The 57,671-nt window shown below is 48.8% G+C and carries 50 protein-coding genes (2 of these 50 cut by a window edge); 27 read left to right on the top strand and 23 right to left on the bottom strand.

Annotated elements, in window-relative coordinates:
* The 7 genes from ACO0LN_RS14990 to mltG all read right to left on the bottom strand — a co-directional run.
* Window positions 1-1,347, bottom strand: partial view of a 3-(methylthio)propionyl-CoA ligase gene (locus ACO0LN_RS14990; RefSeq protein ID WP_422975076.1) — the 5' portion only. It extends 306 nt beyond the left edge of the window; the window shows 1,347 of its 1,653 coding nt (coding positions 1-1,347); the start codon lies at window positions 1,345-1,347; its stop codon lies off the left edge, out of view.
* Between the two features lie 265 nt (window positions 1,348-1,612).
* A complete protein-coding gene (locus tag ACO0LN_RS14985) occupies window positions 1,613-2,518 on the bottom strand; it encodes a 23S rRNA (adenine(2030)-N(6))-methyltransferase RlmJ (protein WP_422975074.1) in 906 nt (301 codons plus the stop codon).
* Between the two features lie 94 nt (window positions 2,519-2,612).
* On the bottom strand, window positions 2,613-3,116 hold the full coding sequence (locus tag ACO0LN_RS14980; protein WP_422975072.1) for a GNAT family N-acetyltransferase: 504 nt from the start codon (window positions 3,114-3,116) through the stop codon (window positions 2,613-2,615).
* A gap of 5 nt (window positions 3,117-3,121) precedes the next feature.
* The gene (locus ACO0LN_RS14975) at window positions 3,122-3,511 is read right to left on the bottom strand and encodes a PilZ domain-containing protein (protein ID WP_422975070.1); all 390 of its coding nucleotides are present in this window, start codon (window positions 3,509-3,511) and stop codon (window positions 3,122-3,124) included.
* Window positions 3,512-3,535: 24 nt separating this feature from the next.
* A complete protein-coding gene (holB, locus tag ACO0LN_RS14970) occupies window positions 3,536-4,576 on the bottom strand; it encodes a DNA polymerase III subunit delta' (protein WP_422975068.1) in 1,041 nt (346 codons plus the stop codon).
* Window positions 4,573-5,220, bottom strand: a complete 648-nt coding sequence (gene tmk, locus ACO0LN_RS14965; protein WP_422975066.1) for a dTMP kinase — start codon at window positions 5,218-5,220, stop codon at window positions 4,573-4,575. The genes holB and tmk overlap by 4 nt, the downstream gene beginning before the upstream one ends.
* Before the next feature lie 38 nt (window positions 5,221-5,258).
* Window positions 5,259-6,245 (bottom strand): endolytic transglycosylase MltG, encoded by a 987-nt coding sequence (gene mltG / locus ACO0LN_RS14960; RefSeq protein WP_422975064.1) that lies wholly within the window; start codon window positions 6,243-6,245, stop codon window positions 5,259-5,261.
* A 140-nt stretch (window positions 6,246-6,385) separates the two neighbouring features.
* Between mltG and ACO0LN_RS14955 the strand changes: the two genes are divergently transcribed.
* The 3 genes from ACO0LN_RS14955 to ACO0LN_RS14945 are packed head-to-tail and all read left to right on the top strand — an operon-like array spanning window position 6,386 to window position 8,480.
* Window positions 6,386-7,426 carry a YgfZ/GcvT domain-containing protein gene (locus ACO0LN_RS14955; RefSeq protein ID WP_422975062.1) on the top strand — a complete coding sequence of 347 codons (1,041 nt, stop codon included), beginning with the start codon at window positions 6,386-6,388 and terminating at the stop codon, window positions 7,424-7,426.
* A 29-nt stretch (window positions 7,427-7,455) separates the two neighbouring features.
* Window positions 7,456-7,743 carry a DUF4936 family protein gene (locus tag ACO0LN_RS14950; RefSeq protein ID WP_422975060.1) on the top strand — a complete coding sequence of 96 codons (288 nt, stop codon included), beginning with the start codon at window positions 7,456-7,458 and terminating at the stop codon, window positions 7,741-7,743.
* Entirely contained in the window at window positions 7,734-8,480 is a 747-nt protein-coding gene (locus tag ACO0LN_RS14945; RefSeq protein WP_422975058.1) for an NRDE family protein, read from the top strand. Before ACO0LN_RS14950 ends, ACO0LN_RS14945 begins: the two co-directional genes overlap by 10 nt.
* 34 nt (window positions 8,481-8,514) lie before the next feature.
* Here ACO0LN_RS14945 and ACO0LN_RS14940 read toward each other — a convergent pair whose 3' ends face one another.
* The 3 genes from ACO0LN_RS14940 to ACO0LN_RS14930 all read right to left on the bottom strand — a co-directional run bounded on the left by ACO0LN_RS14940 (window position 8,515) and on the right by ACO0LN_RS14930 (window position 12,410).
* On the bottom strand, window positions 8,515-9,756 hold the full coding sequence (locus tag ACO0LN_RS14940) for an MFS transporter (RefSeq protein ID WP_422975057.1): 1,242 nt from the start codon (window positions 9,754-9,756) through the stop codon (window positions 8,515-8,517).
* Between the two features lie 85 nt (window positions 9,757-9,841).
* A complete protein-coding gene (locus tag ACO0LN_RS14935) occupies window positions 9,842-11,152 on the bottom strand; it encodes a homoserine dehydrogenase (protein WP_422975055.1) in 1,311 nt (436 codons plus the stop codon).
* Between the two features lie 28 nt (window positions 11,153-11,180).
* A complete protein-coding gene (locus ACO0LN_RS14930) occupies window positions 11,181-12,410 on the bottom strand; it encodes a pyridoxal phosphate-dependent aminotransferase (RefSeq protein ID WP_422975053.1) in 1,230 nt (409 codons plus the stop codon).
* 360 nt (window positions 12,411-12,770) lie between these two features.
* Between ACO0LN_RS14930 and bla the strand changes: the two genes are divergently transcribed.
* The 11 genes from bla (at window position 12,771) to ACO0LN_RS14875 (ending at window position 23,730) form a co-directional block, all read left to right on the top strand.
* Window positions 12,771-13,673 carry a class A beta-lactamase gene (bla, locus tag ACO0LN_RS14925; protein WP_422975051.1) on the top strand — a complete coding sequence of 301 codons (903 nt, stop codon included), beginning with the start codon at window positions 12,771-12,773 and terminating at the stop codon, window positions 13,671-13,673.
* An 84-nt stretch (window positions 13,674-13,757) separates the two neighbouring features.
* The gene (locus ACO0LN_RS14920; protein WP_422975049.1) at window positions 13,758-14,135 is read left to right on the top strand and encodes an Mth938-like domain-containing protein; all 378 of its coding nucleotides are present in this window, start codon (window positions 13,758-13,760) and stop codon (window positions 14,133-14,135) included.
* Complete coding sequence (locus tag ACO0LN_RS14915; protein ID WP_422975047.1) at window positions 14,132-15,823, top strand: glycosyltransferase family 39 protein; 1,692 nt, start codon at window positions 14,132-14,134, stop codon at window positions 15,821-15,823. Before ACO0LN_RS14920 ends, ACO0LN_RS14915 begins: the two co-directional genes overlap by 4 nt.
* Before the next feature lie 6 nt (window positions 15,824-15,829).
* On the top strand, window positions 15,830-16,201 hold the full coding sequence (locus ACO0LN_RS14910) for an EamA family transporter (protein ID WP_162041263.1): 372 nt from the start codon (window positions 15,830-15,832) through the stop codon (window positions 16,199-16,201).
* 63 nt (window positions 16,202-16,264) lie between these two features.
* Window positions 16,265-17,392, top strand: coding sequence for a DegT/DnrJ/EryC1/StrS family aminotransferase (locus ACO0LN_RS14905; RefSeq protein ID WP_422975045.1), 1,128 nt, complete (start codon window positions 16,265-16,267; stop codon window positions 17,390-17,392).
* Between the two features lie 19 nt (window positions 17,393-17,411).
* Window positions 17,412-18,377, top strand: coding sequence for a glycosyltransferase (locus ACO0LN_RS14900; RefSeq protein ID WP_422975043.1), 966 nt, complete (start codon window positions 17,412-17,414; stop codon window positions 18,375-18,377).
* Window positions 18,378-18,387: 10 nt separating this feature from the next.
* Window positions 18,388-19,326, top strand: coding sequence for a formyltransferase (locus ACO0LN_RS14895; protein WP_422975041.1), 939 nt, complete (start codon window positions 18,388-18,390; stop codon window positions 19,324-19,326).
* A gap of 57 nt (window positions 19,327-19,383) precedes the next feature.
* Window positions 19,384-20,424 (top strand): bifunctional UDP-4-keto-pentose/UDP-xylose synthase, encoded by a 1,041-nt coding sequence (locus tag ACO0LN_RS14890; RefSeq protein ID WP_110253336.1) that lies wholly within the window; start codon window positions 19,384-19,386, stop codon window positions 20,422-20,424.
* 19 nt (window positions 20,425-20,443) lie between these two features.
* Complete coding sequence (locus ACO0LN_RS14885; RefSeq protein ID WP_422975039.1) at window positions 20,444-21,379, top strand: polysaccharide deacetylase family protein; 936 nt, start codon at window positions 20,444-20,446, stop codon at window positions 21,377-21,379.
* A gap of 36 nt (window positions 21,380-21,415) precedes the next feature.
* Complete coding sequence (locus ACO0LN_RS14880) at window positions 21,416-21,898, top strand: peroxiredoxin (RefSeq protein WP_422975037.1); 483 nt, start codon at window positions 21,416-21,418, stop codon at window positions 21,896-21,898.
* Window positions 21,899-22,014: 116 nt separating this feature from the next.
* Window positions 22,015-23,730, top strand: a complete 1,716-nt coding sequence (locus tag ACO0LN_RS14875; RefSeq protein ID WP_422975035.1) for a PhoH family protein — start codon at window positions 22,015-22,017, stop codon at window positions 23,728-23,730.
* 100 nt (window positions 23,731-23,830) lie between these two features.
* On the opposite strand, the gene ACO0LN_RS14870 is transcribed toward ACO0LN_RS14875, so the two are convergent.
* The 6 genes from ACO0LN_RS14870 to ACO0LN_RS14845 all read right to left on the bottom strand — a co-directional run bounded on the left by ACO0LN_RS14870 (window position 23,831) and on the right by ACO0LN_RS14845 (window position 30,483).
* Entirely contained in the window at window positions 23,831-24,028 is a 198-nt protein-coding gene (locus ACO0LN_RS14870) for a hypothetical protein (RefSeq protein ID WP_422975033.1), read from the bottom strand.
* 366 nt (window positions 24,029-24,394) lie between these two features.
* A complete protein-coding gene (locus ACO0LN_RS14865; protein ID WP_422975031.1) occupies window positions 24,395-26,281 on the bottom strand; it encodes an MFS transporter in 1,887 nt (628 codons plus the stop codon).
* An 89-nt stretch (window positions 26,282-26,370) separates the two neighbouring features.
* On the bottom strand, window positions 26,371-27,102 hold the full coding sequence (locus ACO0LN_RS14860) for a polysaccharide deacetylase family protein (RefSeq protein ID WP_422975029.1): 732 nt from the start codon (window positions 27,100-27,102) through the stop codon (window positions 26,371-26,373).
* 2 nt (window positions 27,103-27,104) lie between these two features.
* Window positions 27,105-28,502 carry a hypothetical protein gene (locus ACO0LN_RS14855; protein ID WP_422975027.1) on the bottom strand — a complete coding sequence of 466 codons (1,398 nt, stop codon included), beginning with the start codon at window positions 28,500-28,502 and terminating at the stop codon, window positions 27,105-27,107.
* 6 nt (window positions 28,503-28,508) lie between these two features.
* The gene (gene lolD, locus ACO0LN_RS14850) at window positions 28,509-29,234 is read right to left on the bottom strand and encodes a lipoprotein-releasing ABC transporter ATP-binding protein LolD (RefSeq protein ID WP_422975025.1); all 726 of its coding nucleotides are present in this window, start codon (window positions 29,232-29,234) and stop codon (window positions 28,509-28,511) included.
* Window positions 29,227-30,483, bottom strand: a complete 1,257-nt coding sequence (locus ACO0LN_RS14845) for a lipoprotein-releasing ABC transporter permease subunit (RefSeq protein ID WP_422975023.1) — start codon at window positions 30,481-30,483, stop codon at window positions 29,227-29,229. The genes lolD and ACO0LN_RS14845 overlap by 8 nt, the downstream gene beginning before the upstream one ends.
* A gap of 65 nt (window positions 30,484-30,548) precedes the next feature.
* Between ACO0LN_RS14845 and ACO0LN_RS14840 the strand changes: the two genes are divergently transcribed.
* A complete protein-coding gene (locus tag ACO0LN_RS14840) occupies window positions 30,549-31,544 on the top strand; it encodes a hypothetical protein (RefSeq protein WP_422975021.1) in 996 nt (331 codons plus the stop codon).
* Window positions 31,541-33,229 (top strand): single-stranded-DNA-specific exonuclease RecJ, encoded by a 1,689-nt coding sequence (recJ, locus tag ACO0LN_RS14835; protein ID WP_422975019.1) that lies wholly within the window; start codon window positions 31,541-31,543, stop codon window positions 33,227-33,229. The genes ACO0LN_RS14840 and recJ overlap by 4 nt, the downstream gene beginning before the upstream one ends.
* Window positions 33,230-33,251: 22 nt before the next feature.
* On the opposite strand, the gene ACO0LN_RS14830 is transcribed toward recJ, so the two are convergent.
* Window positions 33,252-33,959 (bottom strand): alpha/beta family hydrolase, encoded by a 708-nt coding sequence (locus ACO0LN_RS14830; RefSeq protein WP_422975017.1) that lies wholly within the window; start codon window positions 33,957-33,959, stop codon window positions 33,252-33,254.
* Between the two features lie 350 nt (window positions 33,960-34,309).
* Between ACO0LN_RS14830 and ACO0LN_RS14825 the strand changes: the two genes are divergently transcribed.
* From ACO0LN_RS14825 to ACO0LN_RS14795, 7 genes are all read left to right on the top strand, one after another.
* Complete coding sequence (locus tag ACO0LN_RS14825) at window positions 34,310-35,929, top strand: ABC transporter substrate-binding protein (RefSeq protein WP_422975015.1); 1,620 nt, start codon at window positions 34,310-34,312, stop codon at window positions 35,927-35,929.
* A gap of 134 nt (window positions 35,930-36,063) precedes the next feature.
* Window positions 36,064-37,068: an ABC transporter permease subunit gene (locus ACO0LN_RS14820; RefSeq protein WP_162041246.1), complete on the top strand. Its 1,005-nt coding sequence runs from the start codon at window positions 36,064-36,066 to the stop codon at window positions 37,066-37,068.
* Between the two features lie 48 nt (window positions 37,069-37,116).
* Window positions 37,117-38,052: an ABC transporter permease subunit gene (locus ACO0LN_RS14815; RefSeq protein WP_422975013.1), complete on the top strand. Its 936-nt coding sequence runs from the start codon at window positions 37,117-37,119 to the stop codon at window positions 38,050-38,052.
* A gap of 13 nt (window positions 38,053-38,065) precedes the next feature.
* A complete protein-coding gene (locus ACO0LN_RS14810; RefSeq protein WP_422975011.1) occupies window positions 38,066-39,082 on the top strand; it encodes an oligopeptide/dipeptide ABC transporter ATP-binding protein in 1,017 nt (338 codons plus the stop codon).
* A complete protein-coding gene (locus ACO0LN_RS14805) occupies window positions 39,082-40,068 on the top strand; it encodes a peptide ABC transporter ATP-binding protein (protein ID WP_422975009.1) in 987 nt (328 codons plus the stop codon). Before ACO0LN_RS14810 ends, ACO0LN_RS14805 begins: the two co-directional genes overlap by 1 nt.
* Window positions 40,069-40,258: 190 nt before the next feature.
* Complete coding sequence (locus ACO0LN_RS14800) at window positions 40,259-42,289, top strand: M13 family metallopeptidase (RefSeq protein ID WP_422975291.1); 2,031 nt, start codon at window positions 40,259-40,261, stop codon at window positions 42,287-42,289.
* 376 nt (window positions 42,290-42,665) lie between these two features.
* A complete protein-coding gene (locus tag ACO0LN_RS14795; protein ID WP_422975007.1) occupies window positions 42,666-44,666 on the top strand; it encodes a M13 family metallopeptidase in 2,001 nt (666 codons plus the stop codon).
* Between the two features lie 86 nt (window positions 44,667-44,752).
* Here ACO0LN_RS14795 and ACO0LN_RS14790 read toward each other — a convergent pair whose 3' ends face one another.
* Window positions 44,753-46,747: an ATP-dependent DNA helicase gene (locus tag ACO0LN_RS14790; RefSeq protein WP_422975289.1), complete on the bottom strand. Its 1,995-nt coding sequence runs from the start codon at window positions 46,745-46,747 to the stop codon at window positions 44,753-44,755.
* A 44-nt stretch (window positions 46,748-46,791) separates the two neighbouring features.
* Window positions 46,792-46,992 (bottom strand): YdcH family protein, encoded by a 201-nt coding sequence (locus ACO0LN_RS14785; RefSeq protein ID WP_162041241.1) that lies wholly within the window; start codon window positions 46,990-46,992, stop codon window positions 46,792-46,794.
* 84 nt (window positions 46,993-47,076) lie between these two features.
* On the opposite strand from ACO0LN_RS14785, the gene ACO0LN_RS14780 reads away from it, so the two are divergent.
* On the top strand, window positions 47,077-47,877 hold the full coding sequence (locus tag ACO0LN_RS14780; protein ID WP_162041240.1) for a PP2C family protein-serine/threonine phosphatase: 801 nt from the start codon (window positions 47,077-47,079) through the stop codon (window positions 47,875-47,877).
* A gap of 46 nt (window positions 47,878-47,923) precedes the next feature.
* Here the strand turns inward: ACO0LN_RS14780 and ACO0LN_RS14775 are convergent, their stop codons facing one another.
* The 3 genes from ACO0LN_RS14775 to ACO0LN_RS14765 all read right to left on the bottom strand — a co-directional run bounded on the left by ACO0LN_RS14775 (window position 47,924) and on the right by ACO0LN_RS14765 (window position 51,743).
* Window positions 47,924-48,571 (bottom strand): glutathione S-transferase, encoded by a 648-nt coding sequence (locus ACO0LN_RS14775; protein WP_422975287.1) that lies wholly within the window; start codon window positions 48,569-48,571, stop codon window positions 47,924-47,926.
* Between the two features lie 98 nt (window positions 48,572-48,669).
* On the bottom strand, window positions 48,670-50,490 hold the full coding sequence (locus ACO0LN_RS14770; RefSeq protein ID WP_422975005.1) for a type IV pilus assembly protein FimV: 1,821 nt from the start codon (window positions 50,488-50,490) through the stop codon (window positions 48,670-48,672).
* Between the two features lie 494 nt (window positions 50,491-50,984).
* Window positions 50,985-51,743: an RNA methyltransferase gene (locus tag ACO0LN_RS14765; protein WP_422975003.1), complete on the bottom strand. Its 759-nt coding sequence runs from the start codon at window positions 51,741-51,743 to the stop codon at window positions 50,985-50,987.
* Window positions 51,744-51,942: 199 nt separating this feature from the next.
* Here ACO0LN_RS14765 and ACO0LN_RS14760 point away from each other — a divergent pair, with 199 nt between their 5' ends.
* Window positions 51,943-52,734 (top strand): inositol monophosphatase family protein, encoded by a 792-nt coding sequence (locus ACO0LN_RS14760; RefSeq protein WP_422975285.1) that lies wholly within the window; start codon window positions 51,943-51,945, stop codon window positions 52,732-52,734.
* A gap of 90 nt (window positions 52,735-52,824) precedes the next feature.
* Complete coding sequence (locus tag ACO0LN_RS14755) at window positions 52,825-54,192, top strand: DEAD/DEAH box helicase (protein ID WP_422975001.1); 1,368 nt, start codon at window positions 52,825-52,827, stop codon at window positions 54,190-54,192.
* Window positions 54,193-54,258: 66 nt separating this feature from the next.
* Here ACO0LN_RS14755 and ACO0LN_RS14750 read toward each other — a convergent pair whose 3' ends face one another.
* Window positions 54,259-55,056, bottom strand: coding sequence for a hypothetical protein (locus ACO0LN_RS14750; RefSeq protein ID WP_422974999.1), 798 nt, complete (start codon window positions 55,054-55,056; stop codon window positions 54,259-54,261).
* A 263-nt stretch (window positions 55,057-55,319) separates the two neighbouring features.
* Here ACO0LN_RS14750 and mutS point away from each other — a divergent pair, with 263 nt between their 5' ends.
* Window positions 55,320-57,671, top strand: the 5' portion of a protein-coding gene (gene mutS, locus ACO0LN_RS14745) for a DNA mismatch repair protein MutS (RefSeq protein ID WP_422974997.1). Its footprint extends 279 nt past the window's final position; the window shows 2,352 of its 2,631 coding nt (coding positions 1-2,352); it begins with the start codon at window positions 55,320-55,322; the stop codon falls past the right edge of the window.

Below are 57,671 nucleotides of genomic sequence, written 5' to 3'. Positions count from 1 at the left end.
GCCCGACTTGACCACATCCTTGCTGCGATCAGTGATCTGCATATATCCATCATCATCGATGGTGGCCACGTCACCGGTCGGGAACCAGCCATCTTCAAGGACGTCGCCGCCTTCGTTTTTGTAATAACTGCTGATGATCCATGGCCCTTTTACCAGCAAATTGCCGTAGGTTTTACCATCCCATGGCAATTCCGTGCCAGCATCATCAACGATCTTCATATCCACGCCGTACAAGACATGGCCTTGTTTCTGGAGTATCGCTTGCTTCTCTTCTTCGGCCAGATCAGCATGTTTGGTCATCAGGGTACCAGCAGTGCCAAGTGGTGACATCTCTGTCATGCCCCATGCATGCACGACTTCTACACCATACGTGTTACGCAAGGTTTTCATCATGGCTGGCGGGCAGGCAGAGCCCCCGATCACCGTGCGTTTAAAAGTCGAGAATTTCAGATTATTCTGTGCCACATAAGTCAGCAGACCCAGCCAGACTGTGGGTACACCGGCAGAGAAAGTGACTTTTTCCTGCTCAAATAATTCGTAGAGAGATTTGCCGTCCAGATGCGGACCAGGGAAAACCAGTTTGGCGCCGTTCAATGGTGCAGAATAAGGCAAGCCCCATGCATTCACATGGAACATGGGTACTACCGGCAAAACAGAATCACGTGCAGATACATTCAAACCATCTGGCAAGGATGAGCCATAAGAATGCAGGATGGTTGAGCGATGTGAATACAGGGCCCCTTTAGGGTTACCTGTCGTGCCTGAGGTATAGCACAGACTGGAAGCAGAATTCTCGTCGAAGAGTGGCCAGACAAAATCATCATTATTGGCTTCGATTAAATCTTCATAGGCCATCAGGTTAGGGATTTTGCCATCGGTTGGCAATTTGTCCCGGTCGCACATCATGATATAGCCTTTGATACCAGGGCAATGCGTGACAATTGCCTGCACGATGGGCAGGAAGGTCATGTCAAACAGCAGGTATTGGTCTTCTGCGTGATTGGCAATGTACGCAATCTGCTCTGGGTGTAATCTCGGATTAATCGTATGCAATACAGCGCCGGAACCCGACACTGCATAATAAGCTTCCAGATGACGGTAACCATTCCAGGCCAGGGTGGCAATACGGTCGCCCAGTTGCACACCGAGTTTGGCGAAAGCATTCGCCAATTGTTTTGATCTCTTATGACATTCGCTGTAGTTATAGCGATGAATATCCCCTTCCACACGGCGGGAAACAATTTCATTTTTTCCAAAATAACGGTCGGCATGTTCGATGAGGCTGGAGATAAGCATAGGCTTGCTCATCATTTGCCCCATCAAGGGACTCTTTACATAAGACGACATTTGTTCTCCTGAAATGTGCAGCGTTATCGATTACTTTGGCGATTAAGCAAATTGCTGAATTTTATTCTTCGTCGATTTTTGTACGACCGTACTAATCCGTCAATCAGTATTTTTTTTGCAATGCACAAAGTAGTCTCTATTCGCTTCCTATGTTTTTCCTTTCCCACAAACAAAAATGCGGAAGATGAGCTCTCCCGCATCGCACCATTCAACAAATTTACTTTGTGTCGAAAAAAGAGTCCGACACCCTTAGCCTACCGCCTTCTTAACGCTTGCCCGGCGGGCCGCCTTCTCCGGACTCCAGCACAAAACCTGCTTTTGCATCTTTTCCCAATACCTTGACCAGGTAGGGCATGACTTCTTTTAGAGTAGCCAGCAAAGTCCATGGCGGATTAAGGATGAACATGCCGCTACTATGCAAGCCAAAACCATCTGGCGTTGGGCCACTGATGGACAAGGTGACATTCAGCCAGCTATTCGCCTGCAGCCGCTTGAGTTTTTCTGGCAAGGAACGGGATTCCTGACGTTGCAGCACCGGATACCAGACAGCAAAGGTACCGGTAGGGAAACGTTTCAAACCATCCTCAAGAGATACCTTGACGCGTCGGTAATCGTCCTTGACTTCGTAAGGAGGATCTATCAGCACCAGCCCACGGCGGGATGGGGGTGGTAACAAAGCTTTCAGGCTCTCAAAACCATCGCCGGCAGAAATGATGACACGCTTGCCCCTGACAGTCTGACGCTGGCCCTGCTCTGCCGCATGATTATCCAGCTTGCGGAAGTTTTCAGCGAGTATCTTGATTTCGCTGGGGTGCAATTCAAACAGGCGCAGGCGGTCTTGCTCGCGCATGACGATATTGGCGCAATAAGGTGAACCTGGGTAATAACGCATTTTGCCGCTGGGATTGAGGCCCTTGATCAAATCCATGTAGGCTGCAAAAGACCCAGGAATATCCTTCCTGTCCCACAAAGGACCGATGCCAGTTTCAAACTCGGCATTTTTACTCGCATAACCACTGTCAAGCGCATACAAACCGGCGCCTGCATGTGTGTCTATATAGGTATAAGCAGTGTCTTTCTGTCCCAGATATTCCAACAATTGAATCAGGACAAAGTGCTTCAGGACGTCGGCATGATTACCGGCATGAAAGCCGTGGCGGTAGCTCAGCATAATAAATCTTTCAAAAATGAATAGGCGACCTGCCAACGGCAAGTCGCCCTAAAATGGTAGCAAGCGGTAAGAGTCTGGCTAATTTAGCTTGAACCTAGCCTACCCGTTTGCCCAGTATGATCAAATCGCGCTCTATGCCGTCGAGCGTTGCCACTTTTGGCATATTTGCAAAGGTGGCAAAGTCAAATGCAGTAAATAACTTCAAACTCGGCACATTATGACCAAAAATGAAGCCCAGCAAAGTGTGAACCTTGATTTCAGGGGCATGCGCAATAGCCTTCGTCAGGAAATAGCGCCCCAGCCCCTGACCACGTGCCGCCTCATGCAAGTAGATGGATAATTCAGCAGTACCAGAATAAGCAGGCCTGCCATAAAAATTTGAGAATGACAACCAGCCTATGATTTGACCATTCTGTTCGCAGACCCAGAGTGGACGTGATTCCGGCTTGTGTTCATGAAACCATGCATAGCGCGATTCTACCGTAATTGGCTCTGTATCGGCGGTTACCACACGTGAAGCAACTGTGGAGTTATAAATAGCGACAATTTGCGGCAAATCTTCAAACTGTGCCAGTCTATGAGTAAATTCTGCTGCCATCGTCATTAAATTGTATGGGTAGCCCGGGAAGAACGCACTGCCGCACCTAGTAATTCTTCTACACGCAAGCGTATACGGTTACCGCTCTCATCCTCAGGGAAATGCACACCTATGCCTTGCGACTTGTTATTACCCGCGCCTGCCGGTGTAATCCAGGCAACCTTGCCAGCAATAGGATATTTATTAGGGTCATCCAATAAAGTCAAAATCAGGTAAATCTCTTCACCCAAGCGGTAACTTTTATTGGTAGGCACAAAAATACCGCCATTTTTTAAAAATGGCATATAGGCTGCAAACAAGGCAGCTTTTTCTTTAATCGCCAGCGACAACACCGAAGGACGATTCGGTGAAGGCATATTAAGCGGAGCACCTGGATCTGCTGGTAAATCTGACATGTTCTGGCTTTCGCAATTCTTTAATCAAATAGTGCCGAATAATGCGGAATATTCAAGCAGCATATCTTCCAAAAATAATTTGGCCGACAAAGGGTGACTGGCAATCGCCTGTCTTTCATTGCAATTCTTGATGAATTGCTGCAAAGCTGACTCATCAACCTGCATGGACAATGCCTTCAACTCCCTCTCATAGCGAGGATGATACCGGATTCTGCCACTTTGTTTATAGGAAAATATATCGTAGAGCCAACGTTGTAACCAGCCGACGACGACAGGCATTTCCATTTTCTGCATCTTGTCGGCAGTTTTAAGGCTGAATTCCGTACCAGGTTTGCTCAAAAACCGTATAAATTCATCAAGATCGGCACGCAAGTCTGAATGTGCCATATCAAATGCGGCCAAAGGCGCTCCGCCCTGCTGCGCCAGCCAGACATCGGCATCCTTGATGCCCTGTTTATGCAGCCACTCCAATGCAATACCGGCATCCGGCAAGCCGAGTCCAAACTTGTGGCAACGCGACAAGATAGTTGGCAGCAACCTGTCTATGCTATTCGACACCAGGATAAATACTGTATTGGCATTAGGCTCTTCCAGCGATTTCAACAGCGCATTTGCCGCCGGCACATTCAGCGCCTCGGCTGGATACAAGACGATGACGCGCCGGCCACTGCGGTGGGTAGAAATGTTCATGAAATCCGACAATGCGCGGATTTGGTTGATGACGATTTCTTTGGAAGGTGCTTTGCTGGCCTTGCTGGTTTTGGCAGGAGCTTCAGCCTCGTCACCAGTTGGCGCATCTTCTTCGTCCAGCAATTCTGGCCTGACACGGCGATAGTCCGGGTGGCTGTATTGAGCAAACCAGCCACAGGAACCACATTGCTGGCAGGCGTGCCCACCTTGCCCCGGGTTTTCACAAAGCAGGGATTGCGCCAGATGTTCGGCAAACACAGTTTTACCTATGCCTTGTGGTCCATGCAATAAAAAGGCATGAGGCAGGCGCTGCCCCAGAGCCTGTATCTGTTGCCAGGAATCTTCTTGCCAGCTATATAAAGGGTGTTGCCTCATATCACTTGCCGCGCAGAACTCAGGAGATCATCAATCAATACATCCAGTTGCAAGCGTATAGCTTCTATACTTTGTGTGGAATCGATAATCCTGAAACGTTGGGGAAACTCTTTGGCGCGGCGCAGGTATTCATTGCGCGTGGCAGCAAAAAAATCTGCCTTTTCCTGCTCAAACTTGTCCAGGTCGCGAGTTGCATCCAGGCGCGCGCGCGCCACTTCAAGAGGTACATCAAACAACAGTGTCAAATCTGGCTGCAAATGCGGATGCACCCATTGTTCCAGCGCATTGAGTTTATCCAGCGACAAATTCCTGCCACCGCCCTGATACGCAAAGCTGGCGTCGGTAAAACGGTCTGAAATAATCCAGTCGCCACGTGCCAGGGCTGGCTCTATGACCTGGGCAATGTGCTCGCGCCTGGCGGCAAACATTAGCAAGGCCTCTGTTTCCAGATGCATTTTTTGCTTTAAAAGCAATTCGCGCAAAGTCTCTCCCAGAGGTGTACCACCAGGCTCACGGCTGCAAATCACTTTTACATCTTCAGCTTGCAGCTTGTTTTGCAAACGCTCTGCCACATAGGCGATATGGGTGGATTTGCCCGCACCGTCTATGCCTTCAAAACTAATAAATTTTCCTGAGTGCTTCATTATGTAATTCTATATTCTATTAATGCACCTTGACGCCATTAACGTTGGTACTTGTTTACTGCGCGATTATGGTCATTCAGGTTATCGGAAAACTGACTTGTACCATTTCCACGCGCCACGAAGTATAAAGCATCACTACGAGCAGGGGCCAAAGCTGCAGAAATGGACTCCATACCGGGCAAGGCAATCGGCGTTGGTGGCAAGCCGACCCGTGTATAGGTGTTATAGGGTGTATCTGTCAGTAAATCACGCTTGTATATCTTGCCTTGATAGCGCTCGCCCATGCCATAGATGACTGTTGGATCGGTTTGTAGCAACATGCCCGTCCGAAGACGATTCACAAAAACTGAGGCTATCATAGGGCGTTCAGATTTTTGCCCAGTTTCTTTTTCTATGATGGATGCCATGGTCAAGGCCTCATAGCGGTTCTTGTAAGGCAAGCCATCCGCTCGCTTCTTCCAGGCCTCATCCAGTTTCTTCAATAATTGGCTATGCGCCTGCTGATACAGTTGCAGATCAGTGCTGCCCTTGGCGAAGCGATAGGTATCCGGAAAGAACAATCCTTCTGCCTGCGGGAAATCTGGCGTGATCTTGCGCATCAGCTCGGCTTCACTCAAACCCTGGGTTTCATGCTTGATGGCAGGATGCGCATCTACAAGCTTGCGCATTTGCTGAAAAGTCCAGCCTTCTATTACCGCCAGACTGGCCATGGAAAAATCGCCGTTGACTATTTTATTCAGTAACTCCACTGGTGTTTTACCGGCCTCGATTTCGAAAGAACCAGCTTTCAGGCGATTTTCTTTACCCATCACGCGTGCCAGCGCTTCAAACATCAGGGGCTGAATTGGCACGCCAGCCTCATACACCTGACGAGCGGACGCACGTACGCTACTGCCAGGCTTGATGGTGAATTCCTTGGCCCCACTCCCTACAAAAATGGCTTGCTGCATCCAGTAATAGAAGCCACCACCTGCGGCCAGCGCCAGCAGGATTAATAATACAAATACTTTTTTTATGAAACCCATGTAGGCAGCTTAATCAAAATTGAGGGAGTTCTGACGAGATTTTGCAGACGCTACTATAATTCGCCTGAACAGGTGCAGGCAGTATTGTAAAGCCAGCGCAGACAATAAGCGAATCAGCAAAGAAGAGTGAGTATAACAATATGACGTGGGAAGACTTTTTATACAGCCAGGGTGCAATTGTGGAAAATCTGAATACAACCGGTTTTACTCCACATTGGCAGTCAGATGCTCTGCAAACGGGATTTATTGCCCCTTTGACTGATCTGGGCCTGATCAGGGTTACTGGCGAAGATGCCCCGTCTTTTTTGCATAATCAATTGAGCAATGATGTCGAGCACCTGGGGCTTACCGAGCTGCGCCGTGCCGCTTATTGCACTCCTAAAGGTCGCATGCTGGCCAGCGTTGTGTATTGGAAAGATGGCCAGGACATTATCTTGCAGCTATCAAAATCAATACAAGCCACGGTGCAAAAACGCTTGCAAATGTTCGTTTTGCGGGCAAAAGCCAAATTGCACGATATCAATGCAGAGTACGTCGTTCTGGGGCTAGGGGGGGCTGCTGCACCGGCAGCGCTAAAAGAATGGTTCCCAGAGTTGCCAGCAAAAGTTGACCAAAAGCTGAGTAATGAATATGGCAGTCTGCTGCGCCTTGCAGATGCCAGCAATGCGCCACGTTATCAATGGATAGCGCCTGTGGAGACTGCGCAACAGGCATGGCCCAAACTAATCACCCAATTAAAGGCTGTAAACACCGGCGCATGGCGCGTGACTGAAATTCAGGCAGGCATTGCCATCGTTATCGCCGGAACGCAAGAGAAGTTTGTCCCGCAGATGATCAATTTTGAACTCATCGGTGGCGTGAATTTTAAAAAGGGTTGCTACCCCGGCCAGGAAATAGTCGCGCGCAGCCAATACCTGGGCAAACTCAAGCGCCGCATGGCAATAGCCTTGGTGCACGCGAAAAGTGTAGCAGCAGGAACCGAAGTATTTCATAGCGATGATGTCAGCCAACCCTGCGGCATGATCGTTAATGCAGAACAACATCAGGAAGACAGTTCGCTGGCACTGATAGAAATGAAGCTGGCTGACCAGGAAAGTGGTCAGCTTAGCTTAGGCTCGGCAGCTGGCTCTGCAATAGAGCTATTGCCTCTGCCGTATGCAATAACAGATATTACACAATAATCGCGCAATAAAGAATCAAAAGCAGGCATATGAATTGCTATATCTATTTTAAAGCCAGCGCTGGCAAAGAAGCAGAAGTACTGCGGCAGGAACGGCTGTTGCAAAACCTGATGCGCAAGGCCGATCAGCAAAGCCCAGGCTTGCAGAGACGCCCGACAGAACAGGATGGCATGCATACCTGGATGGAGATTTATCATCAGGTGACTTCTGATTTTGAACAGCGTCTTGAGTTGGCTTACGCGCAAACCGAATTGAAGCAATTACAGTCCGGTGAGCGACATATGGAATATTTTGTGGATATAGACTTATGTGCCTGATCGTCTTTGCCTGGAAACTGATACCCTGCACACCTATCGTGTTTGCAGGAAACCGTGATGAATTTTATGACCGGCCTGCGACTGCCGCTGACTGGTGGCAAGACTACCCTAACATATACGGCGGGCGCGACCTGCAATCTGGCGGCACCTGGCTGGGCATGACTACAATGGATGGCGCGGATAGCCTGACCAGTAAATTTGCCGCCATTACCAATATTCGTGCCCCCTCTGAAAAGCGTGAAGATGCCCCATCTCGCGGCGACCTGGTTGCGAATTACCTCACGAGTAATTTAAGTGCGCAAGACTACATTGCCAGCATTCGCGACACTGTTGCTGACTATAACGGTTTCAATTTACTGATCGGTGACAAGGAAGACCTGATCTGGTTTTCCAACCGCAATCTGGATGATGTGCGTAATGGCCAGCCACTGCCTCCTGGCATCTATGGCATCTCCAATGCATCACTGGATACACCTTGGCCAAAAGTTGTCAGGACCAAGGCAGAATTTGCCAGCATGATATGCCAGCGTGCGCCAGTGGATGCTTATTTTGAAGTACTGGCCAACACCACCCCTGCCCCCGATTGCCGCTTGCCTGACACTGGCGTTTCATTTGAAATGGAACGCTTGCTGTCATCGCCCTGCATCGTCTCGCCGAATTATGGTACCCGGGTTTCTACGGTAGTCAAAGTCCATAAAGACTATCCGTCAGAATTCAATGAAAAGTTGTTGCGTTAAGTAAGTGTGGGCAGTCAGCCCACACTTTGTAGTCTTATACTTTTTCCAGCCTGGCTTTCCACAGCAAGGCAGCCGCCAGCAACTTTAATAGGCAAGGTAAAGCGGCGTAAGCCAATGTCAATGCCCTCAAGCCACTCTCGCTGGCAACGCCGGGGATATAACCCAGGTACTCAAGTGCTGGCAATGCCAAACCTGCGGCCAACGCCAGATTCATCTTGCTAGCCCAGTTCCAAACGCCAAAATAACTGGCTTCGTTCTTGTCACTATGTCCTGCTGCATGAATGACTCCTGCCAACAAGGCTGGTGGCAAAGCGAGGTCGGCTCCCAGGCTCATACCTGAAAAAATACAAATCACGGAAAAAGCCCACGCATCACCAACACCCAATGCAAGTACGCCAACAAAACTGAGTACAGACAAAAGCATTGCTAACAACCATGCTTTGACTTCACCTTTTCTGTGTGCCAGGCGAGTCCATAAAGGCATGGATAAAGCAGCCGCCAGAAAATACATTAACAACAAAACGCCGGACAAATGCGGCAGATGCAAGCGGTCTTTGGTGAAAAACAGGAACAAGGTTGCCGGTATCGCTGCGGCAATGCCGTTAACCACAAAGACCAGAAACAAGGCGCGAAAACTGCGGTTGGCGAATAGTTGGCGCAAAGACAGCGGCACATGAGCCACACCTGCCACCCCGGATTTTTGCGGTGTATGGCGTATCAGCAACCATGCAGTTATCAGCAGACTGATACTCAACATGCCAGACAAGAGCGTGACATTGCCAAACTGGATGATGATGGCAGTCGCAATCACACCAGCCAAACCACATGCCTCACGTACACTGGTCAACCTTACTCTTTGTCCAGGCTCTTGCGTCAGGGCCGCCCCCCAACTCTGGTAAGCAATACTCGCCAGACTAAACCCTGCATACACAACCACCAGAGTGACGAAGAACCACAGAAAAGCATGATTACCTGATAGCTGCGGAGGTTGAAACAAGCCAATGAAACCGGCAATCAACAATGGCAAGGCCAAAACTATATACGGCGCGTAAGTACGGCTTTGCGGCCTCCGGTCTATCACCGCACCAATAAAAGGATCAATGAAGGCATCCATGATACGGGTCAGTAATAATGCCGTGCCTATCGCTGATAAAGACATTCCAAGTCGATCAGCATAAAACTGGGGTACATAGACATAGATAGGCAATGCCACCATCGCCAGCGGGAAGCCAAACAAGGCATAGGACAGCAAGTGCGAGAGTGAGAGGCGCGGCATATCATCCTATGTGTGCAGTCTTTAGAAAGTAAAAAAGCGCGATCATTATTCCATGACCGCGCTTTTTCGTTTGAAGTCTGTTGATTTAGCTTAGTTCTTCCAGGCGCAGCTTCGTCACCGCACCAAAAACGGAATCGAGTTTTTCGATTTTCTCTATGGCTGCAACGATATTTTTTTCCTTGGTCTGATGAGTCAGAATGATGATATCTGTCTGCGTTTCGCCTTCTGCCGGTTCTTTTTGCAGCATGGCATCGATGGAAATCGTCAAATCTGCCAGGATACGTGTGACATCAGCCAGGACGCCAGGTTTGTCTGCCACGTGCATGCGCAAATAATAGCTCGTGACGATTTCTGCCATAGGCAAGACCGGTAAATCACTGAGGGAATTAGACTGGAAAGCCAGGTAAGGCACGCGATGTTCAGGGTCGGCCGTTGCCAGGCGCGTGATATCAACCAGATCGGCGATCACCGCAGAAGCGGTAGGCTCGGAGCCTGCACCCTTGCCATAATACAGGGTCGCACCCACTGCATCACCGTGTACCAGCACCGCATTCATGGCACCTTCTACATTGGCGATCAGACGTTTTTCAGGGATCAGGGTTGGGTGTACACGCAACTCTATTCCCGCCTCAGTGCGCTTGCTGATGCCTAGCAATTTGATGCGATAACCCAGTTCTTCTGCATAGCGGATATCGCTGGCTTGCAGCTTGGTGATACCTTCGACGTGGGCTTTATCAAACTGCATGGGAATACCATAGGCAATCGATGCCATGATGGTCGCTTTGTGTGCAGCATCGACACCTTCGATATCGAAAGTAGGGTCTGCTTCGGCATAGCCCAGTTCTTGCGCCTGCTTCAGTACAGTGGCAAAGTCCAGACCCTTGTCACGCATTTCAGACAAGATGAAATTGGTCGTGCCATTGATGATGCCAGCAATCCATTGTATGCGATTAGCAGTCAGGCCTTCACGCAAAGCCTTGATGATAGGGATGCCACCGGCAACCGCTGCCTCGAATGCCACCATCACGCCTTTTTCTTCTGCAGCCTTGAAAATTTCGTTGCCATGGGTTGCCAGCAAAGCCTTATTGGCCGTAACTACATGCTTGCCATTGGCAATGGCTTTCATAACCAAGTCTTTGGCGATACCATAACCACCTATCAATTCTATGACGATATCAATATCCGGGTTAGTAACCACCAGATTGGCATCATTGACGACTTCACATTCACCATTGGTCAACTCACGTGCCCGCTCAACGTTCAGGTCTGCCACCATGGCAATCTCAATCGAGCGACCTGCGCGACGCGTAATCTCTAATTGATTACGCTTCAAAACATTGAAAGTGCCGGAGCCAACGGTGCCTATGCCTAACAGGCCTACTTTGATGGGTTTCATAAGTTTTCTAAACAGTAAATTAAATTAATTAATTGGTGCCGTGACGCTTTCGGTATGTTTCCAGAAAACTGGCAATACGTCCAAAAGCATCAGTCAAATCATCCGTATTGGGCAAGAACACCACACGGAAATGGTCGGGATTAATCCAGTTAAATCCCGTTCCCTGTACCAATAACACGCGCTGCTCGGTCAGCAGTTCATGGATAAACTCCTGGTCATCCTTGATGGGATACATCACGGGGTCCAGTTTGGGAAACATATACAGCGCAGCCTTGGGTTTGACGCAAGTCACACCAGGAATTGCCGTCAACAGCTTGTGCGCCAGATCGCGCTGCTTTAACAATCGCCCTCCCGGCCCTACCAGGTCATTGATGCTCTGGTAGCCGCCAAGTGCAGTCTGAATGGCAAACTGGCCCGGTGCATTTGCACACAAACGCATGGAAGCTAACATATTCAAGCCTTCAATATAATCCTTGGCATGGCGTTTTTCACCTGACACGACCATCCAGCCAGCGCGATATCCACAAGAACGGTAATTCTTGGAAAGCCCGTTCAGCGTCAGGAACAGCACATCATCGGCCAGCGAGGCAATGGAGGTATGCACTTCGCCATCATACAAAGTCTTGTCGTAAATTTCATCCGCAAAAACGATGAGCTGGTGTTGGCGTGCTACTTCGACTATCTGCTGCAAGACCTCGACCGGGTACAAGGCACCGGTAGGGTTATTAGGATTGATGACGACTATGGCCTTGGTGTTGGGCGTGATCTTGCTCTTAATGTCGTCGATATCCGGCATCCAGTCTGCACTTTCGTCGCAGACATAATGCATAGGCTTGCCGCCAGACAAACTGACAGCTGCCGTCCACAAAGGATAATCAGGCGCAGGCACCAATACCTCATCACCGCTATTGAGCAGAGCATTCATACCCATGACGATCAGTTCTGAAGCGCCATTGCCGATATAGATATCTTCTATGGTCACACCACGGATATGCTTTTCCTGGGTGTAATGCATGATGGCTTTGCGCGGTGCAAACATGCCTTTTGAGTCGGTATACCCGGCTGCATTTTGCATGTTGCGTATCATATCCTGCACGATTTCATCCGGCGGGTCAAAATTGAAGACCGCCAGATTGCCGATATTGAGCTTGATAATCTTATGACCCTCATCCTCCATCTGCTTGGCTTTTTCCATGACCGGGCCACGGATGTCATAACAAACGTCTGCTAGTTTTTGTGATTTTTGTATGGGTCGCACCGCTGCAATCCTTGATAATATTCATGAGTTAGCTGCACCCAGCTTCCAAGTTAAGCTGAAATCGGATGCAAGCACATGATAAGCTGCAATACAGAAATGCTGCACTGCCAAACGTTCCATTCTGCACAATGCGCCGAATTTTATCAATCAGAACTTAGCAAAAGCTGAATTCCAAAACAGATTTGCATGAATAGAGTCGCATCATGTATCGTAAATGATGGTTTTACAACCTAATGCGCTTGAACATATATGCCGTCGAGAACAAAAACGCATGTTGCTGGTCTGAATGATAAATATTGAATATTGACTATCAGCCCCAAGCACACATATAGAGTAGGTACTTAATTCAGAAAAACCACCATGAAAAAACTGCTCTTGTCCCTATTGTTCAGCATGAATGCGGCATTTGCACAAAATGTGATTGAATCCATTGCGATGGACAGCGGCGGTAGGCTGGGCGCCAGCCTGCTGGTGCTGGAAACCGGCCAAAGTTTATGGATATTGCCTGATACGGCTGCCCCCATGCAAGGTGTCAACAAGTTGCCCATCGTTATGGCTGCATTAGCCGCCGTCGATAAAAACAAGCTCAAGCTGGATCAAAAAGTCACCGTCAGCAAAGAAGATTTAATCCCTGCAGACCTACCTAGTCCTCTGCGCGATGAACATCCAGACGGCAATTTTAAAATTACCGTCAAAGAATTGATGCATCACGCCATTGTCGATAGTGATGGAACAGCGAGCGATACCTTGCTGCGCTTGCTGGGCGGGCCGCCTATGGTCATGCAATACCTGGCGCAATTGGACATCCAGGATATCAAAATCCTGGACACAGAAAAGGACATGGCAAAATCCTGGAATACGCAATATCGCAATACTGCCACACCCAAAGCCATGATCAAATTGTTGCAAATTTTGCAGCAAGGCAAGGCCTTGAGTCCAAAAAACAGTGAATTATTACTGAAATGGATGACAGACACCGGAGCGGACCTGAAATCCACTTCAAACACCTCCCCCAATCCCAATTCCGCCCGCATCAAGGCTTTGCTGCCTGCGGGTACAGCCGTGGTTCATAAAGCCGGTAGTTCACCGACACATGGCAGCTTGACTGCTGCCCATAATGATGTGGGAATTGTGACTTTGCCTAATGGTCACCACATGGTAGTAGCTGTATTTTTGACGGATAGCAAGGCTCCCCACGCATCCCGTGATTTAACTATTGCCAAAATTACCCGCGTTGGCTGGGATGCCTGGTCAAAAAAATAGGCCCGCAGCAACTGAACGCCCCATGACAGCGTACAAAAAACGTTACAATGCGCCTCTTTACAGTCTTAACCTTGAGCTATATCGATGAAGTTGCACTCTACTCCTACGCAGCAATACCAGACCATCACTGCTTATGAAAAAGACAGTGTAGAAATTAATGCAATTACTTACAATTACAGCCTGATCGTGTTGCCAGAGAGCAAGCCGCAACAATGGTCGGCCACCAGTTTCGAACAGTTGAGCGCTGAGGATTTTGCGCAAATTGAAGCCACTGTTCCCGATGTTGTCATTTTAGGTACAGGCAATAAACAGCGCTTTGTTCATCCCAAACTAACCGCCGCACTGGCCGCCAAACGTATAGGCGTTGAATGCATGGACAATCAAGCCGCCTGCCGTACCTATAATATTCTGATGGCCGAGGGCCGTAAGGTTGCGCTGGCCCTGATTATGGAAACTGCATGAACCAGACCTCTCCCTACGATTCACCCCGTACATTATGGGCGCTGACTATCGCTTTTTTGCTGGTCTGGTTTTATATGCTGGGTGCCCGGACACTGGTGCCGACTGATGAAGGTCGTTATGCCGAAATGGCACGTGAAATGCTGGCTTCAGGCGACTGGATTACCCTGCGCCTGAACGGTATCAAGTATTTTGAAAAGCCCCCCCTGCAAAACTGGATGAATGCCCTGACCTTTGCCCTCTTCGGCCTGGGTGATTGGCAAGCCCGTCTATGGACTGGCTTGAATGGTTTGCTGGGCGTTGCCGCAGTAGCTTACACCGGCAACAAGATATTCAGCCGCCGCGTTGGCATCGTAGCCGCTCTAGTACTCGGTTCAAGTTTCTGGTGGGCGGGCATGGGCCACGTCAACTCTCTGGACATGGGCTTGTCCGGCATGATGACGCTGGCTCTGTGTGGCTTGCTGGTTGCGCAAATGGCTGGTGCCAATAGCAAGACTAAGCGCAATGCCATGCTGGTTTGCTGGGCCGGCATGGCGCTGGCGACGATGTCAAAAGGCTTGATCGGGTTTGTATTGCCGGGAGGGGTATTGGTTATTTATACCCTGGTGACGCGTGACTGGGGCTTATGGAAACGCCTGCATATGGGCAAGGGTTTAATCCTGTTTTTTGCTATCACGGCGCCCTGGTTTATCTTGATCGCGATAAAAAACCCTGAGCATCCACATTTTTTCTTTATCCACGAACATTTTCAGCGTTTTACCAGTACTGTACATAAGCGTGGTGGCCCATGGCATTACTTCATTCCTTTGCTCATCGTCGGTATCGTGCCCTGGATAGGTGTTTTACTTCAAGGCTTATGGTCTGGAGTCAAAGATAAAACACCAGGTTTTCAACCGCAAAAAATGCTGCTCATTTGGGCAGCCTTCCTGTTTTTCTTTTTTAGTATTTCAGGCTCAAAATTGCCAGGCTACATCCTGCCCATCTTCCCCGCGCTCGCCCTTCTTATCGCTTGCCATCTGGAGAAATCAGATAATCGCCCAGTGAAAATAGCAGGCATCCTGTTCATTGTATTTGGCATAGCTATCGCGGTCGGCCTCACAATCTATCTGGGTAAATTACATGAAGCAGACGCATTTGACCAAGCCCTGGCGATTGCATACAAACCCTGGATAATTTGCGTCGCCGTGTTGGCGATCATCGGCGGGGCACTCACATGGCTGCTGGCACGTAAGGGCACAACAGGAAAAGACTGGGCAATTATTTGCCTCGCTGCCAGCGGTTATCTGGTAGGCCAGATAGGCTTTCTAGGTCATAATCCTTGGGGTAAATACATTGCAGGCAGCGAATATATACCCGCAATCAAGGCAGAATTGACCTCACCAACAACGCCTTTCTATGCAGTTGGCCGCTATGAACAGGCCCTGCCGTTTTATCTTGAGCGCACTACGACATTGGTTGAGTTCCCCGATGAAATGCAGTTTGGTCTTGAACAACAGAAAGAATTATGGATACCCAAGCGTGAAGATTTTGTCAAAAAATGGCAGACACATCAGGACAAAGGCGAAGCTGCCGTTGCCATCCTGCGTAATGATATTTATGACGATTTGAAAAAAACTGATTTCCCCATGAGAGTGATTGCAAAAGACCCACGCCGGGTCATCGTCGCCAATCTGGTCAATAAAAACAAATAAATCATCATGAATATCAATACCTTTGGCTTTATCTTCACCGGCATCATGCTCAATGCTGTTGCCCAGCTTTTGCTCAAGAAAGGCACCAACGCAGTTGGAGCAATACATCTGACTGCCGAGAACTGGTTCTCGACGGGCTTGCAACTGGCAACACAGTTACCCATCATCGGTGGTCTGACTTGCTACGTCATTTCTGTCGTCGTCTGGATCATCGGTTTGTCGCGTGTTGATGTCAGTATTGCTTACCCGTTACTGTCATTAGGCTATATCGTCAACGCCATCGGTGCCTGGTATTTCCTGGGTGAAGTCATGTCCATGCAAAGGATGCTGGCAATTGGTGTCATCATCATTGGCGTAGCCTTGCTGGTAAAAAGTTGAATGCTTCACTGGCGCACACCTCATATTCCATAAGAATAGCTTTGTTTTATTGAAAGGTTCACCATGAGTGACACACCCAAGTTCCTGCCATTCACCAAACCGACGATTGATGAAGAAACCATCGCTGCCGTCACAGAAGTCTTGCGTTCTGGCTGGCTAACGAGCGGCCCGAAAGTTCAGGCACTGGAAGCGCAATTGTCTGAATATTTTGGTGGCCGCCCTGTGCGCACTTTCAATTCTGGCACCTGCACTATGGAAATAGCCCTGCGCATTGCGGGCATAGGCGCGGGTGATGAAGTCATCACCACACCAAACTCTTGGGTGGCAACTGCCAATGTCATCATAGAAACAGGCGCAACCCCTGTCTTTGCGGACATTGACCCCAAAACACATAATATTGACCTCGACAAAGTCGAAGCTGCTATCACGCCACGTACCAAGGCCATCATCCCCGTGCACATGTGCGGCCTGCCTTGCGATATGGATAAGCTGTACGCCATCGCCAAAAAATATAATTTGCGCGTTATAGAAGATGCCGCGCAAGCCATAGGTTCCAGCTGGAAAGGCAAACGCATAGGCTCTTTCGGTGACTTTGCCTCATTCAGCTTCCAGGTCAATAAAAACATCATGACAGGCGAAGGTGGTTGCCTGGTTCTGAACAATGCAGAAGAAGTACGCCTGGCCGAAAAATACAGGCTGCAAGGCGTGACGCGCAGTGGGCTGGATGGTATAGATGTGGATGTACTCGGCGGCAAATACAATATGACCGATATTGCCGCTGCCATAGGCCTGGGGCAAATGAAACATCTGGCAGAGTTCAATGCTAAACGTGCGGCACTGGCAAAGCATTACTTCACCAGTTTTGGTACTGACTTTGAACAAAAAACAGGGGCAGAGTTGCCCGTTGCCGACTTTGAAAACAGCAACTGGCATATGTTCCATCTGGTCTTGCCAGAAAGCGTCAATCGTGCGACTTTCATGCAGCAAATGCAGGACCAACAAATTGGCCTGGGTTATCACTATCGCGCCATTCATTTATTCAGCATGTACCGTGAGCGCGGCTTTACCGATGGCATGTTCCCGATTGCGGAGCGCATAGGCAAACAGATTGTTACTTTGCCACTATTTCCAGCAATGAACACAGAAGATGTCGAAAGAGTCGTGTCTGCGGTAAAATCCTGCCTTCTCTGAAATCGGCAGAACAATACCAATGAAACCCGAACTCTCTGTTGTTATACCCGTCTATAACGAAGAAGCTGGCCTGGCCAAGCTGTTTGAACGCCTGTATCCAGCGCTTGATACGCTGGCAGCGCGCGGTGTCAGCTATGAAATAGTCTTTGTCAACGATGGCAGCCGCGATAACACGCCTGCCTTGCTGGCTGGCCAGTATCGCCTGCGCCCTGACGTCACGCGCGTCGTGCTGTTCAACGGCAATTATGGTCAGCACATGGCTATTCTGGCTGGCTTTGAAGCTACGCGTGGCGAGATTGTTGTCACCCTGGACGCAGATCTACAAAATCCACCAGAAGAAATCGGTGCCCTCGTCGATAAAATGCGTGAAGGGTATGATTACGTAGGCTCCATACGCCGCAAACGCCAGGATTCTGCCTGGCGTACTTATGCTTCCAAGGCGATGAATCGCTTCCGTGAGAAGATCACGCGCATCAAGATCACTGACCAGGGCAATATGCTGCGCGCCTATGGTCGCAATGTGATTAACCTGATTAATCAGTGCAGCGAAGTGAATACCTTCGTCCCCGCCCTGGCATATACCTTTGCGCGCAAACCTACCGAGATTATGGTTGAGCATGAGGAGCGTTCAGCCGGTGAATCAAAATATTCACTTTACAGCCTGATACGCCTGAATTTCGACTTGATGACAGGGTTTTCCATCATGCCATTGCAATGGTTCTCCATGCTGGGTATGGTGCTGTCGGTCTTGTCTGGTGGCTTGGTATTGTTATTGCTGATACGCCGCTTTGTACTAGGTGCAGAAGCGGAAGGCCTGTTCACTCTGTTTGCCATCGCTTTCTTCCTGATGGGAGTGATCCTGTTTGGCATAGGTTTGCTGGGTGAATATGTAGGCCGGATTTACCAACAGGTACGCGGTCGCCCGCGTTATGTGGTGCAAACCATACTTGAGCAATCCAGCGCGGATTTGCCTGAAGTTAATTAAGAAAGCAGAGATGACACCATCAGCATCCCCTGCAAAAACAGTGGTAAAAGCAGTGGTTTTTGCCTATCACAGCGTAGGTGTGCGTTGCATCAAGACTTTGCTGGCACGCGGTATAGATGTCAAACTGGTCGTTAGCCACACTGACAACCCGGCAGAAACCATCTGGTTTGAATCCGTTGCCGATCTTTGTCGTGAGCAAGGCATACCCTGCATCACACCTGATGACCCAAAATCAGCTGGGCTGAAAGAACAGGTAGCAGCTATAGCGCCAGATTTTATGTTCAGCTTTTATTATCGCCACATGTTGCCGCTGGATGTATTGGCGCTGGCCAAACGTGGCGCTTACAACCTGCATGGTTCTTTGTTGCCCAAATACCGTGGGCGTGTACCGGTCAACTGGGCAGTCTTGCATGGTGAGACTGAAACCGGTGCCACCCTGCATGAAATGGCCTTGAAGCCTGATGCCGGTGACATTCTTGCTCAAGTATCAACCCCCATCTTGCCGGACGACACCGCCTACGAAGTATTTGGCAAATTGACTGTGGCGGCAGAACAGTGTCTATGGAATGCATTGCCGGATTTGATGGCTGGTACGGCCAAACGTTTGCCCAACGATTTATCTGCTGGCAGTTACTTCGGTGGCCGCAAGCCGGAAGATGGGCGTATCAACTGGCAACAGACTGCGCAACAGGTTTATAACCTGCATAGGGCAGTAGCCCCGCCTTACCCTGGGGCGTTTACCGACCAGGCTGGGCAGCGTTTTATTATCGGAAAAGCACGTTTATCCAAATCTGATACCGCAAATTTGCCGACAGGCTTACATGTAGTAGATAATAACATCCTTGGCGTGTGCGGCGATGGCCGGGCACTGCATATTATTGAATTGTTAATGGATGGCAAAATCGTGGGCACGCAAGAATTGGCAGCCCTATTGAAGCAAGCGGCATAAGCCTTTGTTTTGCGCATCTGAACTGGCAATCAACATTTACTTTAAAAAGAATTCATTATGAAAAAAGTCCTCATACTCGGCGTGAACGGTTTTATCGGTCACCATTTGTCCAAGCGCATTCTGGAAACCACAGACTGGGAAGTGTATGGCATGGACATGCAAACCGAGCGTCTGGGCGACATGATCAATCACCCACGCATGCATTTCTTTGAAGGTGACATCACCATCAATAAAGAATGGGTTGAATACCATGTCAAGAAGTGCGACGTCATCCTGCCCCTGGTTGCAATCGCTACACCTTCCACATACGTCAAACAGCCTTTGCGCGTGTTTGAACTGGACTTTGAAGCCAATTTGCCTATCGTTCGCTCCGCTGCAAAATATGGCAAGCATCTGGTATTCCCATCCACTTCTGAAGTCTATGGCATGTGCCATGATGAAGAATTCGATCCGGAAGAGTCTGAACTGATCTGCGGCCCTATCAATAAACCACGCTGGATTTACTCTTGCGCCAAGCAATTGATGGACCGCGTGATCTGGGGTTATGGCATGGAAGGCCTGAACTTCACCCTGTTCCGCCCATTTAACTGGATCGGTGCTGGCCTCGACAATATCCACACACCTAAAGAAGGCAGCTCACGCGTGGTGACGCAATTCTTTGGTCATATCGTCCGTGGTGAAAATATTTCCCTGGTCGATGGAGGCGCACAAAAACGTGCTTTCACTTATATCGACGACGGTATCGATGCCCTCATGCGTATTATCGATAACAAAAACGGCGTAGCCAGCGGCAAGATCTATAACATCGGTAACCCGACCAATAATTTCTCCATCCGCGAACTGGCACACATGATGCTGGATCTGGCGGCTGAATATCCTGAGTATGCTGAAACAGCGAAAAAAGTAGAACTGACAGAAACCACTTCTGCAGCTTACTACGGCAAAGGCTACCAGGACGTACAAAACCGCGTTCCAAAAATCACCAACACTTGTGAAGAACTGGGCTGGAAGCCAGTGACCACCATGCCAGACACCATGCGTAATATTTTTGATGCTTATCGCAGTCAGGTAGCTGAAGCACGCGCCTTGATGGATTGATGGACTAATACTGGACTACATGCCTACCATCGTTCTCAAGATCGACGTCGATACCTATCGCGGTACCAAAGAAGGCGTACCTAACCTGGTGCGCATTCTCAAGAAACATAATGCAGGCGCAACCTTCCTGTTTTCTTTGGGCAAGGACCATACAGGCTGGGCCTTGCGAAGGGTATTTCGTCCTGGTTTTTTCCAAAAAGTTTCGCGCACATCGGTTTTGGAGCATTACGGTTTCAAAACCCTGATGTATGGCGTTTTCCTGCCAGCGCCGGATATAGGCAGTTGCACGACCGAAATGCAGGCAGTGCGTGATGCTGGTTTTGAATGTGGCATCCATACTTGGGACCATGTAGTCTGGCAAGACAATGTGCGGATGCGTAATCTTGACTGGACCCGCAAGCAAATGCAGAAGGCCCACCAGCGATTCCAGCAAATTTTTGGAGTCACGCCAAAAACCCATGGTGCGGCTGGCTGGCAAATGAATGATCACGCTTTTGCCCAGCTTGACCAGTTTGGCATCCAATACGCCTCTGACGGGCGCGCCATGCTTAATGAAGATGGCAGCCTCGCCGATGCAGACGCTGGCCCCTACCGCCTGCAAGTCGGCAAAAATGTCATGTCCTGCATACAGATGCCAACTACCCTGCCGACTCTCGATGAGTTGCTGGGGCGCGACATAGCTGGCAATGTCATTAGTGAGTCAAATATCGCTGTCAATATACTGAAACTGACAGCAAATCCAAAAGATCATGTATTTACCTTACATGCAGAGCTTGAAGGACAAAAACTCGCCCCCATATTCGAGGAATTGCTGACAGGCTGGCACAAGCAAGGTTATCGTTGCATATCTATGGCGGACTACTATGCGTCCATCAATAACAGTGACTTACCGACACGTCCATTGTCATGGGCAAGCTTGCCAGGTCGTTCCGGAGAGGTGGTCGCCCTGATCTAGTCAGTCAGCAACATTTCTCCACCCCTAACCAAGGAGATGAAAGTGGCTGAGACCCCTTCTGCACTAAATTGCCAGGTACCAGAATTTTCCGCCGTCATGACTGGCGGCAAAGCGTTTCAATTAAATGATCATGTTGGTAAAAATATCATTATTTATTTTTACCCAAAAGACAACACTCCAGGCTGCACCACGGAAAGCATCGCCTTCCGTGACCTGCATCCGCAATTCCAGCAAGCTAATTCCGTGGTTTTTGGTGTCAGCCGTGACAGCCTGCGCTCTCATGATGGTTTCAAAAATAAATTAGACCTGCCTTTCGAATTGATTTCTGACCCTGACGAAACTTTATGCCTGTTGTTCAATGTCATGAAAATGAAGAACATGTACGGCAAACAAGTGCGCGGCATAGAGCGCAGCACATTTGTGATTGACGGCAATGGTAAATTAGTGAAAGAATGGCGTGGAGTCAAAGTAGCAGGACACGTAGACGAAGTACTCGAATTTGTGAGCGCCCAAACTTAATTGAACTCTCCAGAATTACTCTTGATAAAAGCCGCAAAAGACAGTGCCAGCAGCGATGTTGGTATGTGCTTAGCGGCTTTTAACTTTTCAGCTCTCACTTTTTGATTGAGGTTTTCATGCCATTGCCAAAAATGCCGACCAAGCCAGCAGCACTGCTTTCACCCAAGGATTATCCGAAGGCAGAAAAAGGCAAACCAACCAAAACAATAAAACCAGCAGCGCCAGAGAAAATCAAAGCTATTGATGTAGCACCCGCACCACAAAGAAAAAAGGCCACTCCTGTACCAGCAGTCGTTAGTAAAGCTGCTGCAGAAAAAGTGGCACCAGCCATAATTGCAAAAACCTTGCCTGTAGTAGCAAACAAGGCAAAAACGCTGCAGGATAGCCGCGTCAAGTCGGGCACCAGCCGTGCTGCAGACAAGTCAGGTACTACCAAGCTGTTTGTGCTTGATACCAATGTGCTGATGCATGACCCGTCATCGTTGTTCCGTTTTGAAGAACATGATGTATACCTGCCTATGATCACCCTGGAAGAACTGGACGATCATAAGAAAGGTATGTCCGAGGTTGCCCGCAATGCGCGCCAGGTATCGCGTTCGCTGGATGCACTGGTAGGTGATATCGATCATCACGATATAGAAAAAGGCATCTTGTTGTCCAAACTAGGCAACAAAGATGCCAAGGGTCATCTGTACTTCCAGACCAAGCTGCAAAGTGCCGACTTGCCAGTTGGCCTGCCAAAAGGCAAGGCAGATAACCAGATACTTGGTGTAGTACGCGCCCTGGAAACAGAAATGCCTGGTCGCCCTGTGGTACTGGTGTCGAAAGACATCAATATGCGTATTAAGGCACGTGCCATGGGCCTGCCTGCCGAAGACTATTTCAATGACCATGTGCTGGAAGACTCTGATCTTCTGTATTCAGGTATCGTACAATTGCCTGATGATTTCTGGAACAAGCATGGCAAGGGCATAGAAACCTGGCAAGAAAACCGCAATGGTCTGAGCACGACTTTCTATCGTATTACTGGCCCGGTCATTCCTTCGCTGCTGGTGAATCAGTTCGTGTATCTGGAACCCAAGAACGGTGAAGCCTCTTTCTATGGTCAGGTCAGGCAGATCAATGGCAAGACTGCAGTGCTGCAAACCTTACGCGACTATGGGCATATCAAGCATAGCGTCTGGGGCATCACCTCACGCAACCGCGAGCAAAACTTTGCATTGAATCTGTTGATGGATCCGGAATGCGATTTCGTTACCCTGCTCGGTCAGGCTGGTACAGGCAAGACCTTGCTGGCTTTGGCTGCAGGTCTGGCGCAAGTGCTGGAAACCAAAACCTATAATGAAATCATTGTCACGCGCGTTACTGTGCCGGTTGGTGAAGACATAGGCTTCCTCCCAGGTACAGAGGAAGAAAAAATGTCGCCATGGATGGGCGCTTTTGACGACAATCTGGAGGTGCTCAACAAGTCAGACAATGATGCTGGTGACTGGGGTCGTGCAGCCACTCAGGATTTGATACGCTCGAAGATCAAGATCAAGTCTCTGAACTTCATGCGCGGCCGTACTTTCGTCAATAAATTCCTCATCATTGACGAAGCACAGAACTTGACACCGAAACAGGTCAAGACGCTGGTAACACGTGCAGGTCCTGGCACCAAGATCATCTGCCTGGGCAATATCGCCCAGATCGATACGCCATACCTGACTGAAGGCTCCAGCGGTTTGACTTATGTCGTAGATAGATTCAAAGGCTGGGCTCATAGCGGTCACGTGACACTGGCTCGCGGTGAACGTTCACGCCTGGCAGATCACGCGAGCGAGATTTTGTAATCAATAAATAGCTGGCGGCAACTGAAAATGGCACCCAAATTTGGGTGCCATTTTTTTAGCTACTCATGAGTTCAGTCGAGTAGAACCCATAACGAAACCATTAAGGTTTAGGCAACTCCCATGGATAAGGAATATAACCTGGAGGTGGTTCCTCACCTGCACTTGGATCGTGGTTTTGTCCGCCATCACTATTATCACCACCAGAAACCATCAATATTTCCTGCTCACTCAATTCGCGTGCAATCTTCATTCCCATAACATCAGCCTTCGCTTCATTTTTTTCAGCTTGGATATTCATTATCAAAATTTCCTATGATTGCGCAGATTTTATGTGCTTAGGTACATGGTCTGCGGTCCCACGCACCAAACAAGTGCATCACAACCATGTGTAGTCGTCCCTCCCCAGAAGAACTATCAAGAAGACTAATTACACAGTACAAGCTAACTTTTATAAAAAATGTTAAATTGCGTATTAAGTATTAATTCCCTACCAAGGCATGTCAAGCGAATTGAATATTATATAAATAATTTGTTGTAAATCGGCTTACAAGTTATCGGAGAAATTGAAAATTATTTCACCACAAAAAAAATTGGCACCCTAAGGTGCCAAAATTTTCTGTCATATTCCAGCCGTGGGTGGTTTTGTCAAACTGAGCAGAGCTCTTTATTTCCATTCACCACGCAACTCACTGACCTTTTCCTGCAACGCTTGAGGCGTCACTTCCTGAGGCTGCATGACCTCGCCCACAACCAGTTCCAACTTGGAGAATGGTCCCTGACGGAATGCGCGACCAAAGGAATTACTTTTATCTCGTGAAAATACACTGCCCCATAGCCCACGCAAAGCTAGTGGATAAACAGGAACAGGACTACGTTCCAGTATTTTCATAATGCCGCCTTTAAATTCATTCAATTCGCCTGTCGCGGTCAATTTGCCCTCAGGGAAAATACATACCAGATCACCTTCATGAAGTGCCTGGGCAACATCGATAAAAGATTTTTCCATCAACCATGGATCTTCTTTGGCTGGAGCGATAGGAATGGCCTTGGCAGTACGGAATACCCAGGACAGGAAAGGTATTTTGAAAATACGGTGATCCATGACAAAACGCACTGGTCTCGGACTTGATGCCATGATGACGATAGCATCCATGTAGCTGACATGGTTACAGACCAGAATGCCAGCCCCTTCATCAGGCAGGCGCTCAGTATTGATGGTTTTGACCTTGTATATGGTGTGTATCAATATCCAGGCAATAAAACGCATCAGGAATTCTGGCACCAGGCTGAATATGTAGATCGCGACGATGGCATTCAGGATGGCGGTCGCCATGAAGATTTGCGGTATCGTAAAGCCTTTTTCAAGCATGGCCACAGCAGACAGGGAAGCAACCACCATGAACAAGGCATTCAGGATGTTCATGCCGGCGATCGTGCGTGACAGATGTTTTGGATCGCAGCGCGTCTGTATCAAGGCAAACAAAGGCACGATGTACAAACCACCGAAGATACCTATCATTGTGATGTCGAACAGGATATGCAGACTACCTGCTTGCTTGATGAACTCCATTGCACCGACCGTTGCCACATTGGCATAGCTCAAACTGGATAAATACAAATCAAAACCAAATACCGACAAGCCAATGGCACCAAATGGGACAAGACCAATCTCCACCTTATGGCCAGACAGTTTTTCACATAACAAAGAACCAGCACCTATACCGAAAGAGAATATAGTCAGCAAAAGCACAAAGACACTGTGATCGCCATGCAGGTAATTTTTGGCATACAAAGGGAATTGCGCCAATACGATGGCACCATAGAACCAGAACCAGGAATTACCCAGCAAAGATAAAAATACAGGACGGTTTTGTTTGCTAAAGCTGATGTTCCTGATGGTTTCAGTCGCCGGGTTCCAGTTAATTTTCAATTCTGGCGCAGGGGCTGGCGAATCAGGGATACGCAATGCCGTCAGATAACCCATGATGGCAACAACTATCGCTCCCCCTGCTACCAACTCAGTACCCCATGGCTTGTGTACGACCAACATGGCACCGAGGATTTCACCTAGCAAAATGCCGACAAAGGTACCCATTTCTATCAGACCATTACCACCGACCAGTTCATCTGTCTTCAGATGTTGAGGCAAGTAGGCATACTTGACCGGGCCAAACAAGGTGGAATGTATGCCCATGCCGCAAACAGCAGCAATCAAAAGCCATAAATTATGTGTTTGCCAGCCAACGGCCGCAACCAGCATGATGCCGATTTCGAGCAACTTGACATTACGGGCCATGCGGCCTTTTTCAAACTTGTCCGCCAATTGACCTGAGGTTGCTGAGAACAGCACGAAGGGCAAAATGAATAAGCCGGGAATCAAGTTATTCAGCAGCCCAACATTCATGTCCGTCCAGGACAATGCGTCATAGGTCAGTATGGTCAGCAAGGCCGTCTTGAATACATTGTCATTGAATGCGCCAAGAAATTGCGTCCAGAAGAAAGGGGCAAAACGGCGCTGTGACAGCAGGGTAAACTGGCTATGTTGGCTCATGGATGTTGTCTGCTACCTAGAAATTAAGATTAAAACCGCAAGAATTGTAACTTACCCAAGTCTGAATTGAGTAAAAACCATGTGCACCGTCAGGAAAGAAAAAAATCAATTGCTTTTTGCACTGGCAATATATGGCAACTTTCCTGTGTTGCTGTCTGCAAGGCACTCTCCAACAAAGCAGGTGTTGTCCCCCATGGGCCAGGTGCTTCACTGACTTCATGGCTATACAAAATCAACCAGCCACCTGTTGAGGCGGTGTGTTTGATCAAGGCACCAATCTCATCCTGATTGTTGTTGGCTGAGTACAGGGCCTGCGCACGCAATGCTGACAAGTCGGCACGTCCAGTCTGGGTGCCGCCGCCGGTAATGCGGTTATATGAGAAGCGTTTGGTTGCGGCCAGTTTGCTACTCAGGTCATAGGCACCAAAAGGAAAAGCAAAGCCGTGATTAGCGATATTGTTTTGCTTGAAAAAAGCCTGATTGCGTTCCCAGTCAGCCACTAAAAAATCAGGGCTAGCATTGGCGCAATTGGTGTGCGAGTAGGTGTGACAACCAATTTCATGCTCGTTTTGTAGCAAACGCTGTAAGTCCTCGACGCTATGACAAGGCTGATTTTGCTCGACACCATCAGTCAGGCTGCCACATATATAGAAAGTCCCGCGGGCCTGATACAACTCCAGTAGCATGGCACCCTGATGGCAGGCACTGGCAGGTACATCATCAAAACTGAAACTGACCACCCCCCTGCCCTTATTGAGTGGCAACCAGCGATTTGCTATGTGGCGCGCCGCAAACCGGCTTAATTTTTGTGTCAGTCCCATGATCAACGCAAACTATCCGAGGCGCTCAAGGAATGCTGGTAGCGTTTCAAACCCATACGCGAATTACTCCCCGGCAAATTTTCATAGGTATATTCCAGACCCAGTTTAATCACGGCCTGCTTCAGATTGACGCCATCAGATTCACGTTGGACTTTTTCATAAAAACTGTCCAACACCAGACGGAAGCCCCTCTCAAACACATAAGCCCCACCCAAACCGACGCGTATCAATTTTTCCTTGCGCGATGTGCCATCGGCCATTGTCGCCAGGCGTGGCACCAAAACATTGTCGCTATTTTGAAAAAGCGTAGAGAAATTCATCTGCGATTTGTCTGAATACTTCCATTGTGCGTCGAAGCGTAATGCCTTGCTCAACACATAAACGACAGTGCGGTCAACAATGGTAAAAGGCCGGTCCCACAATTGCAAATCAAGCCGCACTTTAGGCGAATAATGATAAGTGCCGCGCAAAAGAATATTCGACAAATTAGTGTTTCGTTCAGTCAATACATCGTATTGGCGCCTGATCACACCGAGATGAGCACTGGTCACAGACTTGCTGCTATAACGCCACTCGGTATCGAGAAAAACTTCAGATTCTTTATATGCCTTGTCGAGGTCAGCGATATCCTGCTCATTGCGGTCCGGGAAATTCGTTTCCGACAAACGCGCTCCAAGCTCAACGCTTGACCCTGTTGGGGAATAATAACGCCCACTCAATTGCCTGCCACGCTCGTCAAAGTTATATAACTGATTCAAGGGCAAATCGTAACTCAGGCCAGCCCTGTCCAGGCTGGCATTCAAGGACCATTCATCAGTCAGTTTAAAATTGATACTGGCAGAAGCACGTTTTTGGTGCGAGATATCTTTATCTGTGAGACTGCCATTGATGTATTGAAATAATCTGTCTTCTTTACCGGCCGTGATTTGGCCGTTAATTATTTGTCCTGCCGCCCATTGCAGCGTGGCATCGCCGGCTGTCAGGTGGTGATCAAGTTCTTTATAGTTTTTATAATGCCGGTTACCGAGCGAGCCAGTCAATATCAGGCGGGTACGGTCCGACAAAATGGGGATAATGGCACCAGCACGCACATCGGTGCCGGTAATGCTATCGCGATTGCGGAACTGCCTGTCATCTGCAACACCAGGCTGACCAACTTGATCACCTTGATCAGCCTGCACCGGTTTGGCTGTCTGTTCATAAAAGCGAAAAGGATTACTGTCGCTGGTCAGCGAGGTTTCCAGTTGCAAAACCAGCTCTACCGTATCTGCCGCATAAGCTGATGGACTCAATGCGAATAACAGGCCAGACACCAGCCAGCTACCTGGCCGGATAGAAAAATGAGCTATGGAGAACGTGCCATGACGCCTCCTGAGTTTCATTTTGCTGGTCTTTTGCATGTCACTCTATTGTTGTTGCAGTCCACGATCAGTTAAACGGAAAACACGGTCACAACGTCCGGCCAATTCTGCATCATGGGTCACGATAACAAAAGCGGTACCCAGAGTCCGCGACAATTCCAGCATCAGGGCAAATACCTGTTGCGCAGTGCTGCCGTCCAGATTACCCGTAGGCTCATCTGCCAGCACACACGCAGGCTGGGTGACCAGTGCGCGCGCCAATGCTACGCGCTGCCGTTCACCACCGGATAATTCACCCGGCACATGTTTGAGTCTATGGCCGAGGCCTACTTTTTCCAACGTGGCTTGTGCTATTTTTTGCGCCTCACTCCGCGCCATGCGCCGGATAATAAGCGGCATGGCGACATTATCCAGTGCTGAAAACTCAGGCAGCAAATGGTGGAACTGGTAAACGAAACCCAATGCATGATTACGCAAAGTGCCGCGGGCTGTCTCACTCAGGCTGGCAAAATCCTTGCCTTGCAGAGTTACCGTACCTTTGCTGGGCGTATCCAGGCCACCCAGTAAATGCAGCAGCGTGGACTTACCGCAGCCAGAAGCGCCTATGATGGCAATCCGTTCCCCCCTGAAAACACTGAGGTTAATTTCTTTCAACACATTGACAGATTCCAGCCCCTGAGAAAAAGTCTTGCCCAAGTCACTGCAAGATAAAACTGCCTCTTGCTTATTAACTTGTTTATTCTCTTCTTTGTTAAATACTTGATCACTCATAACGCAATGCCTCCGCAGGTTTCACGCGTGAAGCACGCCAGCTAGGGTAAATGGTGGCCAGCATGGCCAGGATTAAGGCAACACTGCCGATAGTCAGTACGTCAGTTAACTGCACATCAGATGGCAATTTGCTGATGACATACACTTCTTTGGACAAGAGCTGTATGCCCAGTAAGCGCTCTATGAAAGGCACGATGACATCAATATTCAAAGAGATCAATAAACCCATGCCTACACCAGACAAAGTACCCAGGCAACCAACTATGGTTCCCTGTATGACAAATATCTTCATAATGGATGAGGGTGCTGCACCTAAGGTACGCAAGATGGCAATATCCGCCTGCTTGTCGGTCACGGTCATGACCAGCGTGGAAACCAGATTGAAGGCCGCCACTGCGATAATAAGTGTCAGGATGATGAACATCATGGTTTTTTCTGCTTTTACTGCAGCAAAATACACTTTATTTTGTTGCGACCAGTCGCGAATCAGCAAGTCTCCCGACAAGGTACGCGACAACTCTTGCGCAATTTGAGGTGCCTTGAGCATTTCCTTGATACGCAAACGCAGACCGGAGGGGGAATTCAGACGGAAGAATTTTTGCGCATCTTCTATATGCATGAAAGCCATGCCTGAATCATATTCATAGTGACCTGCTTCAAATATCCCAACCACGTTAAAGGCTTTCAAGCGGGGCACTACACCTGCTGGTGTCATTTGCCCTTCTGGTGCGGCCAGGGTAATTTTTTCACCTATGCGTACCCGCAAGCTACTGGCAAGCGCAGAACCCAGCACGATATTGAACTCACCCGGTTTGAGGTCTGCCCACTTGCCATACTTGATCTTGCTTGCGACATCCGAAACCTTGGGTTCTTCTTCCGGCAAGATGCCTCTAATAATAACGCCGCGCATGACATCTTCGCGGATGATCATGGCCTGGCCATCGACATAAGGTGCAGTACCCGTGACTGCCGGATTTTTTTGCACTTCCAGTGCCGTCGCCCGCCAGTCAGGCAAGGCACCGCTGGCATCAAAGACTTCGACGTGGGCCAGTACGGACAACATGCGGTCCCGTACTTCTTTCTGAAAACCATTCATGACTGAAATGACAACAATCATGGCTGCCACTCCCAGCCCTATACCTGCCATCGAGATCAGCGAGATAAAGGAAATAAAGCCGTTACGTCCACTACGCCGCCCTGCCCGCGTATAACGCAAGCCGACCAGCCATTCAAAAGAGAGATTTTTCACTGCATTTACACTTGTTATGAAGGCAGCCAGCAGTTTGCCATACGTTTGCCCTACAATACAGCACTATGAGCTATTTAGAATTGATAATCCCTTTCGGGATACCGCCAGCAAGTCTTGCCAAAGACCTGTTAAAAGAAATGCATACGCCTGCGTTGGCCCGCTTAATTGCCTGTGCGGGCAAAGCACAGGTGCAGTCTGCAGACGATTTTTCACGCGCACTGAGCTATGAATACTGGCTTGCTGGTGAATTTCCTCCCAAAGAAAAAGCCAATAGCCCGTCTATTGCCTGGAACCGCATGCAAACGCATGGTCTGGCACCTGAATCTGGTCATTGGTTCATCTTGCAACCAGTGCACATCCATATTGCCCGTGATCATCTGGTGCTAACAGATCAGCGGCAACTGAATATCATCGAAGACGAATCCCATGCCTTGTTTGAACAGGCGAAAGCAAGTTGCGAAGAAATGGGGCTGCAACTCTTGTTCGGCAACGCGCAGACCTGGTTCTTGCGTGCTGACGAATGGGCCGAGCTGCAAACCGCCACAGTAGATGCTGCTTGCGGACACAATATTGACATCTGGATGCCAAAAGGCGAATTTGAACGGCCGTGGCGCAAGCTACAAAATGAAATACAAATGCAGTGGTTCACCCATGACGTCAATACCCGGCGCGAGATGCGCGGCGCCAAAGTCATCAATTCTGTGTGGATATCAGGCGGCGCGCAGAGTCTGAATTTGGAGCTGAAAAAAATTAGTACAGCAACTGACTACACGCAACATCTGTCTCAGTCACAAGCAGCGAATCAACAATTACCTGTTTTGCTCAGTAGTCTATGTGAAGCAGCCATCAATAACGACTGGGCGTTATGGCTGGACAATATGCACGAGCTGGAAAAAAACTGGTTTTCTCCATTGCTGGCAGGTTTGCAGAACAAACAAATCACCAGTTTGAAACTGAACTTCAGCGATGCCCATAGAATCGCCAGCTTTGATGTCACTCCTTGGTCCTTGCGTAAATTCTGGGTCAAACCCTCATTACATCACCTATTTTCGATTTCATGACACGCATTACTGTACGCCCCTGCCCTTTCCGTGAATCTGAAATGTTGCGCCAGAATGGCTTGCATCCAGTACTGGCGCGCTTATACGCCTCACGCGGTGCAACAGGTGAAAAAGAACTCAGCACCGAATTGAATGCGATGCTGCCTCCTGCAGGTCTATTGCATATAGACCTGGCTGCAAAATTTTTGGCAGATGCCATCGCGCAAAATAAAAAACTCGTCATAGTGGCCGATTATGACTGCGATGGTGCCACTGCCTGCGCAGTAGGCTTGCGTGGTTTGCGTATGCTGGGGGCAAATGTTGATTACATCGTGCCGAACCGCTTTGAATATGGCTATGGCCTGACGCCGGAAATTGTCGCACTGACGCAAAAAGAAAAATCTCCAGACGTCATTGTCACTGTCGATAATGGCATTGCCAGTGTAGATGGCGTCGCAGCGGCTAATGCCCAAGGCATTGCCGTGGTCGTCACAGATCACCATTTGCCGGGTGATCATTTGCCGGATGCAGCCGTCATCGTCAATCCCAATCAGCCTGAATGCGGCTTCCCCAGCAAGAACCTGGCCGGTGTGGGCGTCATGTTTTATGTCTTGCTGGCTTTGCGGGCAGAATTGCGTCAACGCGGCGTGTTCGACCAGCAAAATCAACCCAAACTCGATACGTTGCTGGATTTGGTTGCGCTAGGTACGGTTGCTGACGTGGTTAAACTGGATGCCAATAACCGTATTTTGGTGGCGCAAGGCCTGAAACGCATGCGCGCTGGCCGTATGTGCGCAGGCATCGCTGCCTTGTTCCGCATAGCTGGCCGTGAGCCGCGCAATGCAAGCCCCTTTGATCTTGGCTTCGCTCTTGGGCCCAGGCTAAATGCTGCTGGCCGCCTGGCTGATATGGCACTCGGCATAGAATGCCTGACCACGGATGACGAAGGCCGCGCCTGGCAAATCGCCCAGGAATTAAACAGCATCAATGCTGACCGCAAAGATATAGAACGCGAAATGCAGGACGTCGCTCTGCTGCACCTGGACGATTTCCAGCCTCAGGACAGCAATACCATTACCGTATTTGATGAAAGCTGGCATCAGGGTGTCATAGGCATCGTCGCCTCGCGCCTGAAAGACAAGTTTTATCGCCCGACGATTACCTTTGCGCCTGGTGGCGAAGGCCTGATCAAGGGTTCGGGCCGTTCCATCCCTGGCTTTCATTTGCGCGATGCACTTGATCTGGTATCCAAGCATGCACCCAGCCTGATACAAAAATTTGGTGGTCATGCAATGGCAGCGGGCCTGACTTTGCGGGCTGAAGACTTTCCGGCATTCCAGCAAGCTTTTGAATCCGTAGGGAAAAGTTGGTTACAAGCTCACCAGCTTGAACGTGTCGTGGAAACAGATGGCCCACTGGAAGAAGCGTATTACACGACAGACTTTATCCGCCTGTTAGATACGCAAGTATGGGGACAAGGCTTCCCACCGCCCATATTTTGTGATGACTTTAAACTGATATCACAGAGGATATTGAAAGAGCGTCATTTAAAACTGGTACTGGAGAAAAACAAGCTGCGCTATGATGCCATCTGGTTCGGCCATACTGATACCCTGCCTGAAAACGTCCACGTCGCCTTCAGGCTCGATGCCAATGAATACAATGGCGTCACCAGAGTACAGTTAATGGTGGAGCACATAGATTAACGCCGTGTTGGTGGCACTCAATTTACTGAAGCAAGAAGTCCTGGACGTGGGTGGCTAGCAAAACCAGATTGCGTTCCAGTTTACTGGTCGCCACCGTCGTATCTTCATCAGGTATCTCCAGACTGTGGTTACCTTCGAGCACGACAATTTTGAATCGTGCCGCCATGGGCGCAGCAAATTCCCGCAGAGTATCGAGTTCGCAATAAGGATCTGCATTCCCGGCCAGCATAAGAACTGGCCTTTTTTCTAGCTCAGCGCCGGGATAATTCTGTTTCACAAGGCTGAGTTCTTCCTCTCCAGATTTGTCTGCCACACATAAGGGCGTCAATAGCACACAGCTTTTCACAGCAGGCTGTTGCTGAAAGAAGCGCCAGGCGACTATGGAGCCAAAAGATTTCCCTGCGATCGAAATATTCTGCTGTTGTATGCGCCAATCAATTGTTGCCAGGCGCAACACTGATGTCATGTCCTGCAACTCCGGTATTAAATCTGCCGAAGGCAGTCCACGGGCCGCGTCAGACGTATAAAAAGACCAGTTGAATCTGAATACAACAAAACCTTGCAACAACAAGTGATGGGCTACTTGTGCCATGACTGGCCAGTGCATGTCATAGCGCAGACCTGGTGCCAATATCACTGCAGGAAACGGACCAGGCCCTGCCGGAAAGTCTGCGATAACATCGGGGATTATGTCATCCGACCAGTTGATTTTTTCTAAGTCAGTATGCATAAAACGCTGAGATGAATAGTGAAGTGCATTGTTTTTGTAAATTGCTTATACCTGAAACGTATATCGATTTTGACGGCACAAGCAATCTTTTGATTCCGCGCAAAAAAAGTGAAAAAATTTATTCTCTACTATGCATCATATTTGCAACACTGAGCAAATCTTCTTTGCAAGAGACTTCATTCCATGGTGGCAATGTGATTTGTCGATTTTTTTTCAAAATTTTCTTCGGCCTTGTAACAAAATAATACAAATTTTATCGAATTGCTGCACAATACAAAAATCTGTGTGGTCGGCTATGGCACAATCGTTTTGTCGTTTTTACTGGTACTTATTCACTGTGGAGAGTCTGGATGAAAAAAGGTAATTGGTTATTGAAGACTGGCGCTTTGGTTGTGATTGGCGCTTTTGCAGGTTTGCATGCTGGCGCAGCGATGGCCGCCAAGACTTTGGTATTTTGCTCTGAAGGTAGTCCAGAAGGTTTTAATCCGCAATTTTTTACCACGGGTACCACGGCAGATGCTGGCTCAGTGCCCATGTATAACCGTTTGGTGGAAATGGAAACCGGCACCACCAATATCACTCCTGCACTGGCAGAGTCCTGGGATATTTCTGCAGATGGTCTGACCTATACCTTCAAGCTGCGCAAGGGTGTCAAGTTCCATACTAATGCCAAGTTCAAACCCAGCCGCGACCTGAATGCCGACGATATACTTTTCAGCTTCTATCGCATGGCAGATGAAAATCATCCCTTCCATAAGAACACGCCAGGTCAAACCTACGCCTACTTCCAGGATCTGGGTATTAACAAGATTGTTGATAAACTCGAAAAAGTCGATGATCTGACCGTGCGCTTTAAACTCAAGCGTCAGGAAGCGCCCTTCCTTGCCACGCTGACGATGGATTTCATGTCTGTTCATTCTGCTGAATATGCGCAGAAAATGAAGGCGGCAGGAACGCCAGAACTGATCGATAAAGAAATCATAGGCACAGGTGCCTTCCAGTTCGTCTCATATCAAAAAGATGCCATCATCCGCTACAAGGCACATGATGGCTATTGGGATGGACGTCCGAAAATCGACAATCTGATTTACGCAATCACCCCGGACGCATCGGTACGTTATGCCAAGCTCAAGGCTGGCGAATGCCATGTCATGGCCTTGCCAAAACCGGCCGATGTAGAGTTGATGAAGACTGATCCCAATATCAAACTGCTGACGCAACAAGGTTTGAATATTGGTTATGTCGGCTTCAATGTCGAGAAAAAACCATTTGATAACAAGCTCGTGCGTCAGGCTTTGAATCTGGCTGTAGATCGTGCATCAATACTGAAATCTGTCTATGCAGGTACCGGACAAGTCGCCAAGAATGTCATCCCGCCTACGATGTGGTCGTATAACGACAAGATCAAGGAATATCCTTACGACGTCGCCCAGGCCAAGGAATTGCTGGCCAAGGCAGGCTATGCAAATGGCCTGGAAGTTGAACTCTGGTATTTGCCGGTATCCCGCCCCTACAATCCAGACGGCAAGCGCATGGCTGAGTTGATACAGGCAGACTGGGCAAAAATCGGCGTTAAAACCAAGCTGACCACTTACGAATGGACAGAGTATAAAAAACGCAGCAAAACAGGTGAACAGCATGCCATGATGTTTGGCTGGTCTGGTGACAATGGCGACCCGGATAATTTCTTTGAACCAATTCTGGGCTGTGAAGCTGTCAAAGGCGGCGGCAATATTCCAAGATGGTGCAATAAGGATTATGAAGATTTGATCCAGAAAGCCAAATTGACACCAAAACAAAGCGAAAGAGCCAAACTTTACGAGAAAGCCCAGGAAATAGTGCGCGAAGAAGCACCGTTACTGTTGCTGGCACACTCTTTGCGTTTCACTCCAGTACGCAAGAATGTGATTGGTTTCAAAATGGATTCCACTGCCCATCATTACTTCAAAAAAGTAGATTTGGATAAATAAGTACTGCTTACTGGTGAACAACACGTGGCACCGTTTTGCTCAACACTTGCAATTTGGTGCCATCGTTGTATCTGCTTGTTGCTTTTTCAGTTTTTATGATGCTGTTTGCAGGTTTGTCTTAAAAAGGTTTTTCGATGCTGGGTTTTATTCTCCGACGCCTGGGGGTAGTCATCCCTACTTTCCTTGGCATCACGCTGTTGGTTTTTTCTTTGATACATCTGATACCCGGCAATGTTGTCGAAGCCATGACAGGCGAGCGCGGCATGGATGCTGAACGATATGCCAGTCTCATGCACCTGTATGGGCTGGATCAGCCTCTGTACCAACAATATTTTTCTTATCTGGGCAAAGTTCTGCAAGGCGACTTGGGTCGTTCCATCATCACGCAGGAACTGGTCAGCAAAGAATTTTTCACTTTATTCCCGGCAACGCTGGAACTATCGCTATGCGCAATTATTTTCGCCGTTGTGCTTGGCCTTCCAGCCGGCATATTGGCTGCCTTGAAGCGTAATACTTTTCTTGATTATTCTGTCATGGGTGCTTCTCTGACCGGATATTCCATGCCTATCTTCTGGTGGGCGCTTTTGCTGATTCTGATGTTTTCTGTGACTCTGGGCTGGACGCCGGTGTCTGGCCGCATCGATATTTTGTTTGATCTGCCGCATGTAACTGGCCTGATGCTGGTCGATAGCCTGCTTTCAGGTGAAGAAGGTGCTTTCAAGTCAGCCGTCATGCATTTGATTTTGCCTGCGATTGCGCTGGGCACGATTCCTCTGGCTGTGATTGCCCGCATGACCCGCTCTGCAATGCTGGAAGTGCTTAAAGAAGATTATGTGCGTACCGCACGTGCCAAAGGAATGTCTTGGATGCGGGTAGTCTGGGTGCATGCCTTGCGCAATGCCCTGATACCAGTCGTTACCGTCATCGGCATGCAAGTCGGTACGCTGCTGGCGGGCGCCATTCTGACTGAAACCATTTTCTCCTGGCCTGGCATAGGCAAATGGCTCATCGAAGCGATACAAAGGCGTGATTACCCGACCGTACAGGGTGGGATATTGCTGATCGCCACCATCGTCATCACTGTCAACCTGATTGTTGATGTGTTGTATGGCGTGATCAATCCACGCATACGCCACTAATCCCATGCGTAATTTCAATCCTAGTTTAAAAGATTTGATCGCAGAATTATGAGCAATACCAATTTACCTGCAAATGCCGTCGCTGCTACTGCAAACTTGTCGCCACCGCATCCCTTGATTGAATTTTGGCATTACTTCAAGCAAAACCGCGGTGCCGTCATCGGCCTGGTACTGGTTGGCATACTGAGTTTGTGTGCCTTGTTTGCGGAATGGATAGCGCCGCATTCTGCCATAGAACAATTTCGCGAATCCACGCTGGCACCACCCGCATGGACAGCAACTGGCAGCAGTAAATTCATACTTGGCACTGATCCGGTAGGCCGCGACATTTTGTCCCGCCTTATTCATGGCTCGCGCCTTTCGTTATTCATAGGCTTGGTTTCCGTCACACTGTCCATGGGCGTTGGCGTGACCCTGGGTCTGATCGCAGGTTTTTCACGTAGCTGGACCGGGCGCTTTGCCCGGATGCTGGAAACGATCATCGTGCGTTTCATGGATATCCTGCAAGCCCTGCCGAGCCTGTTGCTGGCAATCGCAGTCGTAGCGATACTCGGCCCTGGGCTGATGAATGCGATGTATGCCATCGCCATCGTCCTCATGCCCTCATATGCCAGGCTGACACGTGCTGCAGTCAGTGGTGAACTGAACAAGGATTACGTCAATGCCTCCCGCATAGCTGGCGCGGGCAATTTGCGTTTGATGTTCAATTGCGTGCTGCCTAACTGCGCCGCCCCTATCATTGTGCAGGCTACGCTGGGATTTTCCACGGCGATACTGGATGCAGCCGCGTTGGGTTTCCTGGGTCTTGGCGCACAGCCGCCAACACCAGAATGGGGGTCAATGCTGGCCAGCGCCATGGAATTTATACAAAGCGCCTGGTGGGTGGTTACCTTCCCTGGTCTGGCGATTCTGATTTCCGTACTGGCCTTTAATCTCATGGGTGATGGCTTGCGCGATGCACTCGACCCCAAGTTAAAACGCTGAACAAAGATTCAACATGAAACCATTATTGGATATTAAAAATTTACGCGTTGAATTTGGCTCGGAAACTCAGCCATTCAAGGCAGTTGATGGTCTTGATCTGTTCATAGAACAAGGTGAAGTGGTTGGCATCGTCGGCGAATCAGGCTCAGGCAAGAGTGTCACCTCGCTGGCCTTGATGGGTCTCATCGATTTTCCTGGTCGTGTGCGTGCCGATCAAATGGAATTTGATGGTCGCGATCTGCTGAAAATGAAGGACAATGAAAGGCGGCAATTGCTGGGCAAGGATATTGCCATGATCTTCCAGGATCCCATGACCAGCCTGAATCCTTGCTACACCGTGGCTTTTCAGCTGATGGAAACCTTGCGTCTGCATCAGGGCGGCAAGGAAAAGGACTTGCGCGCCAAGGCGCTGGCTTTATTGAAGCAGGTTGATATCCCTGACCCGGAAAGGCGCATGAACGCCTATCCCCACCAACTGTCCGGCGGCATGAGCCAGCGTGTGATGGTGGCCATCGCCATCGCCTGTAACCCACGCCTGCTGATTGCGGATGAACCTACCACTGCGTTGGACGTTACCGTGCAAGCGCAAATGCTGGAATTATTATTGCAATTGCAGCGTGAACGTGGCATGGCCCTGATGCTGATCACCCATGATCTGGCCGTAGTTGCCCAGACAGCCAAACGTGTTGTGGTCATGTATGCAGGCCAAGTACTGGAAACTGGCACAGTACCAGAAATATTCGATACCCCCAAACATCCTTATACCCAGGCATTGCTGGCAGCCCTGCCCGAACATAATATTGGCAAAGCACGCCTGCAAACCATACCGGGTGTAGTACCCGGTTTGTATGACAGGCCTACAGGTTGCCTACTCTCGCCGCGCTGCAGCTATGCCACCGAACGCTGCCAAACTGACAGACCACAATTACAAGGACAGGCAAATGCCCAGATGCGTTGTCATTTCCCCCTCGATGCGCAAGGTGTACCGGGTAATGGATGGCAAGCACCACAAATTGATCAGGCAGCATGATGCAAAATACCACTACTACTCCCGTATTGCTAGAAGCAAAAAACCTGGCCAAGCATTACGCTGTGTCACAAGGCTTTCTGAAACCCAAAGCGCTGGCAAAAGCACTCGACGGCGTCTCATTCCAACTGACTGCTGGCAAAACCCTGGCCGTAGTCGGTGAATCAGGTTGCGGCAAATCGACCCTCGCCCGCCAGATCACAATGATAGAAACGCCGAGTAGCGGCGAATTGTGGATGGGCGGAAAAAATATTGCCCACGCTGACAAGCTCACACTCAAGCAAGTGCGCCCGCTGGTGCAGATGGTGTTCCAGAATCCTTATGCCAGCCTGAACCCGCGCAAAAAAGTCGGGGCCATGCTGGAAGAACCCTTGATCATCAACACTCACCTGCCGTCTGCCGAGCGTGAAGAAAAAGCGCGTGCCATGATGGCAAAAGTAGGTTTGCGGCCTGAACATTATGGGCGTTATCCCCATATGTTCTCAGGTGGACAAAGGCAGCGGATCGCTATCGCCCGGGCACTGATGCTGGATCCTGAAGTCATCGTCGCCGATGAGCCAGTCTCTGCTCTCGACGTGTCCATACAGGCACAGGTCCTGAATTTGTTAATGGATTTACAACAACAAAACGGTGTTGCCTATCTGTTCATCTCCCACAATCTGTCAGTAGTTGAGCATATAGCTGACGATGTGCTGGTCATGTATCTTGGGAAAACCGTTGAGCATGGCGACAAGCAAAGCATATTCAAACGCCCTCTGCACCCTTATACCCGGGCATTGCTTGCATCGACACCTCGTATTGACCCCGCGCAACGCCAGCAGAAGATGATGCTGGATGGTGAATTGCCATCCCCGCTGGCCCCACCACCCGGATGCGCCTTTAATAATCGCTGTCCACACGCCAATGAAAGATGCCGTCAAGAAATCCCAGTACTGCGTCCGTTTGACAACACCTTGGTCGCCTGCCACAGAGTGGAAGAAATTACCTGAAACTTTTATTAAATCCCGCGAACTTCGTTAAACTCTTGCAGTCTTAAGCAGACGAGGAATTGTTGCAAACGATTTATTTATTTTACAACAATTACCAAGGACAACCTAAAAGGCTGTCTTATTTTTATTCCTACCTTCACTCTCAGGAGACCCCAAAGTGAAAGCACAAGTACTTAGCGCTATCGCGCTGATGATCGCCGGCACAGTTGGCAGTCAGCTCGCAATTGCCGCAGAACCAGCAAAAGCGGCATCGGCGACACCAGTTCTGTTGTCAGGTATCGAATCCATGCATAACGATGCGACGGTGCGTGCGCAGGATGATTTTTTTCGCCATGCGAATGGCCGTTGGTTAAAAAATACCAAAATCCCTTCCGACAAATCTTCTGCGGGTGCCTTCATGGACTTGCGCGAAGCAACCATTCCGCATTTGCACGCTCTCATCGAAAGTTTATCAAAAACCAAAAATGAACCCGGAACAGACGCGCAAAAAATTGCGGATATGTATGCCAGCTACATGGATACGGCACACATTGAATCTCTGGGCCTGAAGCCTTTGCAAGCTGAGTTTGCCAAAGTAGATGGCATGACGGACAAAAAACAGATTTCTGGTCTAATGGCATGGCTAAACCGTGCCAGCATAGGTGCTCCCTACGATTTCCAGGTTCATCAGGACAACAAGGATTCCACCAAATACGTATTTGACGTAACCCAGGCTGGTTTGGGTTTGCCCGACCGCGACTATTACCTCAATAATGACGATGCGAAATTAAAAGACTTCCGCACCAAGTATCAGAAACATATAGCAAAAATGCTGGCACTGTCTGGTGATAAAGAGGCAGTAAAACATGCGGCAGATGTACTCGCCCTCGAAACAGAACTCGCAAAAATACAATGGACCAAGGTTGAACTGCGTGATCCAGTCAAGGCTTACAACAAAATCGAAATCAGCAAACTTGATGCCTTGACACCAGGCTATGACTGGAATGCTTATCTTGCCGAAATGGGCGTCAAAGGCAAGGTCGATTACATCATCGTCAGCCAGCCTAGTTACCTGACTGGCCTGAGCAAGATTTTGCAAGACACGTCCCTGGACAGTCTCAAAGTCTATTTCAAATGGCATATTCTGCGTTCAGCCGCAGGACAATTGCCAACAAAATTCAGCGATGAAAGTTTTGCGTTTAACTCCACGGTATTGTCTGGAGTTCCAAAACAGGAAGCACGCTGGAAACGTGGCGTGCGACTGGCGGATTCTGCACTTGGCGAAAGCTTGGGAAAACTTTATGTAGCCAGGCACTTTCCGGCGGAAAGCAAAGCAAGAATGGAGCAACTGGTCAGCAACTTGCTGCTAGCCTATAAACAAAGTATAGACACGCTGGACTGGATGAGCCCGGAAACCAAGAAGGAAGCACAGGCAAAACTGGCTACTTTCACGCCCAAGATTGGCTATCCAAACAAATGGCGCGACTATTCTGGCTTGAACATTACGAAAGGCGATGCAGTCGGCAACTTGCGCAACGCCCGCATGTATGCGGCGCAATTTGAACTGAACAAGCTTGGAAAACCAGTAGATCGTGACGAATGGGGTATGACGCCGCAAACTGTCAATGCCTATTACAATCCCGAGCTCAATGAGATCGTCTTCCCGGCAGCGATACTGCAACCACCATTCTTCAATGCCAAGGCTGACGATGCAGTTAACTATGGTGGCATAGGCGCCGTCATTGGTCATGAAATCAGCCATGGCTTTGATGATCAGGGCGCACAATATGATGGCGTGGGCAATTTGCGCGACTGGTGGACGAAAGAAGATCATGACAAATTCGCCGCCAAAACTGCTGTCCTGGTTAAGCAGTATGGGGCTTTCAGCCCTATCCCCGGTTACAAGGTCAACGGCGAGTTGACTTTGGGTGAGAATATTGCAGACAACTCCGGACTGGCAATTGCCTACAAAGCCTACAAACTGTCACTTGGTGGCAAACTAGCACCAGTCATTGGTGGCCTGACTGGTGACCAGCGTTTCTTCATGGGTTTTGCACAGGTATGGCGCGGTAAAATGCGTGAAGCAACTATGATTGCGCGCCTGAAGACAGATCCGCACTCCCCAGGAGAGATCCGCGCAAATGGCAGCCTACGCAACATGCAGGGTTTCTATGATGCGTACAAACTCAAGGAAGGTGACAAGATGTTCCTGGCACCTGCTGAGCGTGTCAGCATCTGGTAACGGCTGTCATCGTCCCAGACTCACCATCTAGCAACTGTAAGGCAGGTAACTACGTAATTCATGTTACCTGCCTTATTATTTTTCTTTTTACTTCTCACAACTTTCAACTGCTTATGTCATCGTATGTTGACTGGCCTCAAACACTTTCGACGCAAGGATACAAAATCATCAGTAATGGATCGAGAACTTAAAGTGCATATCGGGTCGGTATCAAGGCAAGTATTTGTCGCTTCGTAAATTTATTGTCAGGCTCGATGCAAAAAAATACGCTGTACCTGCGCTCCTCAAATTTGAATCCACAACATAACTTGCTCTCCGACTTCAAGTGAAATTTAAAATCCATAAAAGTTTTGCCCTGATAGTAGCAAGCATAGGCATGAGCAGCCTTGCCTATGCGGCTGATTCCATTCAAACAGCACCAATAAAGTCGGGAATCGTCTTTGCTAACAATGATTTTTCTGTACGACCACAAGATGATTTTTTTCGTTACGTAAATGGGAAATGGTTAAAAAATACAGACATTCCAATCGGTAAATCATCTGTCAGTGCCTACAGTGATTTAAATGAAGCCACATTTCCGGCTCTGCAATCGATCATTGAAGACCTGCTCAAATCAAAAAGCAAAGCTGACGCTGAGCAAAGAAAAATGATAGATCTGTATTCTGCTTTCATGGATACAGCCCACATTGAAGCTTTGGGAAACAAGCCCTTGCAAGCTGAATTTCTCAAAGTGGAAGCTATGACTGATAAAAGTCAAATTCCCACATTGATTGCCTGGCTAAACAAATCCCAGATAAGTGCGCCTTATGAATTCCAGGTTCATTTGGACAGCAAGGACACAAGCAAGTATGTAGTTGACTTAGTGCAATTTGGCTTGGGCTTGCCTGATCGTGATTATTACCTAAGACACGACGATGTAAAACTGCAAACCATACAAAAAAAATACCTACAGCATATTGAAAAAATGCTGACATTCGGCGGCGACAAGGAAGCAACAAAACATGCTGGCGACATCATTGCTTTAGAAACGGAGCTCGCGAAAATCCAGTGGAGCAGGGTTGACATGCGCGACCCGATTAAAGCCTATAACAGGTTCGAAATCCATCAATTGCATCAACTGATGCCTGAATATAACTGGAACATCTATTTTAAAGATCTGGGCATCACAGATAAAATCGACTATGTCATTATTAGCCAACCTAGTTACTTTTCCGCTCTGGATAAATTATTACAAAACACCTCTTTGGACGATTGGAAAACTTATTTCAAATGGCACATACTTCGCTCTGCCGTCAGCGCATTGCCGAAAGATATCAGTGATGAATACTTCACATTTAACTCCACTACCCTGCGCGGCATAACTACTGAGGAAGTACGTTGGAAGCGAGGCACACGTCTGATTAATTCCGGTATGGGTGAAAGCCTGGGGAAAATGTATGTTGCCAAATATTTTTCTGTAAAAAATAAAACAAAAATAGAAAAAATAGTTGGCAATTTGCTGCTTGCATACAGGCAGAGTATCACTACGCTCGATTGGATGGATGTTGAAACTAAAAAGGAGGCAGTGGCAAAACTGGACACCATCATGCCCAAAATAGCTTATCCAGAAAAATGGCGTGATTATTCCGGTTTAGCTATAAAAAAAGGAGACCCACTTGGAAACCTGCGCAACATCCATAATTTCGACTCACAATTTAATCTGAATAAATTGGGCTCGTCGATTAACCGTGATGAATGGGGAATCACTCCGCAAACAGCTAATGCCTACTACAATCCAGAATTAAATGAGATCGTTGTTCCGGCAGCCATGTTGCGCCAGCCGTACTTTACTCCCGACGCAGATGATGCTGTCAATTATGGTGCTATAGGTGCGATCATTGGACGTCAGATCAGTTATGGCCTGGACGAGCAAGGCTCACAATACGATGCATCGGGAAAATTGCGTGACTGGTGGACCAAAGAAACCCGTAACAAATTCGCGCTAAAAGCCCGTCCTATCATTAAACAATATAACTCTTTCAGCCCAATCCCGGGTTACTGGGTTGATGGGAAATTGACATTCAATGAGAATATTGCGGACAACGCAGGCCTGACTATCGCGTACAAAGCATACAAACTATCGCTCGCTGACCGAGCTGCACCTACTATCGATGGCTTGACCGGCGATCAGCGTTTCTTCATGGGATACGCCCAGGTTTGGCGTAGCAAAGCCTTGAAAAATTTCATGATCACGCAATTAAAAAACGATTTCAGGGCACCAGCGGAAATACGTGCAAATGGCAGCTTGCGTAATATTTCCAGTTTTTATGACGCCTATCAAATCAAAGAAGGAGACCAGATGTATCTGGCACCAACAGAGCGCGTCAATATCTGGTGACGTCTGACCATTAAATGACGCAACTCAAATAAAACGGCAGAACGACGGACTGCCGTTTATATAAAAAACAACTTAAAATACTACCTCTAAGCAACAGGAGTCTGAATTTTTTTGAAAAAAGCCTGCACATCTGCCAGTTCCCTGGTGCGCGCGAAACTGGGTAAACTTTGCCAGATGCGCTTGCCATAGGGTTTTGAAATAAGCCTCGGGTCACAGATCATCAAAACTCCTTTGTCGCCCTCATCGCGTATCAGGCGACCGGCACCCTGCTTCAAATTGATAATCGCTTCCGGCAACTGATGATGGACAAAACCGTTGAGACCTTTTTTCTCCATGGCTGCGATGCGGGCAGACAATACCGGGTCATCAGGTGGCGCGAAAGGCAGTTTATCGATAATCACCAGAGATAAGGCATCGCCACGTACATCTACGCCTTCCCAAAAGCTTTGACTGCCGATGAGCACGCCATTGCCCGCTGCCCTGAAACGGTCGAGTAATTCGGTCCTGCCAGCATCGCCATGCACGAACAAAGGGAAGTCCAGGCCACGCTTTTGAAATTCCTCGCGCAAACGTTCTGCACTGTGTTTCACTGCTTTCAAGGTAGTACATAACAGGAAGGTCTTGCCACCAGCTGCTTCTATGACCGGCAATGCGGCATCAATGACCGCATCCATGTAGCCAAAGGAATTTGGCTGCGGCATGCCGTTAGGCACATACAAATACCCCTGCTGCTGATAATTGAAGGGACTGGGCCAGGTGCGCGCTGGCTGATCCCACAAACCCATTTGCGACACATAATGGCTGAAGTCATTCTTGACGGCCATGGTAGCGGATGTAAATATCCAGGTACGGGGCACGCCTTCGCGCTGCTTGTTAAAAATCGGGGCGATTGACAAAGGGGTGCGATGCAACTGCAAGGAAGTAGAGAACGCTTCTACCCACAATACATAGTCACCTGATTTACCGTCATCTGCGGCATTCCATTTTTCATACTGCTCAGCCAGAGTGATGGCGCGTGCCCGGCACTGCTCCAGGGTCTCTGCACGTTCTGCCTGCTTCTCCAGTACGGCAATCATGGCATCCATACTGGATTTCAAGGTTTCCAGGGCTTCAAAGAAAGGGCTGGATGGCGCAATCTGGTCTATGGAATAACGAACGATATCTTGCGGGAAGGCCAGACGTAAATCGCGTGCAGCCCGCTCAACAGGGGCAACCAGCTTGGACCACTCCGCCCCATCCCGTGCATGCGACAAACCTTCTGCCTGTACATCGCGGCAAAGCTCCAGCACTTGCGAAGTTGAGACGGTATCGCCAAAAAACAGGGTGGCAGTTTCCGGCAATTGATGTGCCTCATCGAAGATGACTGTATTGGCAGAGGGTAATAGCTCTGCAATTCCAGTATCTTTCAAGGCCACGTCGGCAAAAAACAGATGATGGTTCACCACGACCACATCCGCCTGTTGCGCCTCTTTGCGCGCCTTCATGACGAAGCAGTCCTGATAATACTGGCACTCTGATCCCATGCAGGTATCTTTGGTCGAGGTCACCAGACTCCAGACCGAGGCATTTTCCGGCACCCGGGCCAGTTCAGCCTTGTCCCCCGTCATTGTGGTTTTAATGAAACGGCTTATGTCGCGCAGATAACCAACATCTTCACGCGAGCTCAGACGGCCATTTTGTATGGTTCTCTCAAGATGGTAATGACACAGATAGTTCGCCCTGCCCTTCAGCAAGGCAATCGATACTGGAGCCTTCAACACTTTGCGTATCGTAGGAATATCGCGCAAGAATAACTGATCTTGCAGGTTTTTTGTACCCGTAGAGACAATAACCTTGCCTCCCCATAATAATGCCGGGGTCAGATAAGCATAAGTTTTCCCAGTTCCAGTTCCTGCCTCTGCCAACAAGGTTTTTTGTCCCGCAATGGCGTCGGCGATGGCTTTTGCCATCTCTGTCTGCGCCTGGCGCGGGCGATAACCATTGATGGACGCACTTAATGGTCCGGTCAAGCCAAAAATATGTTCTACTTCTGTATCATGAATGCCGTTTGCATTCGGTGTGGCAAGTGGTTCAGTCAAAATGAGGCAATCAGAAACTAACTATAAAGCTAAGGAAAAGTGGATAATTATGCAGGGACATCAGGTGTCAATTGCATTCTTAGTAATGTAATATGGTCTTTCAGCTGCAATTTGCGTTTTTTAAGACGCCGCAGCTGTAATTCATCATGAGAGGGATCTTTAATCAGGGTCTCGATTACCACATCCAGGTCTCTATGTTCAACCTCGAGCTCGATAATGCGTTGTTGTATTTGTTCAGGGTGGCTCATAGTCTTCTGGTTGCAGTAAAATAAAGTTTAATTAAGGAAAGACCATTTTTGGGTTTATCCCGTTAGTTTAATCTACCAAGACGTATGAGCCAATATAAGATCGAAGCTGGAACCGGACAACATATCGGCGACAGGCAGGAACAACAAGACCGCACTGCACTTTTTGCGGCACCACATGCGCCAGGTTATGTCATGGCCGTGGTGGCCGATGGCATGGGCGGCAAAAGCGGCGGCGCACTTGCCGCTGAGCAAGTCGTGCGCACGGCAAAACAATTATTTGATGAATTTTACCCAGGGAATGATGTACGCAGTCTTTTAGAAAATATCGTCAATGAAGCACACACTGTCATTAAACTGTCTGGAGTTTCATCAGAAAAAGAACCACATAGTACAGTAGTCGCACTGGTAATTACCCCGCAGCAAGAAGCTATCTGGGCCTATGTTGGCGATTCCCGCCTGTATCGGTTCGACGGTCCGAATTATGCCGAAAAAACTAAAGATCACTCTTATGTAGAAAAATTGGTGGATGAAGGCAAAATTACCGCAGAAGAAGCCAAGACCCACAGACTATCGAACATCCTGGTAAATGTACTTGGCTCAAGCACGGCCGCCCCCTATATCACCTTTGGTGAGCATACGCCTTTAAAGGCGCATGACAGCTTCTTATTGTGCTCAGATGGCCTCTGGCATTATTTTGAAGACCATGAGCTATCAGCAGCTGTTGCGGCCAATAGCCCTCGTCAGGCTTCGGAGTTCCTGATCAGAAAAGCCAGAGACAGAGCGAGTGGTCGCGGTGACAATTGCACCTTCGCGATTGTCAAACTGGTAGAGCCGCCAGCACAAGCCAAAACATATACAGTACAAAAAATGCGCAGAGCAGTCTAAATTTGCGCCGGCGGCGCTACAAATCAGCTTTGTAGCGCCGTCAAATTCATTTACCCTTGTTTGCCATCAACTCCTGATTTGCCTTGCGATCTGCATTGACCTTTTGCATGTGCGGCCGCTCTGAAATAAATTTCACATAGTCACGCGTAGGCAACTCCGCCAAAAAGTCCCTGCCATAAATAAGTTTGGTCGCCATGGATATCAGTGGAAAATGCACAACTGCAGCACAATCTGCCAATGTAAATTCCTTACCACCGACAAATGGGTCAAACTTTGCCAGTGTTGCAAATGCGGGGATATTGCGGCTCAGTTGCTTTTCTACTTTTGCCTTGACCTCGTCAGTGACCTTGCCTCCGAAAAAAGCTTCGGAATAAAGTTCGCGCGCGGGCAATTCCATGTGCAGCTCAATAAAGGTAATCAATTCGCGTAATTTAGCGGCTGCGAATGAGTCTGCTGGCATCAGCGGATGATCAGGGAAGCGATTTTCCAGGTATTCAATGATGACTTGAGATTCACACAGCGAGCCGTGTTCAGTTTCTATATAGGGAATTTTTCCTAAAGGTGAATGCTGCAATAATTCAGGCGCTTTTCCGGTCCAGACTAATTGCTCCTCAAAGGGAATAGCTTTCTCCAAAAGCGCCAATTTAACTTTATTGTAATAATTACTGACTGCAAAACCGCAAAGCTTGATCATATATCTCCATTCTTTATTTTTATTTGCACAACAAAAATTTGCAGTCATGCCAGTAGAAACTGGCCTGCTGCATTCGGACTTACCCGGATCACCAGGTGTTATTTTTCTTTCGGGAAGTCTATCAGCTCAAAATCGATGACATTCGACTCTGGCTCCGCTTGCTGCTCCTGACTGAAAGGCTCGTCCGGCGGCAAACCTGGCACATTTGCCCAGGCGCGATTTCTTTCAGGTGCACCAAAAGAATTCGACTTCTCAAGCTCATTTGCAACCGAGATCAACAACAGGATATCGCGATAAACCGGCAATTCGAACCCCATGCGCTTACCATCCCTGTCATCAACCAGAAGACTTTCAAGGAAAGGCAAAATGTCATTTGAATTCCACATAGTGCAGATGCGGTTCATCAAGTGCTCAAAGTCATCAAGATGTCTGCTAGGCAAGGTCGCCGGATCGACTTCAAATTCAGGGACATTTGCATTAAAAAATACAATGAACTTGTCTCTTAGCGTTTCGTATTTTTCTTTATTCGCAGTGACCCTGTATAAATCGATCAGGTATAGCCAAGGCACGGGCGACTCGGGGTGATCAACGTCAGCCAGGGGTTCAAGAATTTCAATCGCCCTTTGCGGGTCGTTGACAGAAATCCAGAATTCAGCTTCCTGAGTCACGTCAGAAATTTCTTCTACCTTGACCGACTGGCCTTTGGTAGAAAAGAAATTAAAGGTACTGCTATTACTGTCCTCCAGCGTCGGGACATAGGCTTTACTGAATATGGAAGGGGTATCGAGCTTGCCAAGACTGCTATCTGCCGCAACTTTTCTGGATGGCTTTGTTACCGGGCGACTGGAGCCAGGCTCGTCGTCATCATGAACCTGATACAGTGAACTGGTCGTTGTAGGTCCATAAGAAGCCTGGATACTATCAACAATTTCTTCTATATTTTTTTTGGATTCAGGCTCAGAAGCAGGTTCTTTTTGCTGCCACCAGGTCTCATGCAATCTCTTACGCATGCGACTGACGTAGAGCAGGAGCAAAGCAATGATGGCCAAGCCTGCAGCGATGAATACACTCAGGCCCATCACCCAGTTGCGAGAAAAACTGTTTTCACGGGCCTCTTCCAGGGCTGCCTTATCCAGTTGGCTCTGACGCTTGAGTTGCTGCGCCTCTTGTTGTAAGCTCAAAATTTTTTGTTGCTCATCCTTGAGTTTATCTACAGCAGGCTGTGCTGGTTTTTCATCCCGCAACATTGCAGCAAGCTGTGCCTGCGCTGCGCGCAACTCTTCAATATTGGACTGCGGTGTGCCGATAGACAAGCTATCACTGAGACGCAAACCTTGCGTTTGTTCCAGCACCGGCAAGTCATCTGATAGTTTCAGAGTGTCTATGGGCTTGCTGATTGATTTGTCAGTCGATTTGGCTGGCTTTTTTTTTGTTGCAGGTGCATTACCCGGAGTAGCGACAATTTCTGTCAACTCACTGGCGGGCTTGTCTTTCCTGGCGCGTGGCCTGATTTTTACCTGAAGTGTTTGATCGCTTGTCGCGATGTCTTTGCCAGCGATATCTTTACCAATTGAAGCTGGTGCAGGACTTGCTGTCCCTCTGGCAGAACTAACAGTAGGTGCTGTCAAAGTTGGCGCAGACAGAGGTGGGTCTAACAGGATAAGAAATTCTCTATGCAACTGAATTTCGCAACCCATGTTCACCAGTATCTTGACTGCGGGCTCGGCGATGGTGCTTCTGGTTACCAGAGTCAGGAAACGTGCGCCTCCCTTTTGCACCAAAGTGACATTCACTGGTGCGATGGCGTAACCATCTGGACTCTCGACTTTTGCCTTGAAGCAGGACTGATCGATTTCTGCCGCATCATTTCCTGTCAACTCCAACTGAGCCCGCAATTGCTGCCCCAGTGCTGACTGCACAGTCAGATTGCTAAACCCCAGTGCATACGCATTCCCTGTTGCGCCGGATGCCAGGGCACCAAGGCAAAGCAGATATGACGTTGATCGGCGAAATGGAACAAAAATAATAATGACCTCAGAATGAAAGTAATTACTTCAGAAAATCAATTGTTATTCCTGAATGTATATTAACTGCAATCTTACTGGCTTTATAACAATCCTTGAAGTCGTTACCAAATGTAAAACGCAAACAAAGGTAACAATGTTTGTTGATTTCAACATATTTATCAATTGCAACAACAATACCTCCTGCTGTTTCCCTCAGCATACATCAAACTCTTAATGTATTTTCGATACATTTGAAGGAAAACTACGTCTTAAAACAATAGCAAATGCAGGATATAGTCACTTAATACAATTTGCTAAAAAGACACAAAGTTCAAATCATTTATGCCTTATTTATGCTTTGTTGATATTTTATTAAAGCAGAAATTCTATTGTTTTTCAGGCACCGTCTATTTTTTACTGGCATCCAGTATTTTATTCGCAATCCCACGCAAGATATTCACCTCCTCAACCTCCAATTGCGTACGTGATAACATGCGCTTCAAGCGAGGCATCAGCTTCTTGGGCTTATCCGGATTCAAAAACTCTATGGCTACAAGTGCTTGCTCCAGATGGGTGTACATTCCATCTATTTCATTCACGGTTGCCAACTGCCCTTGAAAGCCAACATTCCCGGCAACTGGCGCACCAGTATCAACAGCCATGCGACATTCATAAGATAAGAGTTGTATCGCTTGCGCCAGGTTCAAAGAAGAATAAGCGGGATTGGCGGGAATATTGATGAGGGCATGGCAATTCATGACGATCTCGTTAGGAAGGCCAAATCGTTCATTACCAAAAATCAGTCCAATATTGGCATGCTGACTTTGCACCATGGTTTCAGCAAATACTCTGGGAGTAAGAATGGGCGGTGAAAATTCGCGCAATCTGGCACTGACAGCCGCCACATATTCACATCCTTCCAAAGCTTCATCAATGTGATCTACGATACGGGCACTGTCGAGTATGTCTTGCGCACCGCTGGCAAGGGCGATAGCTTCCGGATTTTGCAGGGCGCCAGCAAAACGCGGCTTTACCAGCACTAACTCACTAAAACCCATGGTTTTAATTGCTCTGGCGGCTGAACCTATATTGCCGGGATGACTAGTTTCAACCAGGACGAAACGCAGGCGCTGAAAAAGAGATGTGTCGGTTTTGGGCAAGTTCATTTAAAATAGCGGTATCCCGCGTTAATTTTTTATTCGGTTGTGCGTCTTGTTGTACGTCTTATTTATCAGACGGATGGCAGTCGAACAAGAATTACGCACGCTCTTTATCATTTTTGTCTAGCATCTTAATGACATCCTTACTCTTTTTGAGGGATAGTCGTTTGCATGCTGCCATTTTATCGGAAACCTTATGCACCCAATGCTGAATACGGCAGTTAAAGCCGCTCGTCGTGGCGCGACGATTATCAATCGCGCATCTTTTGATCTTGACCGTGTCCAGGTCACAGAGAAGCAATTCAATGATTTCGTGACTGAAGTCGACCAGGCTGCTGAAGCTGCCATCATTGAGGTGCTGACCTCTGCCTACCCTGACCACGCCATTCTGGCAGAAGAATCAGGTGCCTCCGCTAATTTGCACGACGAAAATGATAATGTCTGGATCATTGATCCACTTGATGGCACGACCAACTTCATCCACGGCTTCCCACAATATTGCGTTTCTATCGCCCTGCAACAACGCGGCGTGATTACACAAGCCGTTATTTACGACCCTACGCGCAATGAAATGTTCACGGCCAGCAAAGGTGCCGGCGCTTTTCTGAACGACAAACGTATTCGCGTCACCCGCTGCGATAAACTGGCTGATGCATTGATAGGCACAGGCTTCCCATCCCGCGACCTGTCTGGTCTGGATGAATACCTGGCCATGTTCAAAGTCATGACCAGCAAATGCCAAGGCCTGAGAAGGCCAGGCTCTGCTGCACTGGATCTCGCTTATGTCGCCACTGGCCGCCTTGATGGCTTCTTTGAAAAAGGCCTGGCCCCCTGGGATATCGCTGCAGGCTCACTCGTCATCACCGAAGCTGGCGGTATCGTCGGCAACTTCTCTGGTGACTCCGACTATTTGCACAAAGGTGATGTATTGGCTGGCACACCCAAAGTATTTGCCCAGATGGTCAATGCATTGCAACCGTTTTCAGCTAAAAAGTAAATTCTCACGTCCCGCTGGCATTTAGCGGGACGCCCCTCTCTCCGGACTGGTGAAAATCAGTCTGGTCATAAAGAAACACAGTAAAACCACATGGCATCATTCAACGAACTCGGCTTATCCGAGAACATTGTCCGCGCAGTCAGCGAACAAGGCTATACATCTCCAACGCCTATACAACAGCAAGCAATTCCTGCTGTCATAAAAGGCGGTGACTTGCTGGCAGGTGCACAAACTGGCACAGGCAAAACAGCTGGCTTTACCCTGCCTATCTTGCAGCGCCTGTCGACTTCGGCCAACGCACCAAAAGACAAAACCAGCAGACGCCCTATCCGCGCCCTGGTATTGACACCAACCCGCGAACTGGCTGCTCAGGTAGAAGAAAGCGTCAATACCTACGGTAAATATGTGTCACTGAATTCTGGCGTGATTTTTGGTGGTGTTGGCATCAATCCGCAAATCAAATTATTGAAGCAAGGTGTCGATATTCTGGTGGCAACACCAGGCCGCCTGCTAGACCATCACCAGCAAGGCACGATAGACCTGCGCAATATTGAGATTCTGGTCCTGGATGAAGCAGACCGCATGCTGGACATGGGCTTCATCCATGACATCAAAAAGGTGCTGGCGATCTTGCCTGCCAAGCGTCAGAATTTGCTGTTCTCTGCCACTTTCTCCGACGACATCAAGGCACTGGCAGACCGCCTGCTGGATAACCCAGCGATGATAGAAGTCGCACGCCGCAACTCTACCGTCGAAGTCATCGCGCAAAAAGTGCATCCGGTCGATCGCGATAAAAAACACCCGATGCTGGCCCACCTGATCAAGACCCATCAATGGTCACAAGTGCTGGTGTTCACCCGCACCAAACATGGCGCTAACAAACTGGTAGAGCAATTGGGCAAAGATGGCATTGCCGCCATGGCCATCCACGGCAACAAAAGTCAGTCTGCGCGCACCAAGGCCTTGGCAGAATTCAAGGATGGCAGCCTGACCGTACTGGTAGCGACCGACATCGCAGCACGCGGTATTGATATTGACCAGTTGCCTCACGTCGTCAATTACGATTTGCCGAATGTGCCAGAAGATTATGTTCATCGCATAGGCCGCACTGGCCGTGCTGGCGCTACCGGCGAAGCGGTTTCCCTGGTTTGCGTTGATGAATTCAAATTGCTTGCAGACATAGAAAAACTCATCAAGCGTCAGATACCGCAAGAAATCATCGATGGCTTCATCCCTGACCCACATGCCAAGGCCGAACCTATACAATTACGCAGCTTTGATCATCGCGGTGGTGGTGGTGGCAGAGGTCAACGTCCTGCAGGTAATGGCCGCGGACAGCCAGCCCGCACACCGGGCAAGGCAGCGGCACCACAGGCAGCCAAACCTCGTCCAGCAGGCCCAAGACCAGCGGTAAAACAGTCAGCTCCGCGTAGGTCTGGTAGCCGTGGTAACGGCTGATATCCTTAGCTGGCAGGATTAAAAGAACAAAGGGCCATTTTTTGGCCCTTTGTGCTTTATACAAATTTAATTACTGCTCGCATGTACAGACTGCTGTAAGCTCAGCATGCTCAACTGGCTCACTTGTATAAAACCACGTCGTGGGCGATCCAGATCTATGGTTAAAAATACCGCCATACTGATCAGAATCTGCAAAGCCAAAGTTGCAAAGACCGCCCGTTGCCCTGTCAAGCCAGAAGCATAACCTATAGTCGCAGCTGTCATGATGATGGTAATCAATAAGAGCAACACAACTGTCTCGGGCACATGCCTTTGCAAGCCAGCATCCCTTTTACCAAATGCATCGATAGTATCATTCAACGACTGTACAAACATGCCACTGGTCACAGCACTCTTATCCAACTCGACAGACTTCATGGCGAGCGCCCACAACTGATCCGAGATTTGGCTGGTTTTTTTTATTAAGGCATCACGTTTTTCCACATCTGCCAGACTGACCTGCCCTTCTTCTACTCTCAGGTCTATATACTGCTTCAACATGGTCTTCGTCTGCTCGCGTACGCTTACGGGTAACAGCTGGGTGCGCAAATAAGTGGTGCCAATTGCATTAGCTTCATTGACTACCGATTGATTGCGCTCATCAAACCGTTGCAGCGCCAGAGAAAAAGCAAAACTCAACAATAAGGCGAGCAGACCCAGCATAGAAGCCTGCAGGGTATTAATCTGTGACTTGGCCGCATCATTCGCCACCGCCTGTTTGCGCAAGCCATTTCTATACGCAAGCTCCGTGGCAATCAGCATACTGACCAACAACAGAAACACGATCAGGGCGGTACTGTGCCCATACATAAATTCATTCGCCATTCGCCAGCGCCCTTTCGATACTTAGGAAGATATTGTTAACATCAAATTTTTTTGATTTTAACAATATCTCAGACAGATTTTGCTTTTTTACCTGTCAATTGTACGACCTGCAATTTATTGATCTCAACAATAAAGCCCGACAACCGTAGACCAAGGCAATCGTCTATGATATGGTGCGCACCAAATTTGAGCTGACCGACCATAAATTCCGGCGATCAGCAAGCAAAAAAACAAGAAAACAAAACGAATAAAATCAAAGTCTTATGACCGCAAAAGAAACTCAACATACTCCCATGATGCAGCAATATCTGCGCATCAAAGCTGACTATCCGGAAACTCTGGTGTTCTATCGCATGGGCGATTTTTATGAACTGTTTTTTGGCGATGCCGAAAAAGTTTCGCGTTTGCTGGGCATCACCCTGACCCAGCGTGGCAGCTCTGGTGGCGAACCAATCAAGATGGCTGGCGTGCCTTTCCATTCCCTGGAGCCTTATCTGGCCAAGCTGGTCAAGATAGGTGAATCAGCGGCAATCTGCGAACAGATAGGTGATCCGGCGACCAGCAAAGGGCCGGTAGAGCGCAAAGTCATGCGTGTCATCACCCCGGGTACACTGACTGACACTGATTTGTTGCCTGAGAAATCTGACCGTCCATTGCTGTCGCTGTGCATGCTGCAACAAAGGAAAACTGTCAGTATAGGCCTGGCCTGGCTGTCACTGGCCAGTGGCGCCCTGAAGTTGATGGAAGTATCGACGGATGAAAAATCCCTGCCGCAACGTCTGCAACAGGAACTTGAACGTATCAGCCCTGCTGAAGTATTGCTGTCTGCCGGTACGCTTTTGCTGGATGAGCATTACACGCAACTCCCTGGTAAATTCTCTGAATTGCCTGACTGGCACTTTGATGTCAAGCAAGGGCAAAAAGCCTTGCAGGATCAATTGGGCACCGCCTCATTGACTGGCTTTGGGGTAGAAAACCTGAGTGCGGCACTAGGCGCCGCTGGTGCATTGCTGCGCTATGCGGAAAGCACGCAAGGCCGAGGCCTGAAGCACGTGAATACTCTCAATGTTGAGAGTGAACATGAATTTATAGGCCTGGACACCTCAACACGTCGCAATCTGGAATTGACAGAGACCCTGCGCGGTCAAGAATCCCCTACTTTGTTTTCCTTACTTGATCATTGCCGTACCGCCATGGGCTCACGCCTGCTGCGTCACTGGTTGCACCATGCACGCCGCGATCAGGCAGTCGCCAGGGCACGTCATGATGCAATCAAGGCGCTGATACAAGCAGACTCCACTGATGGCCTGGCGACCACTTTAAAAGCCATCCCTGACATAGAGCGCATCACTACGCGTATTGCCCTGCAATCGGCACGCCCACGTGATTTATCCGCGCTACGCGATGGCATGCAAAACCTGCCAGGCTTGCGCAATTATGTCAGCCTGTGTATTGCAGACAATCAAACCAGTCTGCTGACCAAGGTCTTGTCTGACCTGGACACGCCAACAGAATGCCTGGATTTGCTGGAACGCGGTTTGATGCTGCAACCAGCGACCATGGTACGGGACGGGGGTGTGATCGCGACTGGTTTTGATGCAGAGCTCGATGAATTGCGCGCACTGTCTGAGAATGCCGGGCAATTCCTGATAGATCTGGAAGCATCAGAACGTGAACGTACCGGCATTGCCAATCTGCGCGTCGAATATAACCGTGTGCACGGTTTTTATATTGAAGTCACGAATGGTCAAACCGATAAAGTGCCGGACAATTATCGTCGTCGCCAGACTCTCAAAAATGCTGAGCGCTATATCACGCCAGAATTGAAGGCTTTTGAAGACAAGGCATTGTCAGCACAGGAACGTGCACTGGTGCGTGAAAAAATGCTGTATGAACGCCTGCTGCAAGACTTGCTGCCACAAGTACCCCTGCTGCAAAGAGTGGCGAATGCGATTGCCCAACTCGACACCCTGGTCAGCCTGGCTGAGCATGCCACCAAAAATAACTGGTGCGCGCCGCAATTGGTGGATGAGCCGACCCTGCATATCGTCCAGGGTCGCCATCCGGTGGTCGAAAACCAGATAGAACGCTTTATCGCCAATGATTGTGATTTTTCTGCCGAGCGTAAACTATTGCTGATCACAGGCCCCAACATGGGTGGTAAATCGACCTTTATGCGCCAGGTAGCCCTGATCACGCTGCTCGCTTATGTAGGCAGCTATGTGCCAGCCACTGAAGTGACGATAGGCCCGATAGACCGCATTTTCACGCGCATAGGTGCGGCGGATGACCTGGCAGGTGGCCGTTCTACCTTCATGGTGGAAATGACAGAATCAGCAGCCATCCTGAATGGGGCGACTGACCATTCACTGGTATTGATGGATGAAGTAGGTCGCGGCACATCAACCTTTGACGGCCTTGCCCTGGCCTGGGCAATTGCCAAGCATCTGATACAGGTATCCAAGAGTTACACGCTGTTCGCCACGCATTATTTTGAACTGACGCAATTACCTGAAGTGCACCCGTCGGCAGAAAACGTGCATTTATCGGCGGTTGAGCATAAAGAGAATATCGTATTCCTGCATGCAGTTCAGGCTGGCCCTGCCTCTCAAAGC

It is taken from the genome of Undibacterium sp. TC9W (assembly GCF_049339865.1).
GTDB lineage: Bacteria > Pseudomonadota > Gammaproteobacteria > Burkholderiales > Burkholderiaceae_D > Undibacterium.
The sequence above is the reverse complement of the archived record's forward strand: the minus strand, read 5'-3'. Positions and strand labels throughout refer to the sequence as shown.

What these genes read in the sequence shown, in the direction of transcription:
- ACO0LN_RS14815 (WP_422975013.1), top strand. Translation starts at nt 37,117, where the DNA reads ATGAGCAATACCAATTTACCTGCAAATGCCGTCGCTGCTACTGCAAAC.
- ACO0LN_RS14775 (WP_422975287.1), bottom strand. Translation starts at nt 48,571, where the DNA reads ATGATCAAGCTTTGCGGTTTTGCAGTCAGTAATTATTACAATAAAGTT.
- ACO0LN_RS14860 (WP_422975029.1), bottom strand. Translation starts at nt 27,102, where the DNA reads ATGGGACTGACACAAAAATTAAGCCGGTTTGCGGCGCGCCACATAGCA.
- ACO0LN_RS14915 (WP_422975047.1), top strand. Translation starts at nt 14,132, where the DNA reads ATGAACCAGACCTCTCCCTACGATTCACCCCGTACATTATGGGCGCTG.
- ACO0LN_RS14905 (WP_422975045.1), top strand. Translation starts at nt 16,265, where the DNA reads ATGAGTGACACACCCAAGTTCCTGCCATTCACCAAACCGACGATTGAT.
- ACO0LN_RS14825 (WP_422975015.1), top strand. Translation starts at nt 34,310, where the DNA reads ATGAAAAAAGGTAATTGGTTATTGAAGACTGGCGCTTTGGTTGTGATT.
- ACO0LN_RS14900 (WP_422975043.1), top strand. Translation starts at nt 17,412, where the DNA reads ATGAAACCCGAACTCTCTGTTGTTATACCCGTCTATAACGAAGAAGCT.
- ACO0LN_RS14765 (WP_422975003.1), bottom strand. Translation starts at nt 51,743, where the DNA reads ATGAACTTGCCCAAAACCGACACATCTCTTTTTCAGCGCCTGCGTTTC.
- ACO0LN_RS14890 (WP_110253336.1), top strand. Translation starts at nt 19,384, where the DNA reads ATGAAAAAAGTCCTCATACTCGGCGTGAACGGTTTTATCGGTCACCAT.
- ACO0LN_RS14910 (WP_162041263.1), top strand. Translation starts at nt 15,830, where the DNA reads ATGAATATCAATACCTTTGGCTTTATCTTCACCGGCATCATGCTCAAT.
- ACO0LN_RS14885 (WP_422975039.1), top strand. Translation starts at nt 20,444, where the DNA reads ATGCCTACCATCGTTCTCAAGATCGACGTCGATACCTATCGCGGTACC.
- ACO0LN_RS14975 (WP_422975070.1), bottom strand. Translation starts at nt 3,511, where the DNA reads ATGTCAGATTTACCAGCAGATCCAGGTGCTCCGCTTAATATGCCTTCA.
- ACO0LN_RS14865 (WP_422975031.1), bottom strand. Translation starts at nt 26,281, where the DNA reads ATGAGCCAACATAGCCAGTTTACCCTGCTGTCACAGCGCCGTTTTGCC.
- ACO0LN_RS14755 (WP_422975001.1), top strand. Translation starts at nt 52,825, where the DNA reads ATGGCATCATTCAACGAACTCGGCTTATCCGAGAACATTGTCCGCGCA.
- ACO0LN_RS14840 (WP_422975021.1), top strand. Translation starts at nt 30,549, where the DNA reads ATGAGCTATTTAGAATTGATAATCCCTTTCGGGATACCGCCAGCAAGT.
- holB (WP_422975068.1), bottom strand. Translation starts at nt 4,576, where the DNA reads ATGAGGCAACACCCTTTATATAGCTGGCAAGAAGATTCCTGGCAACAG.
- ACO0LN_RS14945 (WP_422975058.1), top strand. Translation starts at nt 7,734, where the DNA reads ATGTGCCTGATCGTCTTTGCCTGGAAACTGATACCCTGCACACCTATC.
- ACO0LN_RS14920 (WP_422975049.1), top strand. Translation starts at nt 13,758, where the DNA reads ATGAAGTTGCACTCTACTCCTACGCAGCAATACCAGACCATCACTGCT.
- ACO0LN_RS14875 (WP_422975035.1), top strand. Translation starts at nt 22,015, where the DNA reads ATGCCATTGCCAAAAATGCCGACCAAGCCAGCAGCACTGCTTTCACCC.
- ACO0LN_RS14795 (WP_422975007.1), top strand. Translation starts at nt 42,666, where the DNA reads ATGAGCAGCCTTGCCTATGCGGCTGATTCCATTCAAACAGCACCAATA.
- ACO0LN_RS14880 (WP_422975037.1), top strand. Translation starts at nt 21,416, where the DNA reads ATGAAAGTGGCTGAGACCCCTTCTGCACTAAATTGCCAGGTACCAGAA.
- ACO0LN_RS14780 (WP_162041240.1), top strand. Translation starts at nt 47,077, where the DNA reads ATGAGCCAATATAAGATCGAAGCTGGAACCGGACAACATATCGGCGAC.
- ACO0LN_RS14805 (WP_422975009.1), top strand. Translation starts at nt 39,082, where the DNA reads ATGCAAAATACCACTACTACTCCCGTATTGCTAGAAGCAAAAAACCTG.
- ACO0LN_RS14940 (WP_422975057.1), bottom strand. Translation starts at nt 9,756, where the DNA reads ATGCCGCGCCTCTCACTCTCGCACTTGCTGTCCTATGCCTTGTTTGGC.
- ACO0LN_RS14950 (WP_422975060.1), top strand. Translation starts at nt 7,456, where the DNA reads ATGAATTGCTATATCTATTTTAAAGCCAGCGCTGGCAAAGAAGCAGAA.
- ACO0LN_RS14955 (WP_422975062.1), top strand. Translation starts at nt 6,386, where the DNA reads ATGACGTGGGAAGACTTTTTATACAGCCAGGGTGCAATTGTGGAAAAT.
- bla (WP_422975051.1), top strand. Translation starts at nt 12,771, where the DNA reads ATGAAAAAACTGCTCTTGTCCCTATTGTTCAGCATGAATGCGGCATTT.
- ACO0LN_RS14830 (WP_422975017.1), bottom strand. Translation starts at nt 33,959, where the DNA reads ATGCATACTGACTTAGAAAAAATCAACTGGTCGGATGACATAATCCCC.
- ACO0LN_RS14810 (WP_422975011.1), top strand. Translation starts at nt 38,066, where the DNA reads ATGAAACCATTATTGGATATTAAAAATTTACGCGTTGAATTTGGCTCG.
- recJ (WP_422975019.1), top strand. Translation starts at nt 31,541, where the DNA reads ATGACACGCATTACTGTACGCCCCTGCCCTTTCCGTGAATCTGAAATG.
- ACO0LN_RS14985 (WP_422975074.1), bottom strand. Translation starts at nt 2,518, where the DNA reads ATGCTGAGCTACCGCCACGGCTTTCATGCCGGTAATCATGCCGACGTC.
- ACO0LN_RS14870 (WP_422975033.1), bottom strand. Translation starts at nt 24,028, where the DNA reads ATGAATATCCAAGCTGAAAAAAATGAAGCGAAGGCTGATGTTATGGGA.
- ACO0LN_RS14935 (WP_422975055.1), bottom strand. Translation starts at nt 11,152, where the DNA reads ATGAAACCCATCAAAGTAGGCCTGTTAGGCATAGGCACCGTTGGCTCC.
- ACO0LN_RS14980 (WP_422975072.1), bottom strand. Translation starts at nt 3,116, where the DNA reads ATGGCAGCAGAATTTACTCATAGACTGGCACAGTTTGAAGATTTGCCG.
- ACO0LN_RS14820 (WP_162041246.1), top strand. Translation starts at nt 36,064, where the DNA reads ATGCTGGGTTTTATTCTCCGACGCCTGGGGGTAGTCATCCCTACTTTC.
- tmk (WP_422975066.1), bottom strand. Translation starts at nt 5,220, where the DNA reads ATGAAGCACTCAGGAAAATTTATTAGTTTTGAAGGCATAGACGGTGCG.
- ACO0LN_RS14895 (WP_422975041.1), top strand. Translation starts at nt 18,388, where the DNA reads ATGACACCATCAGCATCCCCTGCAAAAACAGTGGTAAAAGCAGTGGTT.
- ACO0LN_RS14855 (WP_422975027.1), bottom strand. Translation starts at nt 28,502, where the DNA reads ATGCAAAAGACCAGCAAAATGAAACTCAGGAGGCGTCATGGCACGTTC.
- mltG (WP_422975064.1), bottom strand. Translation starts at nt 6,245, where the DNA reads ATGGGTTTCATAAAAAAAGTATTTGTATTATTAATCCTGCTGGCGCTG.
- ACO0LN_RS14785 (WP_162041241.1), bottom strand. Translation starts at nt 46,992, where the DNA reads ATGAGCCACCCTGAACAAATACAACAACGCATTATCGAGCTCGAGGTT.
- ACO0LN_RS14760 (WP_422975285.1), top strand. Translation starts at nt 51,943, where the DNA reads ATGCTGAATACGGCAGTTAAAGCCGCTCGTCGTGGCGCGACGATTATC.
- ACO0LN_RS14750 (WP_422974999.1), bottom strand. Translation starts at nt 55,056, where the DNA reads ATGGCGAATGAATTTATGTATGGGCACAGTACCGCCCTGATCGTGTTT.
- lolD (WP_422975025.1), bottom strand. Translation starts at nt 29,234, where the DNA reads ATGAGTGATCAAGTATTTAACAAAGAAGAGAATAAACAAGTTAATAAG.
- ACO0LN_RS14800 (WP_422975291.1), top strand. Translation starts at nt 40,259, where the DNA reads ATGATCGCCGGCACAGTTGGCAGTCAGCTCGCAATTGCCGCAGAACCA.